The organism is Psychrobacter sp. TWP2-1-2 (assembly GCF_049896785.1).
In the GTDB taxonomy this organism is placed as follows: domain Bacteria; phylum Pseudomonadota; class Gammaproteobacteria; order Pseudomonadales; family Moraxellaceae; genus Psychrobacter.
Genome location: NZ_JAFCVA010000010.1, coordinates 1 through 57671 on the forward strand (window position 1 = coordinate 1; position 57671 = coordinate 57671).

Genomic DNA, 57671 nt, shown 5'->3' on the forward strand with positions numbered 1-57671 from the left:
GGCTAAAGCACTTCCGTAGTATTGCGACTAGATACGAGAAATTGGCTCGTAATTATAAGTCTATGCTGTATCTAGCTTGTACTATGATTCATTGCAAACTGAATTAGGGACACGCCCTAATCAGGTATTTATTACATTTGCCAATCAAATGGCATTTGATGATGACCACGTAGCGCCATCATTAACGTTTGCTGCATCTGCGCCAACACCTCTTTAGTATAAGGAATAGCAGGGACGCCCCATACTGGATTTGGCCATTGCATGTCATTTTGATAGCGAACGATGTGATGAAAATGAAGTTGGGGCACTTGATTACCGAGTGCAGCTACATTCATTTTATCAGCTTGAAAGGTCTTGGCTAGCTGACTCGACAACCAGCTTGACTCACGTAAAAACTGTGTTTGATCGGCTTCAGATAACTCATACAACTCTTTGATACCTGATACGCGCGGCACTAATATTAACCAAGGAAACTGGCAATCATTGATTAAACGACAAGTCGATAATGGGAAATCACCCACTAAAAAGCTATCGGCAGCAAGTTTATGATGAAGTTGGAACATAATGACGGTTCTCTTGTTAGGATACTCAGATAAAAGGAATATGAATCTAGAAAAGCAGAATTTAATTTACTAAAAAACAATAGGCTAAATATAGGATGTTGCTATTTTATCAGTTATCCGACCGATAAAATAGCGCTATGACTCATTGTCTTGACGTCCTACTTGGGCACTGGCTAGCTGACTTATTGAGCTGATTGAATCTACCGAAAATCATTGCTAAGCTCTCAAAATGCCGAAATGCCAAAACAACTACGCTGACTCTGCCACCATATGCTCGCTAAAATAGCGTAATAATTCTTGAATCGCGGTGACGCGCTGTTGCGGCGTTGCCAGTTTATCAGCATCTTGATAACGAATACCAGAGGCACCATTCATACGATAGCGTTGCCCATTTGATTGAATCAACTTAATAATTGCTAATGCATCAACTGGAGTATCAGGTGCAAACTCTAATGTCATGCTATTACTATTAGCATCAATCTTATTAATCTTTAGCGGTTCAGCTTGTATGCGCAGTCCGTGGATGGCGAATAACTGCTTAGTTTGCTCTGGTAATGTACCAAAACGGTCAATCATTTCGGTACGAATATCAATCAATGCCTCTTTATCATCGGCATTACTGATGCGCTTATAAAATAACAAACGCTGATGGACATCATGTAGATATTCTTCTGGTATCAATGCTGAGCTATGCAGATTAATCTCACTAGTCAGCGACAATGGTGTGCTTAAATCAGGCTCTTTACCCGCTTTAATCGCCTTAGTTGCTCGCTCTAGCATGTCCATATATAAACTAAAACCAATCGCCTGCATGTTACCACTTTGCTGCTTACCAAGTATTTCGCCAGCACCGCGAATTTCTAAGTCTTCGCTAGCCAGCATAAAACCTGCACCCAGCGTATTGGCGCGTTCAATCGCATGCAATCGGCGTTTAGCATCGCCTTTTAGACCTTTGATAGAAGGCACAAGTAGATAACAATACGCTTGATGATGACTACGACCGACACGACCACGCAGCTGATGTAATTGCGCCAAGCCAAACTTATCGGCGCGCTCAATGATAATAGTATTAGCATTCGGTACATCAATACCAGTCTCGATAATGGTGGAGCATATCAGGACGTTGAATTTTTTATGATAAAACTGCTGCATCACTTGCTCAAGCTGGCGCTCTTGCATTTGCCCGTGAGCGACCCCTACTCGCGCCTCAGGCACCAATTCACGTATGGTTTCTGCCATACGCTCGATACTAGCCACATCATTATGTAATAGATAAACTTGCCCACCACGCAGTAACTCACGCAAGATAGCCTCTTTCATTAAAGCATCAGTTTTTTGCATAACAAAGGTTTTAATCGCCAAACGTCGTGCTGGAGGTGTCGCGATAATTGACATGTCACGCATACCTGAGAGCGCCATATTGAGCGTTCTAGGGATGGGGGTTGCTGTCATCGACATACTATCCACATCCGTCTGAATCGCCTTGATACGCTCTTTATGGCGCACACCAAAGCGATGTTCTTCATCGACAATCATCAAACCTAGATTAGAAAACTTCACATCAGGTTGTAACAGTTTATGGGTGCCGATGACAATATCGACTTTACCTGCTGCTAAATCTGTCAACACCGTTTCTTGATGCTTTTTGCCGCCAAAGCGTGAGAGCGTCTCGATACGCACTGGCCAATCAGCAAAACGGTCGCGGAAATTGTCTTCATGCTGACCGGCCAGCAAGGTCGTCGGCACTAGCACCGCTACCTGATAACCGGCGCTGACAGCAATGAATGCTGCCCGCATAGCCACTTCTGTTTTACCAAAACCCACATCACCGCAGATGAGCCGATCCATTGGTTGGTTTTGTCGCATGTCTTCCATCACCGCATGAATGGCATTGGCTTGATCCGGCGTTTCTTCAAAGGCAAATTGACTGGCAAAGAGCTCATACTGTGACGCATCTATTTTAAAATGAATACCGACTTTAGCTTCACGACGCGCTTGCATATTAAGCAGCTCGGCCGCTACGTCATGGATTTGCTCAAGCGCTTTTTGCTTGGCTTTATCCCATTTTCCACTACCGATTTTGTGCAATGGCGCAAGCGCTGGATCACCGCCACTATAACGGTTAATCATTTGCAAATTAGCAACGGGCACATAAATACTGGCATCATCGGCATATTTTAAGTGAATAAACTCTTGCTCGCCATCACCCACATCTAACGTAATCAGCCCATTGTAACGCCCAATACCATGCTCGATATGCACCACTGGGCTGCCTTCGGTTATTTCAGTAACACTTTTAACCAAAAACTCTTCTGACACCCCGCTTTGACGACGACGGCGCGTCTGCAGCACTTGCCGACCAAATAATTGTGTCTCACTAATCAGTACCAAACGTTCAGGGACATAAACACCGCGCTCAATAGGCGCAACGGTCAAACCGACCTGCGGCAACTTATTGGCATTACTATTCGATTTGTCCGCTGCTAAAAACGCTGCAAAGCTATCGTAAGCCTTGATATCAATCTTGCCTTTAAACAGCTCAATAAGAATCTCTCGGCGACCCGCTGTTTCTGCTACCACCAATACTGGTGTCGCTGTTTGCGCTTGTAATTCTAAAAACTCTAGCAGCGCAGTGAGAGGCTCAGCCTTTTGGTGATTAACGGTCAATTGTGGCGGCTCTTGCGCACTGAGAGTCACCAAGCCTTGCGGCTTATTTTCCGTCAGTGACAATTGAGGCTGTAAATCTGATTGGTGTTCAACTTGTAGCAATGAACTATCTGCTAACAACGAATCATCGCTGTCAATCGCAGCGACATCCGTCATGCTAGCCAGCTCATTGCGCGCACTGAGAATCACGCGTGGATAGTGGTTAAGGTGTTCATTTAGGGTATTCGATAGCAAATATAACCATTCAGGCGCGACAATAGGTTTATCGATATCATGACGGCGCTCTTCATAACGGCGCTGAATTTGTGACCAGTAATCTACCTGTTTTTCATTAATCAATTCATCAGTGATAAACAGCGCATCGCTTGGTAAGTAAGCAAACAAGCTACTCTCTGCTGTCCACGCTTTTAAATCAAAAAATAGCGGCTGATAATATTCAAGTCCGCTACTAGCGATACCTGCCATTACGTCTTTATGTAGCTCAAACTTGCGGCTGCTCGCATTAGGGAACATCGTGGCGAAGTTGGTACGAAACGTCTCACGCCCTTCATCAAGCGGGAACTCTTTTGCTGGTAGTATTTGAAATTGTTGAATGGGCTTTGAGATATCTGGCAGCTTGTGTAGCAGCGATAGTGACTCTTTGCCCATGCTACTATCGTTGCCGCTCATCATTGTTTTGAGGTCATCAACGGTCAATGTCCGCTGGGTTTGCGGATTAAAAAAACGAATGGTCTCAATCTCATCATCAAACAAATCTAAACGTAGTGGAAACGGCTGACCCATGGCAAAGATATCAATGATGCTGCCACGTACCGCGAACTCGCCCGGTTCAAAGACGTTTTCAACCGCGCGGTAACCTGCCTTTGCCAGCAATCCGCGCTGGGTATTGATATCAAATCGATCACCAACGCTCAAATCAAAATGCTGCCCAATCAGCCAGCTTGGCGGTGCGACACGATGCATTAATGCTTGTACAGATATCAATAGTACGCCTGTCGTTGGCATATCGGTTAATAGATTGATACGTTCACTAACAATATCTTGATGCGGTGACAGCTCATCATAGGTCAACGTCTCCCAATCGGGGAACACATAAGCATCGACGCCGCAAAATGCCAATTCCGTCTCTATCTGATTGAGCTGGTTTTGGTCACGCGTCACCACAACTTTTAATCGGTCGGCAACATTCCATAGCGGTGTTTGCACCAGACTTGCTAGCCACAAACTGCTGACTGCGCCATGCACAGGTGCCAGCCAACGCCGCTCGGCATTCTGGATAGGAAACAACTGCTGGTTAATTGGTTCAAACGCGTCAGTCAGAGCAGTGATAGGCATAAAGAGTAGGATCAATGTTAAGAGTCAGAGAGCTATTATACGAATATTTCAGCAATTACCAAAATTTATGCCGTAACGGTTTGTCACTTAGTATTTTTATTAAAAAACCAATAGACAAATAGCTGATAAAGATTATATTCGTATATAAAGACAGGATGATTAAATGTAAAAACCTCAACGGCTAAGCTGAAGTTTTTGAGTGCTATTTATTAAGCTGGTGTTAAATGACAAGCCACTTTTAAATTAATGGCTTGTCGCTAGCGATAATGCCATTGTTATCGGCATAGACAAACATACCAGAATTTAGTGTTAAATCACCAAAGCTAATTTCAATATCGGTTTGACCTTCATCGCGGCGATTCGATTTACGCGGAATGCAACCAAGCGCCATAACACCGATGTCCATTGCTGCCATATCATCAACGTCACGGACGCAGCCGTACACGATAACCCCCGCCCAGCCATTATCAATCGCTGACTGCGCAATCATGTCGCCTAGCAGCGCACAACGCATTGAACCACCACCGTCAACCACCAACACCTTACCGTTACCATCCTTGTCTTTACCATCGCTATTTAGTAATGATTTGACGCGACTATTGTCTTCGAAGCATTTCACCGTCACAATTTCACCGCAGAATTTCTTTTTGCCGCCAAAGCTATGAAAAGACTTACCTTCGATATTAGGCAAACACACCTGCGACTCAGGATTGGCATCCAATAAATCACAGGTCACAAAGTTCTCTTTATCCATCGTTATTGATTCTGGCATGTCTGACATAGTGACGCTCCTTGTTATATATGATTGGTTATTCATGACTGATTATTTATGACTAGGGCTTAATTTCAATTATTCCTTCAACTTAACACTTAGGCTATTTTTTAACTTTAGTCATCGCTAGCATTTGCTTATTTTCGATGATATCAGTGGTTTGGATAGCAGGTTCAGTACGGTATTTATTACGCTGATAAACATCATGCGCACTCATCGCCATGGCAATGGCAACGCGTTTGGCGGAAATGGGATGCAGTGACAATGATTCTGAAACTAAGGGCGATATCAGCTGAAAGGCTTTTTGACCAATACTTTCAAGCGGACGACCTTTATGCTTGCCAAGTAACAAGGACGGACGGAAAATAACTAGCTGCGTAAAACCTAGCGCCATAATAGACTGCTCAGTTTCAGCTTTTACGCGATTGTATAAAAACCGACTATAAATATCAGCATTCATGGATGATAACAAAAAGAAATTTTCAACACCTTTTTCTTGGCACAGTTTGGCAAAATTGACATTATAATCATGATCAACCTTTCGAAAGGCCTCATCGCTACCAGCCTGCTTCTTAGTCGTACCAAGACAGCTAAAAGCGTCCGTCTTTCGATCAACACCAACGCTGGCAAATATTTCAGCCAAATTATCAAAATCATTAACCTGATAAAAACGCATGCTGGTATTGATATAGCGTGGCGGACGCCTTGCAATCACAATTAACGTGTCATAAAGCTCACTAAGCTGTTTGACAAGATGCTGTCCGACCAATCCTGTCGCGCCAATTACAATTGCTTTTCGCTGCATAGCCTATCCATTTATAGTGTGTTGGAAAATAGATGATAATGAAAAATCTGATTTTAAAGCCTATCACCAAAGCTTTTCATCTTAGAGCGTATCATCATTTTTAAAATGGTGATAACAATGAGATAAATCATAGTCAAATGAGGAAAATAGCGCAGATACTATCGAAATAGTAAACAGTATCGGGATATTAACCAGCTATTTGACATTTTTTTTAACATTGTTTGGCAAGATTTAGCCCATTTAGATGTCCATCGATTGAATTGAGGACATGCCCTAGTATCATACCTAAATTAACGCATAGCTGAGGGTATTCTATAGAATTTATTGTAAGAGATTTTATCGGCTAAGCGATTTATTCACTCATAAGCGGTTTTTAGTGCAACAATATTGATAAGTATTTCAAGAAATAGTTGAGCAGAGACACAAAAAACTGTCGTATATATGATCACACAACTTCTTTAAGCATTAATCATCAAATATATTGTTCTAAGGGCGATAATTTGCTAAGATAACCGGCTTTACACGTTAACGCTGTTTAATTATTCCAAACAGTTTTGGCGCTTGCGATGCTCTATTGCTAATTTAGGTGCCTTTAATAACAGATAGGTACTTTAATATTAGACATCGACATCATGTTTGGCGAGACGGCTGCTCGTTACCGATGATGGTTAAACCCTTTTTTATTGTAATCCACATTCATATTTTTATCTGTCTTTATCAAGGAGATTCGCGTGGCTAATACTGCACAAGCTCGTAAACGCGCCCGTCAAAACACCAAACGTCGTCAGAACTCTGCGTCACAACGCTCTATGGTTCGTACTTACTTAAAACGTGTTGATGCGGCTATCGCAGCTAAAGATTATGACGCGGCTACCGAAGCTTACAAAAAAGCGGTACCAGTTCTTGATCGTATGGCTGACAAAGGTATTATTCATAAGAATAAAGCTGCTCGTCGTAAGAGCCGCCTGAACAAAACCATTAAAGGCCTACAAGCTTAAGATTGTTAACGTTTAGACCACATCTCGCCTTTATAGCGTTATGACTAAAACCTTGTCTCTGGTTCTAATACTGGGGCAAGGTTTTTTTATGTCTGATTGAAAAATGAGTAGTAATCTTTTCAATAGTATTTAGATTAAATAGTATTTAGATCCATTTCACTTCTGGTGGTAAGAGCAATGTATTAGGATGAAAGCCGGCAGCACGGTAATCTTCTAATAAAGTATGAATCGGGCGCACATACACTTCACCGCGCCAAATGAAGTGTGCACTTGCTTGTTCAAACGGCTTATCATCAAACCACAAAAATACGCCTTCCATCATCTTTGGCCAATCATTCCAATCAATCTCGACTACATCAAACATCACTGCTAAAAAAGCAGACAACAAAGTATCATGACTAACAGCAAGCATGAGATGCCCTTGCTGCGGCTGATGTTGATAAAACAGTGATAAAATATCGAGACCACCTTGGTAAGCGTTTTTGGTACCTTCAAGATTGCCTTGCAAAAATCGATTGATAAAGTTGAGCACGCCAATTTCTTTAAATACTGGATTTGCTATTTCAGGCTCAGTCACTAGGCTACCAGGCTCGACCAACAATGACTGATGCGTAATATCACGTTGTAGTCCCGCACCTGCTTGCATCAGCTGCGCCGTGTCAATACAGCGTCCAATCGGACTTGAGATACTGTCTACATCAAGCGAGTACGGTAAATGCCCTGCCAACCAACGCCCCCACGACTTCGCTAGTACTCGACCTTTAGGTGTTAGTGGTAATTGATAACTGGCAAAACCATTGCCATCAGAGCGTTCACGTAAGGAATGTCTGGTAAATAAAATAAGCCGTTTATCTTCAGGCAATAAGCTGACTGAGGAAATCATACTATCAGGCAAGTGCGAAGGCGCCGGAGCACTTGGAGTATGACTCGCAAGCTTTTCAGCCGACAATTTTGAGGGAGTGTTATTGAGATATTTGCTCATGGTAGCAAGCGTAGCAGATTTTTTGATATGAATGAACAAAATATCAGTTCAATTGTAATATTGCTTACGAGTCTAGGCGGTTAGACTTTAAAATAAGCGTTATTTTATATTCGCTATTTTAAAAAGACAGATCAAGGTGACAAATAACTAAAAAGATATTTACTTTTGAATGATTAAAATTACTTAGCCGATATCAATGACTTTGTCCCACGCAAATGCTAATGCAGTGCTGCTCACCTCATTTGGATACGCACGTGGATTGACAATGATTCGTGTATTACCAATACGGTAATCAAATGCTTCGTGTGTATGTCCATGTACCCATAGTATTGGCGCCCAATCTTCATGCATCCAGCCAGATAAATCACTGATAAAAGCTGCGTTACTTGGTAGATTCGCATACTTCTCAGACACCGATAATGGACTGATACTATGATGGCTCATCACAACAGTTTTTTTGCCAAGTGTTTTGGCGGTGATCAATGCTTGCTTTAACCATTGACGCTGCTTAGCATGGATTTGCATCGATACTTCAGGTGAAAAAAGCTCTCCTCCAGCATAGATTTGTTTATAGTCACGCATAAAGCGCATAGCAGCAGCTATAGTATCTTCATTGGCCTGATATTGGTAATCTGTCCATAAAGTACAACCTAGGATACGTATGTCACCAATATCAATATGTTGACACTGTAGAAAACGGACGCCTTGCTGCGACTGGGCATTATAATTATCCCAAGTCGCCAGCTTTTTATCAAAATGTAGCACATCTTCATTAAAGTATTCATGATTACCAGCTATCGTAATCACAGGCACTTGCAAACGTGCTGCCTGCTCTTGTAGCCATGGCATACCACTATCGCTGTTAGCAGTATCGCCCGCAACTAATACCACGTCTGCATCAGTTTTGGGAATATGCCCTAGCGGATGTGACTGACGCGCATAACTGTCAATATGTAAGTCACTTAAAATCTGTAATTTCATAAGTTCTAATATCATTAAATAAACGTAAATAGTTTAGCACTTTTTGATATACCCGCAAAAATTAAAAAAAGACAGCGGATTAGGCTGTCTTTTTTATCATGCTGACACTATAAAATGCTAAACGCTTTGTAAATATCCAAATATTTTATAAGTATCTAAATACCTCGGAGTATCTTTTGTAATTTAGCCGCAGGATCTGCTGCCTGAGTAATTGAACGACCAATCACCAAATAATCAGAACCATCATCTAACGCCTGTTTCGGCGTACAAATACGTTTTTGATCATCTGCATTGTCGTCTAGCAAGCGAATACCAGGGGTAATCAATTTAAAATCTTGACCACATAGTGTCTTGAGCGTTTTAGCTTCTTGCGCTGAACAGACCACACCATCCAGACCCGCTTGCTTGGTTAATTGTGCCAATCGACTCACTTGCGCATCTAGACCATCGGTAATACCTGTTTGCATCAATGCTTGATTATCCATAGAGGTCAGCACGGTGACGGCTATCAGCAAGGTATCAAAGTTACCGTCTAACAAGCGCTGTTTAGCCAATGACATCGCCTCTAAGCCCGCGCTGGCATGCACATTCACCATCCATACGCCAAGCTCAGCTGCCGCTAGTACCGCTTGAGCGGTAGTATTAGGAATATCATGGAATTTCAAGTCTAGAAATACGTCAAAATTACGCTGATGTAGCGCCTTAACTATCTCAGGACCACAGCGAGTAAATAGCTCTTTACCCACTTTTAAGCGGCATGATGTTGGATCTAACTGATCAGCTAATGCTACCGATGCCTCCATCGTCATATTATCTAAGGCAACGATGACTGGGGAATTCATTGTATTATTCATGGTTTTACCATATCTATATCAGAATTATCAAAACACTATATATGGACTGCTCATAGATCAGTACAAAATATAATTTATTCTCGCTTTTGTTTGGTAAGTGTCGCGCCTTCATCTACAGTAAGTACTTCTGCGTCTTGCAGTTGCACATTGGTCGCTGTCGAACCATAAACAGCTTCTTCCACCGTTGGCGCACTTGCTTGGCGATCAATGACAGCATTGGCTTGTGTCAGTTGCGCTTGCAAGTTCACATTCGCTTTTTGCAAACGCGAGATTTCCCACTTATTCTGTAAGACACGGAAGATAAGCAGTGCCAACAAGATGCCAATAACAATACCAAGCATAAGGCATAAAATCAGCAGCAATCCTAGATTCATCGTCGGTGCTTGAGAGAATAATAAATTTACGCCAACTTCGGTATTGTTTGCCAACACCAAACCAAGTGCATAAGCAAAGCTCAAAAACAGCAATACAAATAGTAAAAAGCGCATGAGACGTCTACCCTCGATTTGGAATGTCGTTAGTGTTTTAAAAATAGCACTTTAAAACCTTCATCAACCCACACATTTATATGCTTATAAACTCACTAGTGATAAATTCTAGAAAAGGTGGCTGGCAAGCACTCTTGTTAGCAATTTTACCCAATACATACTTTATAACACACTTAGCTATTTGCTACTGTATCATTGACTGCTTCACGTAATGCTTTACCTGGTTTAAAGTGCGGTATCGCTTTGGCAGGTACAGGTACGCTTTCTCCTGTCTTAGGATTTCGACCCATACGGGCACGACGATGGTGCAGACAAAAACTGCCAAAACCACGAACTTCTACGCGTCCATCATTGGCTAACGTATCGGTCATCAAGTTTAATATTTCACGTACTGCATCATCGACTACAGTATCAGTCATATTGTCACAGTTCGCACTTAAATTACTAATAAATTCGGACTTGTTAATCGCTTGCTGCATTATTACGCTTGCCTTGTTGATTAATGGATAAGATGACTGTGAATTGAACCATCATTTTCGATAGTTGGTTACTTTTAAAACAAGCTATACATCAAGATCATAAGGATAAATAGCCATTCACTAAAATAATCTCAGTGTCTTAAATAAGTAATAATTCACATCTCGTTACTCAATGTTGCAAATGATAGCGGATATTACGGTAAATGGAAATAAGAGTTTGCTTGTTTGAGCAAAAACCTCATTGATTAATAGGACACTTAAAATTTAAGCAAAAAAAGAAGCGACCATAGTCGCTTCTTTTATAATCTTATATCAATAACGTGCAGCTTACTGCATTTGCTCTTTGATCAAGTCGCCAATTGTTTTTGGCTGTGCATCAGAACTGGCAGTAGTACTAGTCGTGCTAGTGCTGCTTAGCTCTTTAATCGCTTGACGCTCTTCAGCTTCGTCTTTCGCTTTGATAGACAAGTTGATGTTGCGAGTTTTACGATCAACACTGATGATTTTCGCTTCAACGTCATCACCAACGCTCAAATGCTTAGTCGCATCTTCAACGCGATCACGTTGAATTTCAGAGGCACGTAGATACGCTTCAACTTCGTCAGCAAGCTCGATAGTAGCGCCTTTAGCATCTACTTCTTTTACTTTACCATTAACGATAGCACCGCGGTCATTGTTGACTAGGTATTCGTTAAATGGATCAGAGCTTAACTGCTTCACGCCTAGGCTGATACGGTTTGCTTCTGCATCTACTGACAATACCATTGCTTCAACGGTGTCGCCTTTATTGTAGTTACGGATAGCGTCTTCGCCAGTTTCGTTCCAAGAGATATCAGATAGATGAACAAGACCATCAATACCACCGTCTAGACCGATAAAGATACCGAAGTCAGTGATTGATTTGATAGTACCAGTGATTTTATCACCGCGCTCATGTTTCTTATCAAACTCATCCCATGGGTTAGCTAGAGTTTGTTTGATACCTAGGCTGATACGACGACGTTCTTCATCGATATCAAGAATCATTACTTCAACTTCATCGCCCACTTGAACAACTTTTGATGGGTGGATGTTTTTGTTGGTATGATCCATTTCTGACACGTGTACTAGACCTTCAATACCTTCAGAAATTTCAGCGAAACAACCATAATCAGTTAAGTTGGTTACGCGTGCTTTAACCACACTACCCACTGGGTATGTGCCGCCAACGTTATCCCAAGGATCAGTACCAAGTTGTTTTAGACCTAGGCTAACGCGATTGCGCTCACGGTCAAACTTCAATACTTTAACTTTTAGGTCTTGACCAACTTCAACAACTTCAGATGGATGCTTGATACGGCGCCATGCCATGTCAGTGATATGCAATAGACCATCGATACCACCTAGATCAACGAATGCGCCGTAATCAGTAAGGTTCTTAACGATACCTTCGATCTCGATGCCTTCTTCAAGCTTGTTCAATAGCTCTTCGCGCTCAGCTGAATTTTCAGCTTCCATAACTGCACGACGGCTAACAACAACGTTGTTGCGCTTTTGATCAAGTTTGATAACTTTGAATTCTAGCTCTTTGCCTTCAAGATGCGTGGTGTCACGGATAGGACGAACATCTACCAATGAACCTGGTAGGAACGCACGTACTGAACCGATATCTACAGTGAAACCGCCTTTAACTTTGCTTGAGATGATACCTTTTACGATTTCATCATTATCAGCGATTTTTTCAAGGAAGTTCCAAGTTTCAACACGTTTGGCTTTTTCACGTGAAAGCAAGGTTTGACCCATGCCGTTATCAACCGCTTCAACCACGACATCAACGCTATCGCCAACTTCAACTTCAAGTTCGCCTTCTTCGCTTAAAAACTCTTCACGAGCGACGATACCTTCAGATTTCAGACCAGTATCAACAGTGATCCAGTCGTTATCAATGGCCACAACAGTACCAGTGATAACCGAGCCACGCTCGATATCCAGACCTGTTTCTTCGATGCTCGCTTCAAATAGTTCAGCAAATGATTCCATTATGTCTACCTTTGTATAGCCGTATCCTGTCCAGCACAGTACGGATCAAATTTATGATTGCATAAAACGAGAATACTGGTTTTATATCCCATACAATCATATATAAAAACGTTTGTTGTTAGTAAGCACATAACTTATTAAACTCACTAGCAACAACTGTCTTGTGTTGCAATTTCTTATACTTTTACTTTTCTATCACTTAGAAAGAATATTTTTATCACTCTCTACATATTATTAGCGTCTACTACTGTGATTTTATACTAAAATCAAGCGTATAGGAAACTTTTTCATACTTACTAACTTGTTTTTATTAACTATTAAAGAAAATACCTTTATCCTGACAATGTTTTTTCACTTGTACATAAACTGCATCAGCATCTAAGTTAGAGCTATCTAGTAGTAGAGCATCTTCTGCAGGCTTTGATGGTGCAGTCGACCGATTCTCATCACGATCATCACGAGCTTTAATCGTCGCTAAAATCGCGTCAAAATCTGCCGTCTGACCAGCATTTATTAACTGTGTTACGCGGCGCTCGGCACGCGCTTCAGCACTGGCAGTCAAATACACTTTTACATCCGCATCTGGGAACACCACCGTTCCCATATCGCGACCATCAGCGACCAATCCAGAACGAGTTGCCATATCTTGTTGCAACTTTAGTAATGCTTGACGAACTTTTGGAAATACTGCTATTTGTGATGCATAGCCGCCCACGGTCTCATTACGAACTTGCTCACCAACCGCTTCATCATTCACTAAGATATCAACACGTCCTGACACATTGTTAGGTACAAAAGCAATCTCTAGGCGCTGCGTTAATACTAATACAGCCATCTCGTCAATGGCTTGGCTTCCGTCTGCCGCAACTAATCCCGCTTCAAATGCTTTGAGTCCAACGATACGATACAGAACACCTGAATCCAGCAGTTGATAATTCAATGCTTGGGCCAAACGCCACGTCACCGTACCTTTACCTGCCCCACTTGGTCCATCAATGCAGATAACTGGGTAGCGCAACACTGGCGCTTGCTTATCATTATTGCCAGCACCAAAGTTATCAAGTATAGCGTTATCAGCTGTAGAAACGGTCATAATACTCACTTAATAGTAGACGATACTGATACGGCTTAGTGCATGCTAGCTGCAGAACAATATTTACTTATTTATCAAACGCTTGACAATCAATTCATCATTTCGTCATCAAATAGGGCGATATTATAGCAAAGAAACCTACCCATCACTAGCAGCAAGACTGATATCTTGTTAATTGCTTATATTGTCTTTCTTTTTTGCCGCTTTTCGTCGTTCACGGAAAAAGGTCTTAAGCATCTGGCTACTATGCTCACGACATAAGCCATTATGTACTTCGATAGCATGATTATAAAAAGGTTGTATCGGCAAATTCATTTGACTGCCAACCATGCCTGCTCTTGGCTCGTTTGCTGCATAAACCAATCTATCTACCCGCGCATGAATGAGCGCTCCGATACACATCGTACAAGGCTCTAAGGTAACGTATAACGTTGTCTTTAATGGTAAACGATAGTTTTTTAAGCGCGCACACGCTTCTCTTAATGCGACAATTTCGGCATGAGCGGTCGCATCGTGACGCCCAATCGGTTCATTAAATCCTTGACCAATAATCTGCTGATCGTGTACCAGTATCGCCCCTACCGGCACTTCTCCACGCTCAGCACCTTGCCTAGCAAGTTTAAGAGCTATTTTCATCCAGCTCATATCTTGAAGTGACCAAAATGCGCTGGCTTGCATATCTTCAATAACTAACTGACTATTTGCAGTTGGATGTGGCTTCAAGCTTATATTCTGTATATGTTTCATTTATTTTGACAACTATTGCGGTAATTGCCAATCGATAGGCGTTTGCCCATACTGTACCAGATAATCATTGGTCTTAGAAAACGGCTTGGAACCAAAGAATCCACCACGATTGGCAGCAAGTGGTGATGGATGTACAGCGGTCAGAATAAGATGCTTATCAGTATTGATATATTTGCCTTTTTTCTGTGCTTTACTGCCCCACAATATAAATACGGTATGTTCTGTTTGTTCATTAACCACATCAATCACCGCATCGGTAAACTGCTCCCAGCCTTTATTTTGATGGCTATTTGGCTCACTTTCTCGCACGGTCAGAGAGCTATTTAATAGCAAAACTCCTTGCTGCGCCCAGTAAGTCAGGTCGCCATGTTTTGAGGGTGCGATACCAACGTCACTTGCCATCTCTTTTAACAAATTATTGAGTGAGGGTGGCTTTGGAATGGCTTTGGGCACTGAAAATGATAAGCCCATTGCCTGCCCTGGTCCATGATAAGGATCTTGACCTAGTATCACGACTTTAACTTGTGATAAAGGGGTCAGGTTTAACGCGTTAAATATTAAGGGTGCTGGCGGATAGATACTGTTTTCTGATTGATAGGCTTCTTTTAAAAACGCACGCAAGCCGTCCATATTGTTAGAAGTTAACTCGTCTTTTAACGCCGTTTTCCAATCTTCTGGCAAGCGCACATTGTCTAAAATTGCTTGTTTTTGCGCTGGCGTTTTTGGTGTTTGTTCATCGAATAATTCCATAGTATGTCCTTTTATATTTGTTATCGATTAGATAAATATTGAATGGGGGGCGTGAACCAATCTCGCACATGAGATCTAGTGATTTCATACGTTGGTTTTGTTATGAATTATAGCAATAAAAAAACGGCTACCACAGTAACATGGTAACCGTTGTTATTACATTAGTAGCAAAACTTAGCTGGCGAGTGACTCAGAGTCTGGATGTGGCTCATGAGTCTCAACGACCGTCAAGATAATACGACTATCTGCTGATCCTTTATCTGTAGATTTATAATCCGTCTTACCACTGTACTTATCAAGCTTAACAGAATCACCATCTTGCTCATCATTAGCTTCAGGCTCTAAGGTAAGATGTACTACCCCACCATTGACCAAATCACCAAACAAAATCATACTTGCCAATGACTTTTTGATCTCATCTTGAATCAGACGCTGCATTGGGCGTGCACCCATTAGGCGATCATAGCCTTTGTGAGCCAAGTAATCGCGTACTTCGTCATCAATCTCTAAGGTGACTTGTTTATCATCAAGCTGGACTTGTAGCTCAACCAAGAATTTGTCAACCACAGATACCACCACGGAGGTATCTAATGGGTTAAATTGGATGATGGCATCTAAACGGTTACGGAACTCTGGCGTAAAGACACGTTTGAGCGACTCCGTATTATCACGGCTATGGTCTTGCTGAGTAAAGCCCATTGAAGAGCGGCTAATACTATCAGCACCAACGTTGGTCGTCATAATCACAATGACTTGCTTAAAAATAGCCACACGACCATTGTTATCAGTCAACGTACCATGATCCATGACTTGCAATAACAAGTTGAAGACATCAGGGTGCGCTTTTTCAATCTCATCAAGCAATAACACACAATGTGGATGTTGATTGATTTTTTCAGTCAATAGACCACCTTGGTCATAACCGACATAGCCAGGAGGCGCACCAATCAAACGCGATGCGGTGTGGGCTTCCATATATTCTGACATATCAAAACGAACCAGTTCTACGCCTAACAAATTTGCCAATTGACGTGAAACTTCGGTTTTACCCACCCCAGTAGGACCGGCGAACATGAAGGAACCAATTGGTTTATCTGGTGCTTTGAGACCGGCACGCGATAGCTTAATGGCATCGGCTAAGGTTTCAATTGCCTCATCTTGACCAAACACTAAATGCTTAAGATCACGATCTAAGTGCTGAAGAATACTCTTATCATCACTCGATACTGACTTGGGGGGGATACGTGCAAGCTTGGCAACAATCGCCTCAATATCTGCCACATCGATTTTCATCGGTGGTTTTTTCTTAGCCTTGGCACTTTTTGACTCACTGAACGATTTGGCACGATCATTGGCTTTTGCAGTTTCTGCTTCATTCTGCATTTCACTATCACTATACGTGTCACCATCGAGACCCTCGGTATCAGCATCGATCTGTGCATCAAAATCTTGCTCTATATCCGCAATGAAGCTTTCTTCTGCATCAATATCATCAGCATCAGGAATCACGCCTAAACGCTTATAGGCGCCTGCTTCGTCAATCACATCAATCGCTTTATCTGGTAAAAAACGCTCGTGAATATGCTTAGCAGATAACTGAACGGCGGTGACCAACGCTTCATCGGTATATTCGACGTTATGAAATTCTTCATAACGAGGCTTCAGACCGCGTAAAATATCAATTGTATCGTCGACACTCGGCTCTTTGACATCAATCTTCTGAAAACGACGTGACAGTGCATGGTCTTTTTCAAACACTTGACGGTATTCGGTAAAGGTAGTTGAGCCGATACAGCGCAGCTCACCATTAGCAAGTGCTGGCTTAATCAAGTTTGATACGTCCATATTGCTACTCATTGACGACCCTGCGCCAATAATCATATGAATCTCATCAATAAACAAGATTGCATTGGGCTTTTTCTTTAGCGCATCAAGCAGTGACTTCATGCGTTTTTCGAAATCACCACGGTATTTAGTACCAGCGATTAATGAGCCAATATCAAGGCTATAAATCACACAGCCATTCAATGGTTTCGGTGCTTTATCATTAATAATCAACCACGCCAAACCTTCAGCGATAGAGGTCTTACCAACACCAGGCTCACCAACCAATAACGGGTTATTTTTACGGCGACGACATAATACTTGCGCGGCGCGCTCAATTTCAGGGCCACGTCCAATTAATGGATCCGTCTTACCTTCAGCCGCACGCTGGTTTAGGTTAGTCGCAAACTCAACCAAGGGATCTTTACTGGTTTTTTCTGAGGCACTACGGCGTTCACCCGTCATAGAAGCACGTGGCTCAGATGGCTCGTCTTTATCTTGACCATGCGATAAGTATTGGGTCAACTCAAGACGACTAATACCCTGCTTTTTGAGCAAATAAACGGCATAAGTATCGTGCTCTGAAAACATAGATACTAAAATATCTGAGCCTTCAACAAGGCGACCACCACCAATAGATTGCACATGGAAAATAGCACGCTGCAGAATACGATCAAAGCTTTGGGTTGGCTGCGGTGACTGCTCGGTGTCTGCGTCTACCGTTGGCGTATGCTTATTGATATAAGCTTCTAACTCGGTACGCAGCGTTGAAACATTGGCATTACAGGCAGTTAATGTATTGGCAGCGTGAGTATTCTCTAATAACGCCAATAATAGATGCTCAACAGTGAGGTACTCATGCGATTTTTGGCGCGCAAGTGTCATTGCTAAACGCAAAGAAACTTCAAGATGACGACTTAACATAACGACTTCCTACGGTTATACCTATCTTTATAATTGATAGCTTTATGAATGAGTTAGTAAGTAAATCAGGGCGACAGATGGATTGTTCAAGGGCTAAATCTGTATTATCAAAAGACAGCGCTAAATGATATTGACCATGTATTACTCAAATAGCAGTTCTATCTACTTGTCACCAATTAAGCGTTTTGATCACTCATACTTGCTTTTCTTTATCTCAACACGATACTTAAGAAGAGTCAATCTATTAACACAGACTAAAATGTATCAAGGCGTACTGCGCATCAATATTTATAGTAACGAAATAGCATGAAAGCTTCAAAAGCTGAGCAAATAAAGGAGAAATCGGTAATAGAATAATAAATGAGAGAATGAAAGATACAAATGACTTTTTTAAGCCATCAGCTGATTAAATTATAGAAAAATTCAAGTTAATAGGATGACTAGAAAATGATACGAGTGCAGCAATCATTTCTATAAAATTTAGACAGCTGTTTGATGTGATGACTTAATATAGATAAGGGTATATTAAAGAAAAATCAAGGTTAGGAAATTTTTATAATAAGGAATTTATGAGTGACTGCTTGGATACAGAGTACCTATCAAGCTCACAATGAGCGGTTTTTAGAGCTTTACAGGGTTTATAAACAATAAAACCATTGGAAATAATAAGATAAAAACACGAAAACAAGATAAAACTTTAAATTCATATTTACGCTATTTTCTTATTCGCCTTGATGTGGCTCAATCTGGGTCAATAATGGATAGCCTTCACGATGTGCCAGACTGTTTACTTTTTTGGCTTTGGTCTCAGCGATATCTTTCGGATAGATACCAGCAATGCCTTTGCTACTGTTATGAATCGTTAGCATAACTTCGACTGCCGAATCCATACTATGACGAAATTCAGACTGTAAAATATAAACGACGAACTCCATCGGCGTATAATTATCATTATACATAACGACGGCATACATAGGCGGCTTAGCCACTTCTGGCTCTGCAACCAGTACATCTGCTTGTGGCGAGGTTTCGCCGTCCGTATCACCATCTTGTGCACGATGAGCAGGTATAGTTGGAAAGTGCCAATCAGCAACAGTTGGCAACGCTTGCAATAGGGTTTGTTTTATCATAATTGGCATACAAATTAATGGTTATATTTATAACAGAATAAAGAGCGCTAACAGAGGTTGGCAAATGCAATGCTTATTATAGCGCTCTTAAATATGAATAGATTAAGGCTCAATCGGACTTTCGTCGACTTCAGGTAAATCTAAAAGTGATAGCGGCATATTATCAACTCGCTCGCCAAGCTTCCAATCATAGAGCTGCTCCACTTGTTGCCCGCCAGCTTGCAAGCTAAGCTTGACTTGTAACGGTTTAAAGCCTGATGGCATCATGAAACGACCACGAATACGAACGATACCGTCAATAGTATAAACTGGAGGATCTAGCGGCACCTCTACAAAATCATCGTCATTGAGCAACGTCAACGTTGGCTTTAGGCGTTTGGCTTTGCCATCGCTAGCAAGCATGCCTATATCGAAACCATATTCGAAGGCATTTTCAGGTAACGGCTCAATCTTTGCTGCTATTACTTGTAAAGGCATGCCGCCTTTGTCACGAAGGACATCAGCATATAATTCATTCAGTTGAGAGACTTGTCTATTCTCAACCGTTAGTTCTTGCTGGTTTTCACGCAACTCTTTGATGTTAGCCAAGCTAATCGCCAGCTCCTGCTTAGCAGTAGCCGCTTGATTGGCCGCTATTTTATGACTAAGACGTAAATCTTCAAGCGCTTCTGTTGCCTCAGTGCTATTGATCATCGCTTGCTTGGTTTCAGTTTGCATAGAATGAAAGCCACGCTGATATCCTAATTTATGACCGAATATCAATCCAACAATGGCAGTCACCAATATGACCACGACAAAGAGAGCCAACACCAATGTGGATGCCCCTTGTTGGGTACCACCTACCTTAGTTACTGAACTAGCATTGGTTTTAAGAGAATGCGGACTACGCTCTAAATGATACAAATCAGAGTCTTTGCACGATGAAGGTGCGGGCTGTGAGCAAAAGCGTCGTACAAGCTTGACACGCATTTAGACAATATCTCTTAACAGTAATGACAATATTATAGCGGAATTTATAATCAATACCTAGCACCATAAATGTGAATGATTTGACCACAGCTAAACATCTGCTACGGAACAATAGGTGCAAAGTTTAGACCCATTGTTTCATCGAATCCGAACATGACATTCATGTTTTGTACCGCTTGTCCTGCAGCGCCTTTTACCAAATTGTCTTGTACGACAATCACTGTCAATTCTGCACGTTCATTGTCTTGATGCACAGCAATGCGTAAACGGTTGCTGGCGCGGACACTACGGGTATCTGGATAAATACCTTTTGGCATGACATCAATAAACGCTTCTGATTCATAGCATGTTTCAAATATCTGCTGCCAATCAATAGCAGCACCCGCATCCGTCAGCTCAAGATGAATAGAGCTCAGCATGCCACGTATCATCGGCACAAGGTGCGGTAAAAAACGAATGCGATGGGTGAACTGGCTGTCTAATAACTGTGCCACGCCTTGCTCAATCTCGGGCAGGTGACGATGTCCTTCAACGCTATAAGCTTTAAAGTTATCAGTAGTTTCAGCATAATTAAGCGCAAGTGAAGCTTGGCGACCAGCGCCAGAAACACCAGACTTTGCATCGATAATGATGCGTGATTCCACCAATCTCTCTGCTTGCTTATTTTGCATATCGATTATTGGTTTCAAACCCAAAATAGCAGTGGTCGGATAACAACCAGGATTACCGACGACTAAAGCAGTGGCAAGTTTATCGCGATTCACTTCAGGTAAACCATAAACAGCTGTCTTTAGTAGCTCAGGACAAGCATGCGACTGCTGATACCAGTGTTCAAAATCGGACAGTGACTGCAAACGAAAATCAGCAGCCAAATCAATGACTTTCACACCGGCTTGCGTTAGCGCTTCTGCTTGCTTCATCGCTACGCCATGTGGGGTGGCAAAAAAGACCACATCACACTTTTGCAGCGTTGCAAGCGTCTCGTCGCCCAAGTCGCTAAAAACAATATCTGATATACCGCGTAAGCTTGGAAATATCTCATCAGCTCGTGTACCAGCTTCGCTACGCGAGGTTAGCAAATCAATAGATACTTCAGGATGCGCAGATAACAAGCGAATCAGCTCAATACCCGTATAACCTGTACCACCAACAATCGCTGCTGAAATCATAAGATATTCCTTTTTCTTTTACTTGGTAAATATCAGTATTTGTTAAACAAATCTTAGATAGAAAGATCGCTTATATACCTGAACTTTGTCATTTTTAGATTCTAGCGGCTTTAGATTTTATAATCGTGCACCGCATCGATAAATACTTTGGCATTGTCAGGATTGACCCACTGCGTAATACCATGACCTAAGTTTGCTATATAACCCGTCTTTTCGCCGCTTGCATAAGCACTATCAAGCATTGCATTTACTTCAGCACGAATCGTGGCAGGTGAACCATACAATGTTGCTGGATCCAAGTTACCTTGAATGGCTTTACTACTCTGTAGTTTTTTATGCTGTTTGGTCAATTGACGCTGACTTTCAGCCAATACTTGGCGTGCACGATCAATGGGCATCGTCCAATCTAACCCTAAAACATCGGCTTGACTATCTGCTTGCACATCCAACCATAACCCACCACCTTTGGTAAATAATACCACTGGTATCTGCGGATGGCGTACTTTTAATTCAGCGACGATACGCTTATTATAAGCATGAGAAAAATCAATAAACTGACGATGGCCAAGCGCCCCGCCCCAACTATCAAAAATCTGTAAAATTTGAGCACCAGCGACCACTTGTGCATCTAGATAATCAATGACCGAAGTGGCTAATTTATCTAATAATTGATGCAAGAAATCAGGGTTGCTATACAAAAATCCTTTAGTATAACGATAGTCTTTTGAGCTGCCGCCTTCAATCATGTAGGTGGCCAATGTCCATGGACTACCAGAGAAACCAAATAAAGGCACTTGACCATTTAGTGCTTTGCGGATGCTCGTCACCGCACGCATGACATAATCAAGAGAATCATTGGGTTCAAGTACTGGCAATCTATCTAAGTCTGCTTGCGTACGAATAGGATGTTTAAACTTAGGGCCTTCGCCCGCCTCAAAGTATAAGCCTAGACCCATAGCGTCAGGTATGGTCAAAATATCGCTAAATAAGATAGCAGCATCTAAATCATAACGGCGTAGTGGCTGTAAAGTGACTTCAGTAGCGCGGTCCGTATCTTTGCACAGACTCATAAAGTCGCCCGCTTCTGCACGAGTGGCCTTATATTCTGGTAAATAACGACCAGCTTGACGCATCATCCAGACTGGCGTGGTGTCTATTGATTCAAAGCGTAATGCCCGTAACAATCTGTCGTTCTTTAAAGGCGCAAATTCTTGCTGGATCGAGTTACTATTGTCTGAAGCACTCATGTACAAATCTCCAAAACAACACCGCATTCATGATTATCAATGAATACGGTGCTGGATAAAATAAGTTGAATAAAAGAATATTAAAACGTTTAGATAGCGACAACCTATGCTAAAAAAACCACAAATAATGAGGCATTAGTTAATAACAATTTATTGGTTAATATCCCTCGTGTTAAAAATCATAAGAATAATAATCATTAAAAGTATTTGTATTTTTTAGAGCGTCATTTGCCGTTAGTCTTTAATCAATAATATCGTGCTCATATTTGAAATCGGATGAATACCATCAATGGTCTACATGGTCAGCGCTAAATTATCACGGTGTACCATGACCACACGCTCTTCATTATTACCAAGAATTCTATCAAACTGCTCAGTACGCTCACGAGCCACTCGGCAAGCATCACGAGAGGAGAAGTTCACTTGTCCAACCGCTAAACGCTCGCCCGTATCTTGATGCACCACCTCAACCACGTCACCTTCATCGAAATCACCGCGTACTTCTACGACGCCGACCGGTAGCAAGCTCTTGTGATGCTCGACTACTGCTTTTGCTGCGCCTGCATCGACTATTAGAGTGCCTGACATACGTAAATGTGCGGCAAGCCATTGTTTACGTGCAATGATTTTGTCTTGATCATTGGTGGTCAACAAAGTACCGACCGCTTCGCCTGATACCACACGAGTGATAACATCATCGATAGCACCGCTCACGATAACGGTTGGACAGCCACCCATTGCAGCGAGACGACCAGCACGAATTTTGGTCAGCATACCGCCGCGACCAAGCTTGCCACCATCTCCTGCAATATCAAATAAGTAATCCGCCATCGCACGCTCTTGGCGAATCATTTTTGCATTAGGATTGTCACGTGGGTTGTCCGTAAACACCCCCTCTTGATCGGTTAAAATGATATATAAATCGGCATTGACCATCGCCGCTGCCATCGCGCCCAAAGTATCATTATCACCAAATTTAATTTCATCAATGGTAATAGTGTCGTTTTCATTAATCACTGGGAGCACGCGCCATTCTAATAATTGTGTCAACGCGCCCGTCGTATTGAGATAACGGCTACGATTAGACAAATCATCATGTGTTAGTAGCAGCTGCGAGCTTTGAATACCATGTTGGATTAATGCTGACCACCACGTTTCAATCAAACCCATTTGACCAATAGAAGCACAGGCCTGTAGTGCTGCTAATTTCTTCGGGCGCTCCTCAAGGTTCATTCGTACCACACCTTCAGCAACGGCACCTGACGATACTAGCAGTACTTCGACGCCTTGCTTGTGCAATTTAGCGATCTGCTTTGCCCACTCGTATATGGCAGTTCGATCCAGCCCTCGACCGTTATTGGTTAACAACGATGAGCCAATCTTGACAATAACGCGCTGAATATCAAAGTTGCGAGTTTGTTTAATAAACCTTGCTTCTTCGGTCGTGTTTTCTATGTCACCTGCCATATAAACTCCTGTCTCTCATGTGAATTGATTACGGGGATTGATCTAAAAAATTCAAGTATATCAGCTCAAGCGTGTTAGCTTAAGGAACATAAATGACCTCGACACCATCTTCGTCGTCATCGTCAAAATCAGCATCGTCGTCGCTTAAATCTACACCTTCACGAGCCGCTTTGCGGGCCGCACGATAGGCTTCACGCTGCGCCTCAGTGTTTAGACGTACTTCTACTTCTAAGCGCTCAAAACGGGTTCTTTGTGCTTCAGCGAAGATAGGATCTTCTAGTTCACGCTCACGCTCTAGTTCAATCTCATTCATTAAATGATATTTAACTGCATCAGTCCCTTCACCCATTAAGGTTGACGTGCGAAATACATCGCCTGTCCAATCAAGCTCGGCGACAATATGAGTACAAAGCTCATCTAACTCTTCATCAGGCACCTGATCAATTTTGTTTAATATCAAAATCTGGGGCAAGTTGGATAACTCAGGCGAAAAACGCTCAAGTTCATTCAAGATAACACGAGCGTTGGCTACCGGATCGCTGCCATCAATTGGCTTTACATCAACCACATGTAACAGACGACGAGTACGAGCCACATGTTTTAAGAAACGAATGCCAAGTCCAGCACCTTCTGAAGCACCTTCGATCAAACCTGGAATATCTGCCATCACAAATGAGCGATGACGACCGATATCAACCACACCTAGATTCGGAACGAGGGTGGTAAACGGATAGTCAGCAACTTTTGGTCTAGCAGCAGAGACTTGACGAATAAAGGTAGATTTACCAGCATTAGGCAAACCAATCAAGCCAACATCAGCCACAACTTTTAGCTCAAATTTAAGAACTTTTAACTCACCTTCAAAACCAGACGTCGACTTACGCGGTGCTTGGTTGGTAGAGCTCTTAAAATGGGTATTGCCCAAACCACCATCACCACCTTTGGCAATCAGTAACGTCTGACCAAGTTCAATCAAGTCACCCAACACTTCGTCAGTTTCAGTATCAACTACCGTGGTACCGATAGGTACTGGTAAAAACAAATCATCAGAGCCCTTGCCTGAACAGTTTCTACTGTGGCCATTCTCTGCTCGCATAGCATCGTGACGACGGGTATAACGATAGTCCACTAGGGTGTTGGTGTTATCCTCTGCAATGACGTAAATATCTCCGCCCTTGCCACCATCTCCACCATCAGGTCCACCACGTGGGACATACTTTTCTCGGCGAAAACTGGCGATTCCGTTACCACCGTCACCTGCTTTTACCGTTACGACGGCTTCATCAATAAATCGCATCTTACGTTCCTTTATTTACACTCTAGTTTATAGACTCAATAGCAGTCATATACTGCTTCTTTTGCCTATAGGTATCTTTTAAAAAATAGGAGACTTACGTCTATGTTGCTATATATCATTGCTTTATTTATGACAATAACACCCGATAACCAATTGGACTATCGGGTGCGGTATATATTAACTTAAAAAATCACATCTATTTGTCCATGCTAAAAGTGACTATTAAAGTACTTTCTTATAAAGAGTACCTCAATATTAAAAACTCACTACTGCTGTACAAATGTATTAAGCTGGAATCTGTGTATAACTGATGCCTGCCATTTGTGTGGCTAAACGTAATACTTGCGTACTATAGCCAACTTCATTGTCATACCAGATATAAACAATGGCATGATTGTCGGTCAAAATAGTCGCTTGGGCATCAACGATACCTACATGGGTATCACCAACAAAATCCGTCGATACCGCTTCGGTAGAATCTGTATAAGCAATTTGTGTTTGCCACTGACTGCTATTAGATACTTTACGCATAAACTCGTTTAATGCATCAGCATTTTCTGGTGCTGTTTTAAGATTCAAGTTTAAAATCGCTAAGCTGACGTTTGGCGTTGGTACACGGATGGCATTACCCGTTAGTTTACCACTAAGCTCTGGCAATGCTTTACCAACCGCTTTAGCAGCACCCGTACTGGTAATAACCATATTCAATACAGCACTACGACCACGGCGATCCGCTTTATGATAATTATCAATCAAGTTTTGATCGTTAGTGAATGAGTGAATCGTTTCAACGTGACCGTTTTCGATACCGTATTCATCGTTCAATACTTTTAACGTTGGGGTGATTGCGTTGGTGGTACAGCTCGCCGCACTGACGATGGTATCTTCACCGACTGTTTCGTTATTCACACCATAAACAACGTTTTTAATCTCACCGCCAGCTGGGGCTGTTAATAGGACTTTTTTCACACCAGTCGATTGCAAGTGCTTACCAAGACCCGCTTCATCTTTCCAGATACCCGTGTTGTCAATCACTAACGCATCATTGATACCGTAAGCCGTATAATCAATCTCGCTTGGATCTTTAGCGTAGATGACCTGAACAAAGCGACCATTGATAATCAAGCCGTTGTTTTCATCATCAACCACCACGCCACCAGCAAAGCTACCATGGATCGAATCACGCTCTAGCAATGAGGCGCGCTTGGCCAAATCGCCAGATGCCGCAGGACGTACGACGATGGCTTTTAACTGCATACCTTTAGCACTTGACGCTTGTGATAATAGCAGGCGAGTTAAAATACGACCAATACGACCAAAACCGTATAGCACGACATCAGTCGCCGGATTAACCGTAGTGTCATCAACATTAACTGCTTGAAGTGCTGCTTGTAAATCACTGTCATTAGCGATTAATTGACCAACATCAACCTGTGCAGACTGAAGCTTATCATTAGCCGCTAGCGCTTTAACCATGGCTAAAGTGTCAGCGATATCAATAGATTTAGCGTCTTGGTTACGCAAGGCTACTTTTTGATGCAATGCCAATATTTGACCAACTGACGTCGTATTTAACGTGTCACCGAACAAGGTCACTTGTACGTCTTGCTCATTATAGAGCTTATTCAATAGCCCCATCAGCTCAATCGCTTGTTGCTCTTGATTGTTGTAGTTGCTTAAGTGGTCTTGATGTAATTGGCGTAAGGTATCAGCGTTGCTCACGAGAAACATCCTTATGGTCAGTAATGTGTGATCAGTAAATGATAGAGAATACAGATTAGATAGATTATGTGTGGTCTACGCAATCACTCTAGTATGGCAACCGCACGATATCGGTGTCAGTTATTGATGTAGAGTATTGAGATCGCCTAGATTTTAGCCTAAAACGGCCTATTTTGCCAGTGATAACCGATCTGCTAGCGCTTATAAAGCATTTTATTGAGTTGTGCAGGTTATTATGAAAATAAAGGCAGCCAATTATGCTGCCTTTTTGTTTATTATTGCCAGTATCAAATAGTGGATGATAAAGTACCACTACTATTTAACCCAGTATCTAGTAAGTGATACTAATTATGGAATGAGGCTAACCGTTTGATTGGTCTGCGGGGTTAACTTAAATTCTTTTAAGTCATAGCCTTGCTGTTGAGCGATTTGACGATATTTGGCATAGGTTTCTTGAGTGACGTTTGGCGAACGCGCCAATAACCATAAATATTTTTTATCAGGTGTTCCTACTAAAGCGGTCTTGTAATCAGCATCACGTGCTAGTACCCAATAGTCGGCACGACCAACTGGCAACCAACGAATCCACGAGGGTAAAAAGGTGACCTTTAACTTACTGCCTGACTCATCAATAGGCTTAGCGATACCCTCAGAAGTAATACCAGAACCGTCTTTCTGTACGCATTTATTAGTGACTATGATACCTGAACCGTCGGTTTTTTCCGTATAATTAGCAGTGACATCACTGGCACAATTGCGCTGAAAATACATGGGCAAACGACCTATCTCATACCATGTTCCTGCATACTTTTTTAAATCAACGCTATCCACTGTGGTCGGTGTACTTGCAGACTTATGAATGATGGCATTTGGCTTAATTGACAACGTCTCTGTGGTGGTTCTATCCGTAGTGGCGTTAGCAGTTATATCAGCTGTAGCATTGACCGGTGGCGTCGCCGCATACGCTGAAAATGCGGCTAATGGTATGATAATAGCTAGGGCTATGCCCGTATGCTTGATAAGTCCATTCATAAATATACGCTCCGGTATTTCTTTGTATGATGAGTAAGTAGAGGTTGATGATGAATCAGTATTTTGCTTTGAATGGCGGTTCTGTCCAGATTCTTTTTGCACAGGAGAATTTATTGAACCATTTATCTTATCCCCTAAAAAATCTGATATTAACGGTTCTTTTTCGCTCAACTCTTGTGACCATTTATAATCGTTAGTGCAGTGACCACTATCCTTGGTACAGTAATCACTAACGAAATCACTGCTTTCGCTATGTTTTGAATCGCCGTCTTTATTATTGTTGCTGTTGATCATAGCAGACTCTTTTGCCCGTAGTGGGCTCTTATCGGCGCTTTTATATCCAAAATAGTGATCTTGCGAAGACGTTTTTTTTGCCAAATGGGTAGAATATTGGTCATTTAGATTATCATGGTTGTAGCTAGCATCGTTGCTGGCGTTACCTGTCTGCCGTGTACTATCCTCATTCAGATGATAGTGGCGCGACTGGGTAGTCTGCTTAGATTGAGAACCAGCTTCCTTTGTATCAGACCATGCTGATTGAGGTAACTTATTGGTTTTCATAGAGGTACCATTATTGATAGTGACTGTTAACTATTCTTCTTATATGCCCCATATGTACTCTCATCTTCTGTGCGTCTTCAACTTTTGAAAATATATTGAATGTAAAAGCTGGCGCTGCAAAAACCAAATATTATGAGAGGGCTTAAGAGGTATATTGATAAGCAATTCGCTTATAAGAATATAGAGTAAGTACTCTTTGTTTAGGTGATATATATTAATGGCAGCTCGACTATTAAAACAGTGTCGCAATGTAGGAAAAAGCAACGGTTTGTAAGTAACTATGCGTTTATGCAGTAGAATAAATACCGAATAAACACATAGTTACTGATTGGATAAATATATTAAAAATCAATTATTTGCCCTGATAGATGCCAATTAATGGCAATTCTGGTTCAGAACTGGTCAGCATTGGTGCCAACACTCCCTCTATTAGTTTTTTACTATTCAAAGAACTGTCGAATACCAGCAACACTGATACCACCATGCTCTAATACTTGATGAATCATCACAGGTGATAAACCACCCAAACCGATAATCGGCATGTCAGCCAATTGTGCCAATGCTGACCATGATTCCCAACCAAGTGGCACAGTATCAGGATGTGTATGGGTGACTAGTACAGGAGACAAAAAGGCGCCAATGACGGGCGGTAATTGCTGTTGTAACCGAGCATGAGCCAGTTTATTGGCAGCATCAATACTGGCGGCATCATGACAACTGACTATTAACGGATAATTTTTAGACAGCACTCTATCTTGTGTATCCTTCGACCATTGTAACAATGCGGTATGAGACAGCTGATTGGCAACGATTGAATTGGCAATGGTTGTATCTTTCATTGCTAGCGGCGCTTCAGTGGTTAGGGTCTGTCCATTGACATCACAAGGGACAATCGCCTTAATATCTGGACGCATATGCATCAACTGCGCTGCTATAGTTTCTGAGCCAGCTGCCTTTATTCGAATATATACCCAAGCATTGGCTGTTAGCTTGTTTTGATGAAAAGTCAGCCATGCGGCCATTGGATCAGGTGAGGCATCAAAATGCGTCAATGGATAGGTAATTGCTATCGTTGTTGGCACACTCAACCATTCGAGAATCGTCTGGTTAGCAGCGGGTAAATGATACTTTCCTGCTAATAAATCTGCCTTATTTACCCACGTTAGCGCCTGACCTTCTAGCCCATATTGGCGATGCTTATGCTCCTCATACTGCTGCGCGGTCAGCTCAACCTTATAAATCTGTAAACTGACCTGCTTATCACCATAATCATGATGCAGACGTCCAAGCTTGACCATCGTATTGTCACAAATCTCAATGCCTGTCTCTTCAGCGACTTCCCGAATTAACGCCTGCTCGGCGTTTTCATTAATTTCTATTTTGCCACCTACAAATTCATAGCGATTGCCTTGATGCTGGGCGGCGTTTCTAAATCCAAGTAAATATTGGGCTTTATGATGAATGACCGCAACTGCCACGTTTACGATACGTACTTTTTCGCTGTTATATGAGCCACCAACGTGGTTGTCTGCTTCATTTGGCATCGGCGTCTCCTTTATTACTGTTTTTTTAAAGTGCGATTTGATTGGTTTATACCTTCAAAAAACCAAGTCGATCTAAAACCAAACTATTGATTTATAATAACAATCAGCTAATTTTTATTTATTTAAATTTCATTTACAACAATTACTGTAGATAAGTTTACACAATGACTGCATTTTATTTTATCAATTACCTTGCAAAATTCTTCAATGTAAATGATAATTATTATCGTTAAAGATAGTTACTGTATCGCCATTACTATTCAGCCATTTTTTATCAAAAGGAATTTACTATGAGCATGGTTATCTCTCGTTACTTGAATTGCCGTGAAAACCGTTTACCAACTTTGCAATCACAACACTTATTTGCACTCACTAAAGAAGTGCGTATCGAGCATGAGGGTGAAGAGTATCGACTACGTTTGACACGTAATAATCGCTTAATCCTGACTAAATAGATTAATATCATTGATCATCAATATTAGGGCGTGTCCTCATTTTAAAAATGGTGATAAAAATGAGATAAATTGCCGTCAAACAAGGAAAATAGCGCCGATAATATCGAGATATTAGTCAGCTATTTGACGCAGTTTAGCAAGATTTAGCCATTTTAAACCCATTTAGATGACTATCGATTGAATTGAGGACATGCTCTAGCCTACCTATAAAAAAACGCCTTCATTCGAAGGCGTTTTTTATTGGATAAAACGATGCGATTTAGAACTGCCAACTGTAAACCACATCCACCGCGTTTTCTGCTGCTGAGGTTGCCTCTACATAAATACGTCGAGTTAACTGATAACGAATAGATAAGCTATTTTGAGCATTAAACACCCCTACTCCGTAGCGTATATACAAGTCAGGCGTCACGTAACCAGTGACATTAACGTTGGTATCTTCACTACTGCCTGAGGCATCAACGGTCAAGCTCTGAAAACCAAAAATCTGACCGATTTGATTGGTTAGATTACGCGTGCCACTCAGTCCAAAGCTTAAGCCCGCGGCGGCTAGGTTATTCGTCACTTGCGATTTAAAGCCTTGCTCACTGATTTGGGTGGCGCCCTTGTTATTAATTCGACCTGTCACCAAAGCATTCATCGCCTGCTGTTGGGTCAAACCTGCATTATTAAAGACAATAATATTGGGGCTTTCTGTATTGCCTTTGACACGGACACCTACGGTTTTGCCACTGATCGTTTTAACCGCCTCAATACTGAGGTTAGGTTTCATCACATCACTGTTAAAGCGCACTTGTCCGTAGTTAAGCTCTAGGTTCTGACCAAAAGCGTTGATATTGGTACGACGTGATACTTGCACCACCCCTTTTGCACGCATGACACCCGTGCCATTTTGAGTGATATTAATCGCACCAGCTAAAGGAATAACGGCACCAAAACCACGGAAGTTGATATCATCACCCAAGTCGACACCGATATCCGCATTGATTGACCAAGGTTTCGATATTGCCAATACCTCGTCTATATTGCCAATGAGACGACGATCAAGAACTACTGCATCCTCGGTTTGAGTAATGATATCTTCGCTGGCTTCTGGCGGACGAATGGTCGCTGACGGTACGCTGACCGCCCCTTTAATATCAACATAGCGATCGCCTGGACGCACGATGATATCAATATCAGGATTGATTTCTGCCACTAACAATGGTGGCTGGGTAATCACCAAACGCTCGCCGCTGACGCTAAGCTTGGCTTGGAGTTTTTGTTGCCAATTAACTGTCCCAGTCAAAACCCCTTTACCCGTACCACTGCTAAAGGTTCCATCAATAGTCGCTTGCGTGCCACGAATTTTGGCGTCAGTATTTACATTGGTTAAATTAATGGGCAAATCAAGCATCGCAATACGGCCATTAGCAAGTTTCACATCGCCATAGAATTGCGGCTTATCTAATGTACCGCCCAATCCTCCTGCCATCGTGACATTGCCCTCTAGCACTCGCATACCTGGGAAGAAAGGCTTGAATATCGCAAGGTTAAGCTCATTCAATACCAAAGCGCCCGAAATTGGCTTAGGCGTCTTATAAGGATCAACGACCACTTCCGCATAGCCACGCGCACCGCCACCAGTGTTGATGTCGGTACGTAGTTTGATGCCCTCAGGGACGGACAATGCAATTAGTGAGACCCGCTTATAAGGCAGAGTGACGGGTAAACTATCACCATCTTGAATCAAGCCGATTTTGCCGTTGTCTGAATACAGTGTGGTATTAATCGTCGGTGGACGACCACGTTGCCAGCCAACAATCGCCTTACCATTAATTTTGCCATGCCAGTCGATATCTTTGGGTAAAAAGACCGATAGTAATGACGTATCTAGATTTTGTAAGGCAATATTCACCTCACCTTTATCAGGTGACGCGATTAAGTTTTCACGTAAGCATACCTTGCCCGTTTGATCGGTGGCTTGCCAGCAATGCGCTGCCAACTGTACTTTTAAATCGTTATTATTGCCATTTTGATTGTTGGGTAAATTAACAATTAACTGCGCTGGCTGTAACTGATTTAAGGTCGCATATTTAGATTGAACACGGCCCTTACCGATGACGCCAGACCAGCTCAGTTTATCCCGATTGAAGCCGCCTTTAAGCCTTGCGCCAATCGTGAGCTGCTCATTGGCAACGTCAAGATTGACTACATGCGCTTGCTCAGTACCATTAAAAGTCGCTTTAACGCTTTTAAAACTCTGTCCAGCTGCATCTAAACCTTCAGCGGTGATAATAAGCTGACTTGGGCTGTTTGCTAAATTGACCAGCTTACCGCGCACGCGACCTTGGCGCAAAATAAAGCCAGGCAGCGCAATCCGCTCACCAACCAAATCGATATAAATGGTTGGCAGCGCTTGTCCTACTGGCTGTGATAAGGTCGCACCGCCAGTGACTTTGCCAGCCAATTTATCTGACAACTGATCCAGACTGGTGATATTAATTTTGGTTTGTAATTGCTTAGCATTGCCATTAGCAGTGACATAATTATCACCCCACCGTAGCACTAAATTATCTGCGTTTAGGCTGTCTATCAAGGCATTTACTTGCTTATATTGCGCCTGTGCATCTTGCGTTTGTAGACGCTTGAAATAGCTTGCCAAATCTTTTGGCAGACGCATCTTAGCGGCTAAGCTACCTTTGGCACTAAGCGGTTGACCCTTTAGCATACCTCTTAAATCAATTTTTTTGATATTAATGATTTGCTGCGAGTCACTCCAGCGCCCATCCGTATCGATAGTGCCGGTGATAAGGCTTGGAGTATCTTTGAGGAAATAACCAATATTAAAACGATCCATCACTGCGTCAATATCCCACGCAATGCCTTGACGTACATCAACCGTCCCTTTGGCATCAATACTGCCTGCCGCGCCCACATGACGGAAACGCTTGATACGAATCAGCTGGTCATCGCCACTGGCATCGATGGTCAGCTTGCCCGCTGGCAATTGTTCAGCATCTAGCACTCCATCGAAATTCACCGCAAAACGTTGCAGTTTGCCTGCGGTATTTTTACTATTCTTAGGCGCAGTTTGCCACTCGCCACTGGTTTTTAGATCACCTGTGATAATCGCTGGATTATTGGGCAAGAAATAACCCAAATTAAATTTATCAAAGCGACCATCTATCGTCCAGCCGATATTTTTACGCAAATCGATGACGCCCTTGGCATTCACTGCGCCCGCTTCACCATTGTAATTGAGCTTACGAATACTGATAAAATTTGGCGTGCCAGCCGCATCAATAGATAGGCGTCCTTTTGGTACATCTGCAGTATCGACTTGACCATTGAAGCGCGCATCGAACATAGAAAGCTCGCCACCAACGATATCGATTTTGGCATCACCCGCACCCGTTATGCCAATAGCACGGCCATCTTGAGTCGCATCAAGTTGCGCCTGCAAGTCGGTATTGCTTAAGGTAATAATATGACGCTGACCACTAACGCCACCTTTAGTAATAGTCAATAAACGACCACGCGCGCTGACACTACCTGTTAGGCGCTCAATCGGCAAATCACTGCGATACTGTTTGGGTAATAATCCATTGGTACGCGCATCTATCTGCCATGTGAGCGGACGCTTTTTATTTGCCAATTGAATCTGCCCAGTACCTGATAAGTCGCCCACAACCCCTTTATAATTCAGGCGATTGATGTCGATGACATCCCCAGCTTTGCGCACGCGCACATCATAGTTGCCTTTAGGAGCGGCATTCAATTCATTAATGACCGCATTGGCATCTACTGATAACCGTGAGCCACGAATGATGACATCTGCCTGTCCACGCGGACTATCAATATTACCGATATTAGGCACATCGCGGCGGATTAGGTTTTGCCATTTGGCATCGATATACCAAGGCGCTACCTGTGTCGACTTCGCTGACGTTTTGCCTTGGACGATATTAGCATTCACATGCTCGCCATCACGTTGACGCAAATCTGCATCAAGCTCTATGTTACCAGTACTGTTTTTCTGCTGATAATGTAATGACAGTCGACCATTCAGCTTTTGCGGTGCATATGCTTTGAAATCAGCATAGTCATCAGGAATAACGCGGCGAATATCAAAATTGCTACCTGTCGCTCGTACTTTTGCATCAAAGCTGTCTTGCCAATCTAAAATACCTTGCAGAATTAAATTTCCAGCTGGCACCTGAGCATCTAAGCGATCAATACGTAACTGACTGTTTGCAATAACGGCGCGACCTTGATAGTGACCGGACGGAATGTCTTTAGCCGTCAGCTCAGTATTGATACGCAGACGTATTTCAGAGATCACCCCTGTCGCGGTAGCAGTACCACTTTTTAAACGAATTTTTTGGCTTTCCGCATAAGGGATCAAAATATCATCCCATTGCAATTTTGCCTGGAACGGCGAATCCTGATCCAATCCTTGGACAACAAAATCACCGCTCACATCGCTGTCATTGTAGCGACTACGAACTTTACCGACCGTACGTTTTAGCGTCCCTGTTGCTGTGATATTCAATGGATCAACGTAGGCTTTTTCTAGCGCACTGACTTCTGCAATCGCGCTTAAATCTAGCGGATAGTCACCTTGTAAATCAATTTCACCTTGTAAGGCACTGATTTTGACGATATCAGCATATTGTAAATCGCCGCGACCAACCGTTACCATGCTACCGACCCATGTCAAATCACGGGCAACAATATCATGCACAACAATGGGTTCTTTGGTCACTTGTTTATAAGTAATATTTTTTATTTTAGCGTGATCAAAGCGTAAGTTCACTGGTAGCTGTAACGTTTTATAATCGAACGGCTCACCCGTTGGTGGCTTGTTATTGATAATCTCAATGGTTTGTATGTCTGCATCACGCAGATGCACTTCTTTGGCAAATATGGCACGCCAGCCTATCTTGACGTAAGCTTTATCAACCAATACTTCAAGGTCTTCAGTCGCCTTGATATCGATATCAGTGACCCAAATACCATCACGTAAATTACCGCGACCATATTTAAAATCAATGCCCGTCTCAGCACTGACTTTCTCTAATATAAACTTCGTACCCGACTCTGTGCCCATTGCGTAAAAAAACACAGCAAACATGATGGCCAGCACAATTAAAATAAGCACGAGTAATTTGAGCAAAAATGACAGCGGATACCAACGTCTGACGGCACGAGCGTCACGCTGTGCTGGATCTTCATCTGGTGCGTTATTAGGCGGGGTATTTTTTGTCAGCATGACACTCAACTACGTTAAAGAATGGTCACCGGCAATCGGCACGATAAATAAGAAATACAACGGATATTGCTAATAGCGCGTATTGAACCTGTCTCTATGTCACTAACGGAGACGACTTAATAATGTTCAATACGCGCTAAATGATGTCACTACTGGATTACATGGCTATAAAGGCGAGCCAATAAAGAAATGCAGTCTAACTGGTATGCTTTCTTCTGTCACGCCAGCAGCCACATCAACTCGTACCACACCGACTGGCGATGCCCAGCGGATACCAACACCGACGCCGACCTTTGTCTCAGTCTCGAAGTTTTTGTCGTAAGCATTACCCACATCAGTGAAGAATGCCCCACGGAATCCTGGTTTAAATTCATAGTTATACTCTGCACTACCAACCGCAAGCACTTGCCCACCAGTCAAATAGCCCTTGTCGAGCGGTGACAAGCTCTCATAGTCATAACCACGAATACTTTGATCGCCACCCGCAAAGAAGCGTAATTTATAAGGCACATCATAAAAATCATCTGCCCAGATGTAGCCTGTATTCAGACTGCCCAGTACTTGATGCTTTTGCTCATCGCCAAAACTATAAATGCCGCTGACACCTGCGCGAATGATTGCCATATTAGTGTCGCTAAGGGCTTTATCAGCCCCTGCTTCAAGCGAGTAATACTGACGCATACCGCGAGTCGGATTGGTCACGCTGTCTACGTCGGTTTTGTTCATACCATAACCAAATAGCAGCGCTTGCTGCTTAGGCTTAGAAGAAGTAAAGCGAATAGGTAGATCGTCCAACTCTGTTTCATCGACCCCAGTCTCTAGCTCATCTAAACGGTAATTCACAGAGTAGCTGCGATTCCAGCCACTGTCACGGCGAATATTACGCGCCAATGCTGCTTTTAGCGTCGTAGTAGATAAGTCAAAGTTGCCTTCACCTTGGTCGATGACCTCTTCTTCATAGGTAAGACGCGCATCTAATTTATCGTTAAGTGGATGTTTCCAAGGTCGACTGGCATAAACAGCGACGTTTTTAGTAATTCTGGAAACTTCGGTCTCTGCACCAGCTTGATAGCCTTTACGATTGAGCAAATTATAGTCTATTTTTGCCGTCGCTCGCACGCCCGTATCTGTGCCGTAACCAAGACCTACTTGGGCATCGCGCGGCTTACTTGAAGAGACAAAAACATACAACGGTACTTTTTTACTTTCTGCCACTTGTCGCGGTGTTTTTCGACCAGCCAGCGTTGGTGGTACAAAGTTTTCATCAGTGATTAAGCTTTCTTCATCAGGGAATATTTTTTGCGCAATATTACTGATGCCGTCGCTTATTTTACCCAAAAGATTGTCCGCTTCTTGGTCTTTTTCATCCAATACACGGTCATTTGGTAAGCGGCTCAAACGCTCTGCTTTTTGTTTGATAGCTTGTAGTTTATCAAGTGTAGCTGCATCAGCTTCAAAATCGATCGCCGCGATGTCGGCGGGATTGACTGTTTCACCGCTATTGGCAGTCGTATTACCCTCACTCTCTGCGTTATTTTCATCACCATCATCAGCGTTATTGTCTTGATTAACACGGCTACTATTAGAAGCAGCTGAGCTTTCAGCACCATTATTACCCGCAATGTCTGAGGCGCCATCACTATTAATATCGTCGTCGAGTGTGCCGCTATTATTGGTAGGCGTGTTATCAAAAGCCAAAGTACTGGCTTCACTGCGTTCATCTGGAGGCAATATCGACTCAACGTTGACCGTATTAAAATAACGAGTCGCTGATAAGTCATTACTAAACTCGGTCACCGCTGGACGATAAAAAGGATCACCGGGCTTAAAGTCAAACAACTGTTGTAATAGTGGCAACTCAACAGGTAGCTTGTCAGGATCTTGGGTTAAGGTGTTGGTTTCTTCATCGTATGTAAAAAACACAACGTCATCAAACTCATAACGATCACCAGTGTTGTAGACCAGCGACACATCTGCTGTATTATCTGGCAAGATAATATCAACGGATTTGTTGAGCCAATATTGATCAAAATAGCCATAAGTATTACTCAGCGACTCAAGGGCCGCCTTGCTATCTTTATAAACACGGTGATTGAAGATATCGCCTACTTGTGGCGGCAAGTCTTTTTCAAGTGCTGTATATTCTGGTTGTTCACTGCCTTCACCGCGAATCTCAACAATACGGCTGTCCACACGTACCGGCTCGCCCAGCTCTTCGATAATGACATCGATCGTGTCAGCATTGCGCTGACGTAGGCGTAACGTAATATCATAGTAACCCACTGCTTGGGCTGCCTCTAATGCTGTTTGGCGAAGGCGTGGCAAGGCGGCCGTAAAGTCGGTAACTGACTGAACCGTCGTATCATCAAGGGCAGCCTTGATGTTTTTCATGGGCTGAACGTCATTATCCGCTTTGGTGAGCTTTGGCTTACCATTGACAGTACCTTCAGCGGTCGCTTGCCGTAGATAAATTGTAGTATCTACATGTGGTAATGCCATCACACCTGCATTGAATAAACGGTTATAAAGGCGTTTCACGATATTGCCTTTATTACGCGCCATTGGCTTGGGCTTACTGGCTTGTTCGATACTCTGGTTTATTCCCTGAGAGTCCGCTTGATAATCTGGCAAGTAGTCATCAGGATTGATGATATCTGACGTTGTACCATCTTCATTGGTCTGATCACTGGCATTGGCAACAATCTCATTATCGAAAGTACCGTTTCCATCCACGCGCCCACTACTGACAGAGTCGCTAACATCGATCGGACGCGACATAACTTCAGCCGTCTGTGCGCTTTCAGCGGCGCTCTCATTCCTACCTAATGTCTCAAGATTGTTAGGAGTTGGCAGATTGGTTGCATCCAAATCCACATCTAAACCAATAGGCGGGGTTGTATCATCTAATGTAGCAATTGGCGTGTCAAAATCGCGATCGTTATTGCTGATATCACTATTGTTATTAATAACGTTGGTACTATTAACGTTACTGCTATTAACGTCCGTACTATTATTGATGTCATCAATATCTTGGGCATTCTGCATGTCCATCGCAGCCAGCTCGCGATCAATCTCCTCGGGCGTCATCATCTGATAACCCTGCTGCTGTATGGCTGCAGCTTGTTGCAACAAGTCATCATTGGCGCTATTGGAAAGATCGAGCTGAGCATCATTTGCGCCAGCCATATTATCCATGGCATTTGCCTGAGAATTGGCCATGTCCTGAGGCTGAGCAGCTGGTTTTTTAGCGCTTTTATCGTGAGCATCAGACTTCTTAATGCCTAGGCTTTGTTCGCTGTACTCATCCAATACTGACTGATCGATAATGCCCTGCTCTACTGCCTTTTTTAGGCGCAATGCATCCAAAGCGATATCGAGCTGAGTATCATCATCTGACAGTGTGGTCGATTGATTGCTGGTTGATTGATTGCTGGTTGATTGATTGCTGGTTGATTGATTGCTGGTTGGTTGAATATTTGATTGATCGACAGCTATTTGATTGCTCGTAGGTGGTTTAGGAGAACTGACATTATTTGTGGTATCAGCCAATGCAGCAGGTGCCATACCGAAACCCACTAGGCTGGTCGCTAGCGCAGTGAAAAGTGCTGAACGCGTAAAATGAATGCGCGGCGCATTGCCATGAGTTGTCATAGCTGCTGTACGACGTGTTTTTTGAAAACGGTCACTCTGAAAATCTTGAATTTTAATATCCTCTCGAACATTATCCGTATCACACTGCATCATCGATACATTGCGCGCGAGCGTTGAAGGCTGGTGTTTCATGTGTATTTCCTATCACCTCACGCGGCACAATATTATGAACGATAACAATCGCCTAGTCTTACCGGTGAATAAACTTATAGCCGTTGGCTGAATTATGGTTTACTGTCTTGCTTTGGATAATGACCGTTTATAACGCAAACCTTGGTGTCAGATTAGCACCATGTTTTTATCAAGATATGGACATGCGTGAGTGGTAGCAAGCCTTTGCCATTACTCACACCTCGCGACGTAACCATGCAAAATTTACAAATCATAACTTAGATAATTATGAAATCATAGCGTCGAGCGCATGTATTTTTACCAAAGCCTTGCTATTATACGGCTTAATATTGATAAAACCTATGCTATATTTCGATAAGTTTTTGATACTGTTAATAATTATATCGATAATTACTTTCACTTTAAAAGCGGTATTCAGCGCTTTTCTTTGATCTAGCAACCGCGACCCGTCTGTAGGAATTTTCATGGCCAATCAGTTTCAATTATTTAAGCACCGCCGTTTTAGCGCCATGTTTTTTACCCAGTTTTTGGGCGCGTTTAATGACAATATTTTTAAGCAAGCGCTCATACTGGTTTTGACTTACACCGCTGCGAGTCAGTTGGGCATGGAAGTCAGTATTTTGAATAACTTGGCCGCGATGTTGTTTATTTTGCCCTACTTTTTGTTTTCTGCACTGGCAGGACAAATCGCGGATAAATTCGAAAAATCAAAACTCACACGATTGATTAAATTGCTTGAATTCGTGATTATGGTGATTGCGGCAGTAGGGTTCGTGTTTGAGTGGTACGCATTGTTATTTGTTGCGTTGTTTCTCATGGGCACTCAATCTACGTTTTTCGGGCCTATTAAATACGCCTACTTACCACAAGCGATGAAAGAAGATGAATTGGTTGGTGCTAATGGTTTGTTTCAAATGGGGACATCGTTAGCGATCTTGCTCGGTATGATTATCGCGGGTGTTTTAACTCAGATAGCGCAGCCGCTCTATTGGATAAGTGTGACCGTATTGGTCATCGCCGTATTGGGTTATTTTGTCGCACGATTGATACCCCACATGCCAGCGATGCAGCCAAACCTAAAAATCAACTGGAACATTGTGACCACTAGTGTGGCGACGGTGCGCTACTTATATTCATTGCCTTTTTTGTTCTTTGTCATCCTTGGTAATAGCTGGTTTTGGTTTTATGGCGCGACGTTTTTGACCCAAACGCCAGAATTCAGCAAGGTCATCTTACATGGTGATGAATCAGTGGTTATTTTCCTATTAACCTTGTTTTCTGTTGGTGTGTCGATTGGCTCATTATTATGCAAATCACTAACCAAAAACCAAGTCAGCTTACGTCTTTTGCCCTTTGGTATCGCGGGCTTAAGTATTTTTGCGATTGACTTATACTTTTCGCTGTCAGGACTGAATATTAACGTTACTAGTGAGGCGTTACTTGGTATTAGCGATTTATTTTGGATGAGTGGCAGCTGGCGCGTGTTTGCTGATTTATTTTTTTTGGGCTTTAGCGGCGGTTTATACATCGTACCGTTATATGCCTCTATGCAGGCCTATGCACCCAAGAGCCACCGCGCGCGCGTCGTTGGTGCCAACAATATCTTTAACGCGATATTTATGGTCACCTCAGCGATTTTCTCTATCGTGATCTTGAACGCTTTGGGATTCAATTTACCTCAGCTATTTTTAGTGACAGGATTCATAAACATTGCCTTCGGTGCCTTTCTATACAGTAAACTCAATAAGCATATTAAAAATGCAGTCATCCAAACGCACGATGAAGTGGCTCCATAAGTAAGATTGACATGCTGCTATAGCAATCGGTGTGTTATCAAACGAATAATATTGATGCTGATAATTTGGATTGTTTGCTATAGTAATGTCTATGCGTTAATCACTATCATTATTTTAGAAAAACGGATAATGTTTTTAGCAGAACAGATAAGTTTAATTTTTTGATCGTATTTAAGCCATCAGGAGTGAATCATGGCCCTGCGTCCCTTATCCAAAGTCGACCAATTATTACTTGGGGTCGATAAGGCATTACGAGCTGTCGTACCACATTCAAACCCTAGCACTCGTCCACTACCAGTCAGCAGTGACGAGATTCCTGAGCTCACTATCACCGAGGCGCGACATGTTGCCGGATTGATGCGTATCAATCATACTGGTGAAGTATGCGCGCAAGGTCTGTATCATGGTCAAGCATTTGCCGCCAAAGACAATGGCGTCAAGCAAGCCATGCAACAATCAGCCGAAGAAGAGGTCGATCATCTGGTCTGGTGCGAGACGCGATTAGACGAGCTTGGCAGTCATGCCAGTGTCTTTACGCCATTATGGTATGGCATGTCTTTCGGTCTTGGCGCAGTCGCGGGTGCCATCTCTAATGAATTTAGCTTGGGATTCGTCGCAGAGACAGAAGCTCAAGTCAGCGAACATTTACAAGACCATATCACCCAATTACCAGAGCACGATAAACGCTCGAAAGAGATACTGGCGCAAATGGATATTGAAGAGTTGCATCATCGTGAGCTGGCATTAGCAAGTGGCGGCGCAGCGTTATCACCGCCTGTACGTCATACTATGCGCTGGATGGCCAATCGCATGAAAGCCACGGCATATCACTTGTAATTGCCATCTGTGATAGCAGATTTTGAGCGATAGGTTGTGATGATAAGTGTGTTGTGATGGTAAGTGCAGTGCGCTTTATTATTGATATTGCTCTCATTTACCCTGCTGTCGCTGGCATGACGTACACGCTATCGCGTTACTATTAACAATCCTACTACTGATAGCGCTCAGCTGAATTTGTTAGGGTATTAAAAATTTGTATGATTTTGCCGCAAAGACATGAGCTAATAACCATTCAATTGCTAAATAACAACTAAATAACAACTAAATAAACTAAGGTAACGATTTTTATGAAAGCCATCAACCAATCGACTCTCTCTGCCCGTTCGTCTAGCAAGTCGCCTAAACTGGCAACTCTGACAGCACTGGCAACAGCTTGTGCCATGCTATTATCAGCGCCTGTCAATGCGGCAGAAACCAATGCAGCAACAGATGCTGCAAAGACCGATACTGCTGCCACATCGGTGCCTAGCGCTATGGATTCTAGCAAACGTGTGATTCGCCTTGCTCGACCGACTGCGGCTAGTACAGCACAAGAGGGTACTCCATCAACTTCACCGACTGCGGCAGTGACAGCCAATACTCAACCAACTGACCTTCAAAGCAGTAGCGTTCCACAAAGCGCTCCTTTGCCAAATAATGCTCAGCCGTATCGTGCACCAATGAGTACATTGCAACCACAAGATGTTGTACCAGCACCAAAAATACCTGAGTTCACTGGCACCACTCGAGTTTATGAGCCTGGTCCATTGACCGCTACTGGTGTCGACCTGCGTAGTGGTCAGCTTGCCAATATACCAACGCCGCAAGTGCAATTGTCAGACGTAAGCTTTGTACCGACTGTGTTGATTCCTCAGCAAAACGGTAATAACAACGATCAGCTAGACGTGAGCTTGCTTGATGATTTCATCGAAGACGTCTCACCTAATGCCCGTCATTACCCACCAAACTTCCCTAACCGCTCACAGCGCCATTATACGCGTGAAAAAATCAAAGTATTGGCTGAATGGATACAGCCTTATGCTGAATCACCAAATGCCTCTTATGATGTATTGATTCGTGCCGCTAAACTCAATGGCATGGGACGTAACTTAGATTTGGGATCAGACTATACGATACGTGGTGGAAAATATGTTGACCGTGCCATTAAACTGCAGCCTGATAGCGGCGAAGCCAACTTCTTATATGGCATGATGTTGTCAGAAGGCGGCGGCTTCAAAGAAGGTCAAAAATACCTAGACCGCGCAGTGTCTCTTGGCTATACCGAAGCAGAGCAAAGCTTGGCGCAGTCAGACTTGTTAAGTGATCGCCGCGATAACGCACTAGAGCGCTTACGTCGTCTTGAACAGAAAAACCCTAACAATGACATCATTCGTCAGCAAATCAAACTTATTGAAGAGGGTAAATTTTACATTTGGGATATACCTGCGCCTGACATCAATGTTAAGCCTAGTGCTTAACATTGATTGGGTGTTTAAATGTCATTAAGTAAGTTCACCAAATTCCATGATTGCTCCATAAGCTAGATTGACTCGACTAAGCCCCTGACTTTATATAGAAATTACTTCAATATAGAGTCAGGGGCTTTTTTATGTCTAGCAAAACTCCATTGAATCCAACTTGCTGTCTACCTTATTTAAATGCGTGTTCGATTCAATTATCGAAGTTTAAACCGTATTTTTGAAATTTAAATAAAATAGTTTAATGCGAAAAGTTACGCTACACTTCTTCTTATAAATTACTGACTCAATCATGCTTTTACGACTAACTGGACTCACCTATGACTTTCGCTAGCCCTATCAAAAATATGGTGACGCATGCTAAGAAAACCCCATTTTCGATCACATCAGTCGCCTTGATAGCCGCGGTAGCATTACTACCTGCGTGCAGTACGGTATCAGTGAATAAGCAAGCGTCAGCGAAGACGATTACTGCGCAGCGCGGTAACATCGTCACCACCAAGAAACTAAGCAGTGATACGGCATCAGCGCTCTTATCGGCAGGGCTCAATGAGCAAGCCTGTATGCAGCAGTTTGATTTATGCCTCACTCAGCTTACTGACAGTATTTTGAATGAACACTACCGTCCTGCTTTGGCAGTTTTTGCAGAGTTACACTACGCAAAAGCGCGACAGCTTTCTGCCTCTCAAGACTGCCGCAATGCGCTGGCTCGCCCGCCACTTGATCCTTATTATGCCAACACACCTTTAGAGGATACAGAAGCTAAAGTCCAGCAAGAAAACACCAATCGCTCTCTAACAGGTTATCAAGAGCGATTATTCGATGCTATCAAATCCAGTTATACCTATTTATTTTATGACAGTTTGACGCATGATTTTGAGGGCGCAGATCAAGATAAAAGTCCCTCTCAGGCACAGAACCGTATTCCAAATGACACCGATATTCAAACCCAAGACATCTATAATGCCGCCAGTAATGATGTGATAACCCAGCTTTATAGATCAACCAACGGCTCAAATAAATTGATGGGCGGTACCAAAGTAGATTATTTGCCCACATCTGCTAGCCATCTTAATGACAGTAACCAAGCCGCGATTGCCAATTATTCACCGCTCAAAGGCAAACCTACTGACCAAGTCAATGTCATGAAAATACAAATTGATGATTATGATCTTGGTGTTTATTTGCCTAATGAAAATAACTATTTGCAAAATGCACATAAGCAGACCTCTGCACTAGCAGACTTGGTTTCTACTTACGAATTACGCCTCTCTGGGCTTAACTCAATCAGCAAACGTCCAGGCTTAGGTATCAGCTTGGTGGCCTCACTAGATGACCGTTATACCACCACGATTCGCCAATTATTAGTATCATCATTGTCAGGTCGATTGGCCAATGAAAAAGATGGAGACACAGATGAGAGCAAGCCAAGTTCGCGTATCTACCCTACTGGACATTTGCTGCTAACAGGATTGATTGAACCAAGCGGCGATAGCGTATTGGATGTACTAAGCAGTCGCCAGCTCGATATTCATTTATACAACCCATACCAAAGCGAAAGCGTTAACATCCTTAATAGTGACTATCCACTGGCGGCTAACTTTTCTGCAGGTTATGGGTTATGGCTGTCAGAGAACCAGCTAGATGGCGTCGGTTATCTCAATTTAATCACTCGCCAGCCAGAGGCCAGACTGCCCAAATTATTCATGCTTGAGCCTTATGATCCCAATAAGCGCGTCCTGATTATGCTGCATGGTTTGGCTTCTAGCCCTGCCACTTGGGTCAATTTAACCAACGATATTCTCAACGACGATAAGTTGCGTGATAACTATCAAGTGTGGCAGATATTCTATCCAACCAATTTGCCCATTTTAGAAAACCGTTATCAAATACAACAGTTAATCAACAGCACCTACAAGCAGACTGATCCTAAAGGACAAAATCGTGCCAGCAAAAACAGCGTGATTATCAGTCATAGTATGGGTGCCATTATCGCCCGTATGATGCTATCTGATGAGAACTTAGTCGATGACCTAGATCGACTAGACGATCAAAATGTGCTGTCTGATAGTGAAAAACGTAAGATTCGTGACGCACTTAAAGCATCATTTGGCGAAGATCAGCTAAAAGAACGCTTTGAGCTAAAAGCCTTACCACAAGTAGATACGGCTGTCTTTTTATCAGCGCCTTTTCGTGGAACTGACTATGCAGATCGCTGGTTCACTCGGGCACTGCGCCGTATTGTCTATTTGCCAGTTGGTTTGGTAAAAACTGTCACGGACAACTTAGCCACCATTGCCACGCAAGGTGATTTGGCACAAAATCCTTTGGGTGCGTTATATTTACAAAATGGCGCAAGTCAACTGAGCGACAAATCCTCTTTTATACAGCTGACGAAAGACATCACCATCAATGATCGTGTGACCTATCATTCTATCATTGCCAATAATGATGCCGATATTACCAAAGGACTGGCGCAAATGCAGCCAGCTGGTGCAAAGGTTGATTTATCGCAAGCAGTAGAAGAAGACATTGAAAATGAAACAGTCGGTACCAGTAGCCCTTCTGATAACTCAAAGCTCTCTGCCCAACCACTGTTTGCAGCCGTCACTGTCAATGAAGATATCAGCCAGGCACTAACTGAACGTCTCTCAGATGGTATTGTTCCTTATACCAGCGCTCATCTTGATGGCGCGGCCTCTGAGACGATTATCAGCGGTGGTCATAGCATTCAAACTAACCCGCAAACTATTTTGACATTGCGCCAGATTTTACACAAACAATTACAGGAATGATGATTGCTTGTGTCATATAGCACTGCACTGGTCTTTGCACTTTAAAATTAAGAGTAAAGCAGATGGCTTTGCAACTTTGTACTCTGTTGGATATTTGTGCCTATAATAGTACACAAATAAAACATTACTGTTATTAAGGTGAACTTGATAACACCTTGTTTTCCCAAGCGATTAGTCTGATATATCTGGGTTTATCTCAGCAGTTTTTAATGACTATCAGGTATGCGACCAATCTGTTGCGCAGCTTGCGTGTGTATCGAGGGAAGCGCATAATATATTGACAGCACCTGACAGTAATGTATTAATTTATAGGGATATAAATTACTTAATTCAGCTAAACAGTCGTTAGCTTAGCCGCACTCTATCCCTAAGATTGCTCGCTAATCAACACTGAGCCATTGCCCGTACTATTTTTTACCTTAATCTATAGACGATTGCGGGCAGTTACTTGAGCGTTTTATGGAAGCCAGCGCTATTCAGCTAACAGATAAGGGTAACCGTTTATGTTCGCTACGTTTATGATTGACCAGCTCGATGCGCTGATGCTCGCGCGTATCCAATTCGCTTTTGTTATCTCGTTTCATATTGTTTTTCCCGCGTTTTCTATCGGACTTGCCAGCTGGTTAACGGTACTTGAATTCCGTTGGCTCAAAACAGGCGAGCCAATTTATGCTGAAGTTTATAAACACTGGGTCAAGATATTCGCCGTTGTTTTCGGCTTAGGCGTGGTATCTGGTGTAGTAATGTCCTACCAGTTCGGTACTAACTGGGCGGTATTTTCTGACAAAGCCGGTAACGTCTTGGGGCCACTACTCGCCTACGAAGTATTGACCGCGTTTTTCTTAGAAGCATCCTTTTTAGGTATTATGCTATTTGGTTGGGGGCGCGTGAGCAAACGTATGCACTTTGCTTCCACTGCCATTGTCGCCATTGGTACACTGATTTCAGGCTTTTGGATTTTAGCCGCCAACAGCTTTATGCAGACGCCGCAAGGCTTTATGATGGGCGCAGATGGTCTTTTATATCCTACCAACTGGATTGAGATCATTTTTAGCCCTTCATTCCCTTACCGCTATGCTCATATGATGACAGCGGCATTCTTGACGACTGCCTTTGTCATTGGCGGGGTTGGTGCTTATTATATTCAGTCCAAAAAACACACCGAACACCGTCAACATGGTCGTGTCATGCTAGGTATGGCCATGATTATGGCCATATTTGTCGCACCCGCTCAAGTATTGATTGGCGATGAGCATGGTCTAAATACTTTAGAGCATCAGCCAGCCAAAGTCGCAGCGATGGAAGGTATTTGGGAGGATGAGCGCGGCGCAGCGTTACGCCTATTTGCTATTCCTGACCAAGAAAACCAAACCAATAAATATGAAATAAGCATCCCCTATGTTTCAGGCTTGATTCTTACCCATTCGTTAGATGGCGAAGTAAAAGGCCTAAAAAACTGGGCACCTGAAGACCAACCACCGGTGATGATTGTATTCTGGGCATTTCGCATCATGGTTGGTATTGGCATGTTAATGGTGCTGGTCGGCTTATTTAGTCTCTATAAATACTTTAAAAAACAACAATATAGCCCCGAAAGTGTCTGGTTCCACCGTGCTTGGATGATGATGACGCCACTTGGCTTTATCGCATTACTGGCTGGCTGGTTTGTGACCGAGACAGGTCGTCAACCATGGACTGTATATGGTGTGATACGCACCGCAGAAAGCATGTCACCGCTCGCAGCACAGCAAGTGGCAACCACGTTGATTGGTTTTATTGTCCTCTATATATTTGTCTTCGGTGCAGGCAGTTTTTATATTCTACGCTTGATCGCTCAAGGGCCAAAACCGTACGAAGATCCTGCCGATGATAACTTCTATGAGCACTCAGTGACCGAAAGCCAAGGTCGTGCGCTCAGTGGCGATAGCAATCCTGCTAAGAGCACTGAAGAAGATATAGATACTCCTGCAAACGACGTCGATGATGGAGGGTTACGCTAATGTTTAACTACGGTGATGTATTAGACTTACCTTTAATTTGGGGCGGACTGATCGCTCTATCCGTCTTTATCTATGTATTGCTTGATGGCTTTGATTTGGGCTGCGGCATCTTGTTTCCCTTTGCTGGCTCAGACAAAAACCGTAGCCGCATCATGAACTCTATTGCCCCGTTTTGGGATGGTAACGAGACTTGGCTAGTATTGGGCGGTGGCGGCTTGTTCGCTGCTTTCCCAGTGGCTTATGGCATCATTATGACGGGGCTTTATCTGCCTGTTACTTTCATGCTATTCGGTCTAATAATGCGCGGTGTAGCATTTGAATTTCGCTTCAAAGCATCGTCACGTCGTCACGTATGGGACACTTTCTTTTTTGTTGGTTCAGTCGTTGCTACATTCTCTCAAGGTATGATGCTTGGGGCGCTTGTACAAGGTCTTGAGGCAAGCAACCGCCTATATACTGGTGGGCCGTTTGACTGGCTCACACCTTTCTCGATTGTCTGCGGCTTTGCCATGATTATTGGTTATGCCTTACTTGGCTCTACATGGCTTATTATCAAAACTGAGCATACCCTACAAGTCTGGGCACGCAAAGTGTCTGGCTGGATGCTGTCTGCTTTGGTAGTGGCAATGATCGTCGTCACAGCGTTTATGTATTTTTCAGACATTAATGCCCTCGAAGGCTGGTTTGGTTTCCCAGGTCTATTATATCTAGCGCCAATGCCAATTATAGTTTTACTATTATTTTTCTTGATGCGTAAAGACTTAAGTGGCGAGCGCGAATATCGTCCTTTCTTGTTGACTGTGGCACTGTTTTTGATGGGCTATATCGGGGTTTGTTTCGCCATGTTCCCATACATCGTACCGTATCAGATGACAATTTATGAGGCAGCCGCAGCTGACACCTCACTATCCTTTATGTTAGTTGGTGCCGTCATAATGCTACCGATTATCCTGAGTTATACCGCTTTTGCCTACTACACCTTTAAGGGTAAAACCGGACATGAGCATATGTACTAAGGGTAAATAGAGGATATAAAAATGTGGCTACTGCAAATATGAGCAGTGACTATACTTTTTAAAGCGCATTAACACGTAGTAGGAGGCGAGCATGAAGAAGCTCAGTAAGAAACAGTCACAATGGGCATGGTTCATTGGGCTATATATAGCAGGGTTTGCAGTTATTTTTACGATTGCTCAATTGATCAAGTTGGCTATGGGCATCTAGCAATCATTTGCAGCCCACTTAGCCATGGCTATATCACATAAAAAAGCAGCGTCGATGAATCGGCGCTGCTTTTTTATGTGATTACTTATATAAGATTAATAAGAATTAGGCATCTTAATCTAAGCGCCTTGATGGTGATCAACGCCGTTACTTTTGATAAATTCATTTACCTGAGCTAAGCGTTCAGGCGTGCCCACATCGATCCAATTATCAGAAATGATTTCAGCCGTGACTTGGAACTTTATCATCGCTTGCTTGAGCAATGGTGCCAACGCCGCTGACTGACCTGATACCAACCCATCGACCAATCGTGGTGACATCACACTAATGCCAGCAAAGGTGTATTTGTCTGCATCACCAATCGGCTGCTCGCTGGCTAAACCATTATTGATCGCAAAATCACCGCCGTTATTATGCTCTGGATTGTCAATCAATAACAGATGTGCGCGCTGATCTGCGCCAAGCTTATAATCTCGCAACTGCGCAAAATCATAGGTCGTCCATACATCTGAGTTCACTAAGATAAATGGCTCATCGCGCAGCTTGCCAGTTTGCAACGCTTGAAAAATACCACCTGCGGTCTCTAGAGGCTCATCATTCTCTACTGACCAATGCAATTTGACACCGTATTGACTGCCATCACCCAGTGTATCCATCAGCTTATCAGCCAGCCATGACGCATTAATGGTGATATCAGTGATACCAGCTGCTTGTAGCGCTTTAATGTGCCAGACGATAAGCGGCTGTCCACCCACCTCTACCAGAGGTTTGGGCGTATCAAGTGTTAACGGACGCAGACGCGTGCCCTTACCAGCAGCCAAAATCATTGCTTGGGTAATCATTGCTCGGTCAATTTCAGACATGTGCGCTCCTTTTTTTATTTTATTGGATTATACATTCAGATTAAAACTTGCTAATGTTTTAACGTAACTTATCAAATGAGCATTACTTATCAGATGAGCATTCGCGTCAAATAAAGCTCGCAAGTGATTTGCAAGTGATTTACCCTAAATATACTGCTGTACGAACTTATTTTGATAAGCTGGCAGTATATTATCCCTGAGACTCTCATTAAACGGCGCTACTGCTTGTTGCATATGCGGTCTACCGTGCGCCTCTAACCATTCTAATTCAAACATTAAATCACGCATCACCTTAGGAATATCCGCCAAATAGCGATCTTTGCCATCTCGCTCAGACAAGCGAATAAAAATTCCCAACACTTTTAAATGTCGCTGCACGCCAATGACATTCATATCGTTTCCGAGCTGCTCTATGCTATCTGCTGTGGTCAAGCCTGCTTGCTTTTGCAACTGCCAAAAATCATTAATCCATGCAGAGACTTGGCTCTCTGGCCATTCTACATAAGCATCTCGCAGCAATGACACCAAATCATAGGTATAAGAGCCGATGACGGCGTCTTGAAAGTCAATCACGCCTAAACGCGAGCGATCCGCTTGGTCTTGCATCAAATTACGACTGTGATAATCACGATGGACGATGACTTGTGGTTGCTGCAAAATCTCTTTTATTAAGGCTTCTTTTAAAGTATTCCATAATGCTTTATCAAACTCGACACCGATATAAGGTATAAACCAATCGCTGAATAAATCCATCTCACGATCTAATAACTCGGTATCATAATCTGGCAATTGATGTTGCGACTTGGCTGTTTCAACTGGCACGGTCTGTAGCGCGACCAACGTCTGCATTGCCAACTGATAATGCTCATCTATCTGCGCAGGCGTCGCATCAACGAGCAGATGAGCGAACTCTATCGCACCAAAATCCTGTAACACCAAAAAGCCTTTCGTCACGTCTTGCGCAATGAGCGTCGGCACATTGATCGCCGGTGCCATCAGCTTAGTCACATTGATAAACTGGCGCATGGCGTCTTGTTCGTCCGCTGAATCCATAACAATATAATGTGCGACTGTCGTGTCATTACTGTCTGACAGCTGGATTCTATGGTATTGGCGAGCACTTGCGTCACCGGGTAGACTATCGAGTTGGAACGCTTGACCAGCAAATACTTGCTGCAACCAGCTCTCTAATTGTTGTAGACGGCTATTGAGTTTGGTATCGATCATATTAGGCTCTAAGAGTGTTTTATCAGTCATAATGGGCATCGCAGGTTAAATATAAGTCATAAACAATTAAAGTAGTGATAAGTCAGGCAAAACCTTGTTAAAATAGCAACGTCTTGAGCCAAAAAAACTGCGATAGCAGGCGTATTGGGATATCATTCGACATCTAGCGCTGAGCATAACCTCAGCAACCATTCAAAAAACAGCTCGGCTATATTATAAATTTTGGTAAATAGTGTAGCTGATTTGGTTTTTTTTGACTATGATTAGTCGTCATTATATGTAAAACAGCCAAATTCTTAAGATAGCATTATCAATCAGTGATTTTTTAGTCGTTTATTAACCGCCATACATGATTAATAATATGGTTACTAAATTCAGTATCGCAATCCAATAGGCTCTGCAATCATAGGTGTGCCCTTGTTATATTCTCCGCTTTACCAAAGCATCCGTTTGATCTTATTTGGTGCCTTAGGCTTGTCCAGCCTAACCGTTAGTGCTGCGCCCAGCAATGCTGACACACAGCAAACTGAGTCGCTAATCACTGACAGTAGCACCCGTTATGTCTCTGATGTTACACCTGATGCCAATCGCAGTAGTGTCCAAAAAGACAGCGACTATAACGATATCCGCTATCAAAATAGCAATAATCAAAAAACTGACTTTCAGCGTAATACGTCTCAAAAGGCTGCTACTGATAACAATGCGTCAGATAGTAGTTTTGACAATACTTTTAATGAAAGCACCTTTAGTGAAAGCACCTTTAACGACAGGATCTCTAATGAGAATACTATTAATGAAAGCGCCTTAAACAACCGCCCTCTAGAAATTACCGCCATCAACGAGAGTGATGATCAAGGTTTTTTACCAGCAGCAGATACGATTGCGACCACTCAAAACAATAGCACTGCTCAGCTTACTGAAACCACTGCACCTAAAGCCGCACAGAAGACTGGTAAAGTTGATGTGAGTGATGAAAGTATTCAAGATAGTCTGCTGCGTTTAGCAGAGTTTTATGAGCTGACACCTGATACAGATGCCTCAACGTTAAACAATAGAGATAATGCTAACCAAGATGTCATTCAAAACGAGCTAACACCTACCCCGCAAACCATTCCAAAAGTGGGTAAAAACTTACAGTTATTACCGAATGCCGTAGATAGCGCCCAACGCTGCGAAGGCCAATGGGTTTATCCAAAGAGCAACCCTAACTATCAACGCGCGGTCAATGAGGCGGGAGCAACCAATGGACAGCCAGCGCCAAACTTAAATGGTCTTCCGAATAATCAAGCGCCGCTGTTTTCAGAATCAGATTATGGTTATTACGACAATGTCGACTATGCAGAGCTGTCGGGCAATGTCATTATCAATCAGGGTACCCAGCAGATAGAAGCAGAAAAAGTCTTGTTAGATTTGAGCAATGGCATTGCCGCAGCTCAAGGTAAAGTCATGTTTACTGACCAAGCGACAGGTCAGCAAGTATCACCTAGCAACGCACTAGATAGCAATGCGCCAAACCGCTCATCGAATAACCCCCAAGCCAATTTCACTGAAAAAGCATCAAAAGGTGGTCTTATCGGGGTCGCCGATAGTTTGAACTATAATACTGAAACTGGGCAGTCGACAGCTAATGATGTGGCTTTTGCTAGTGTAGAACTGCAAGCTCATGGTTATGCCAAGCGCTTGAACAGACCGAATGACAGTCAATATGAACTAGATGATGTCATGTTTAGTACCTGTCCACCAACCAATCGTAAATGGCAGTTTGATGCCAAAAGCATTGATTTAGATACTGATACAGGTCGCGGCGAAGCCTATAACACTACTTTCCGTATCGCTGACGTGCCTGTGTTTTATTTGCCTTACTTCAACTTTCCGATTGATAATCGTCGCACCAGTGGTTTTTTATTGCCGAATGCCAGTATCAGTAGTGAAAGCGGTCTTGAGGTTGATATACCCTACTATTTCAATTTGGCACCCAATTATGATGCCACGCTCAATACCCATATTTATACCGATCGCAATCCTATGGTGTCAGGCGAGTTTCGCTATCTGACCGAAAGTTATGGCGAAGGTATTTTTAATGGTTCATATTTGCCTAATGACAAAGAGTACAATGACGAAGACCGCTCTAGCTTTTTTTATGATCATTATTGGTCATCTAAGAGCATTCCACGCTTAAGCGGTGATGCAAAATACAGCTATGTGTCAGATTCCGACTACCTCAATGATTTTGACACGCTGGGTCTATCAGACAGCACCATAAACTTACCACGCCGTGCGCGTGTCAATTATTATAATGACTATGTTGATGGTGAATTGAAGGTAGAAACCTTTCAAACTCTAGACGCTTTTACTAGTAATGGTAAACCTTTAGAAGACAAAGATAAGCCTTACTCAAGATTGCCGCAGCTCAAACTCGATTATCGACTGCCTTGGGCGAAGAGCTTCGATATCACTGGTGTACACGATTCTGCTTATTTCAAAAAATCCATCGACGATGGCTCTGAGAATGAAAAAAGTGGCGGGCGAATTTATAATAAACTCAGCGCCGTTTATCCAATGGAAAAATCTTGGGGTTATATCAAGCCCAAACTGAGCTTACAACATCTCTATACCTCTTATGATGAGGATAGCTTAGCCGACAACCAGTTGAGTGATAAAGACGGTAGCCAGTCGGTATTTGTACCGCAAGCCAGTATTGATGCAGGTCTAAATTTCTATCAAGCAGGCTCACCTTTTGGCGCATTCGACGATACCATGGGTGGCTATCGCTTGCTAAGCCCGCGATTGAAATACACCTACTCGCCATATGAAGACCAAAACGATATTCCGAACTTTAATACGCGTATTGCCTCTATTAACTATGAACAGCTGTTCTCTGACAGTTGGTTCTTAGGGCATGATCGCTTGCAAGATTTGCATTCGCTTACTCCTGGTATCAATTATCGTTACATCGACGCAACGGGTGTGACACGTTTTGATGGTAGCATTGCAGAGCAGTTTTATATCGATAATGGACGTGTTACGCTTGATGATCAGCAACCGGTATTTACTTCATCATCATCAGGCATGGTATGGGATACCAGCACTCAACCTTATAACAATTTTTGGGTTGATGTCAGCGGAGCACTGACCAACGACTACGATTTAAATTATATTACGACTGAATTACGTTATCAGCCGTCTGACAACAGCTTGTTCAATGTGGGCTATGTCAAACGCCAACGTGATGAAAACACCGATCAGCTGCCGCTCTCTGCTTTTACCGCATCGGCTGTCTTTCCAATCAATAACAGCTGGCGAATCTTGGCTCAAGGTCAATACGATTACAATCGTGATAAAGTTCTTGATTCGTTGGTCGGCGTTGATTACGAAGATTGCTGCTTTGGTTTTGCAGTTTATGGTCGTCGTTACTATAATGACTTAAATGTCAAAGACAAACCAACGCAAGCCATTATGGCAGAGATTAGATTGAATGGTTTGGGTAGTGGTAGCAGCCGCCTGACTCGCTTACTCTCTGATAAAATCTTGGGCTTTGAACCTGTCCAGACTGCTTGGAAAGATTAAGACCGTGCTTGTATAAATATTTTTACTATATATTTCATAACCCAGTTTGTAACCCTATTATGGTCAACCCTGTCTAATATCTGACTGTTAAAAGTATTAAATAGCGTTGACCAACTACCATCCGATGCGATGACATTGATGAGGAGCATCATGAGATTTTTTTCTTTACGTCAAACCAGCCGTGCTGTATTGCTATCTATGAGTGCTAGCCTTGCGCTTACATTGAGCGCCCAAGCTGCCACCGTTAAACCTGCAAAAGCACAAGCACCTCAAGCAAATGCTGTGACCGCGCAGAATAACGTCAATCGTTTGACGCCAGCCAATAGCACCGACGGTATTATTGCGTTAGTCAATGAAAATGCTATCTTAAAGAGCGATTTGATCGATGCTATCACCCAAGCACAAGCACGTGCACAAGCGGCTGGTGAACCAATAGCAAACTCAGCACAGCTACAGTCTGAGGTGTTAAATGCGCTCATATTGCGTGAGTTACAACTGTCTATGGTCAAGCGCGTCGGTTTAAACCCTGATGAAGCGGCTATCAATCAACGCCTCGGTCAAATTGCTCAAGCAGAAGGGCTGACGAGCATCTCAGCTTTGCAACAGCGTTTGGACGCAGCAAAACCTGGTAGCTATGCGGCGCTACGTGCGCAATTAATCGAAGATGCAGCCATTCAAGCCTTGCAACAGCGCCAAATCGGTAACCGCGTGCGCATCAGCGAACAGGATATTGATGCATTTTTGGCCTCGCCTGAAGCCAAGCGCTTAAACCAGAGTGAGTATCAAACGATTCATGTACGAGTACCTTACATGGATGACTACAGCCGACTATCAGAAGCCCAACGCAATGAGGCGCTAAAGGTAGCAGAAGCTCTGCGTACTCGCCTGCTTGCACCAAACGTTGATGTCGCTGAAGCGGTCGCTGCTAGCCAAGGCAACTATCCTATTCCGCTACAAGGTGGCGATATGGGCTTTCATAAAGCCGCGTCTCTACCTACAGAGCTATCAAGTGAGATTACCAAACTTGAGGTTGGCGCGGTCAGCGCACCATTAATAACGCCTGAAGGTATCGATATAATCAAACTTGCTGACAAAAAAGCCAGCGATACCATGCTGATACCGCAGTGGCGTACTCGCCATATATTGGTGAAAGTTGATGAGCTACAGACAGACGCGCTTGCTGAGCAAAAGATTAATGATTTGTATGAACAGCTACGCAGCGGCGCTGATTTTGCTGGTTTAGCATCGACCTATTCAGATGATCCCGGTTCCGCTGGCCGCGGTGGCGATCTTGATTGGGTGAGCGAAGAAGACATGATTGGTCCATTCGAAGCCATGATGAAAAACACGGCGGTTGGTGACTACTCTGCTCCTTTCAAAACCCAGTTTGGCTGGCATATATTGAAAATAGAAGGCAAACGCCAACAAGATGTTAGCGATCAATATCGTCGCAATATGGCACGTCAAGCGCTTTATCAGCGCTTAGCACCGCAAGCCAAAGAAGACTGGCTACAAGAGCTACGCGCAGGTGCTTACATCCAAGTACTTGGCTAACTGATATAGGCATCGATAAGTCAAATCTAATAATACTTTGTCAAAAAGGGTATATGCTAATGCATGTACCCTTTTTTTATTAACGTTTATTTATGCGCTAAAAATAATCAGAAGGTAATCTCAAATATATTACAGCATGTCCAAACACAAGAATATCGAATAAAATTATTATAAGCATTACACACACAAAGAAAAGCCCCGAACCTAGGGCGATTGGTTCGGGGCTATGGCGCTTCATATTGTTGTTATTATTTCTTCCATGCTGACTCATCCTAAGTCATAAACAGTATCCTATAAGACAGCGGGCTGACCTGTGCTTTTATTGATACTGTCTCAACACTGCATCCATGCGTATCCTTGTGTTGATGCAGGTATTGTAGGGTAATCAGTTTAATGCGACTAGAGGCTAAAGACCTTATTTAACGTAAGCATATGCT

The 57671-nt window shown here is 42.9% G+C and carries 38 protein-coding genes and 1 pseudogene; 12 read left to right on the plus strand and 27 right to left on the minus strand.

Annotation, left to right across the window (positions count from 1 at the left end):
* Positions 1-107, plus strand: a pseudogene (locus tag ACP7AE_RS10355) (IS5/IS1182 family transposase); the annotation flags it as partial.
* Between the two features lie 24 nt (positions 108-131).
* Here the strand turns inward: ACP7AE_RS10355 and ACP7AE_RS10360 are convergent.
* The 4 genes from ACP7AE_RS10360 to ACP7AE_RS10375 form a co-directional block, all read right to left on the minus strand.
* Complete coding sequence (locus tag ACP7AE_RS10360; RefSeq protein WP_045445060.1) at positions 132-563, minus strand: HIT domain-containing protein; 432 nt, start codon at positions 561-563, stop codon at positions 132-134.
* A 249-nt stretch (positions 564-812) separates the two neighbouring features.
* Complete coding sequence (gene mfd, locus ACP7AE_RS10365) at positions 813-4565, minus strand: transcription-repair coupling factor (protein ID WP_426242939.1); 3753 nt, start codon at positions 4563-4565, stop codon at positions 813-815.
* Positions 4566-4803: 238 nt separating this feature from the next.
* Complete coding sequence (rraA, locus tag ACP7AE_RS10370) at positions 4804-5337, minus strand: ribonuclease E activity regulator RraA (protein ID WP_045445213.1); 534 nt, start codon at positions 5335-5337, stop codon at positions 4804-4806.
* Between the two features lie 103 nt (positions 5338-5440).
* On the minus strand, positions 5441-6142 hold the full coding sequence (locus ACP7AE_RS10375) for an NAD-dependent epimerase/dehydratase family protein (protein ID WP_426242941.1): 702 nt from the start codon (positions 6140-6142) through the stop codon (positions 5441-5443).
* 731 nt (positions 6143-6873) lie between these two features.
* Here ACP7AE_RS10375 and rpsT point away from each other — a divergent pair.
* On the plus strand, positions 6874-7140 hold the full coding sequence (gene rpsT, locus ACP7AE_RS10380; protein WP_010200097.1) for a 30S ribosomal protein S20: 267 nt from the start codon (positions 6874-6876) through the stop codon (positions 7138-7140).
* Positions 7141-7285: 145 nt separating this feature from the next.
* On the opposite strand, the gene ACP7AE_RS10385 is transcribed toward rpsT, so the two are convergent.
* The 19 genes from ACP7AE_RS10385 to ACP7AE_RS10475 all read right to left on the minus strand — a co-directional run bounded on the left by ACP7AE_RS10385 (position 7286) and on the right by ACP7AE_RS10475 (position 30419).
* Positions 7286-8122: a histidine phosphatase family protein gene (locus ACP7AE_RS10385; protein ID WP_201538862.1), complete on the minus strand. Its 837-nt coding sequence runs from the start codon at positions 8120-8122 to the stop codon at positions 7286-7288.
* 183 nt (positions 8123-8305) lie between these two features.
* Positions 8306-9103, minus strand: a complete 798-nt coding sequence (locus ACP7AE_RS10390) for a metallophosphoesterase (protein WP_372815952.1) — start codon at positions 9101-9103, stop codon at positions 8306-8308.
* A 155-nt stretch (positions 9104-9258) separates the two neighbouring features.
* On the minus strand, positions 9259-9957 hold the full coding sequence (gene pyrF, locus ACP7AE_RS10395) for an orotidine-5'-phosphate decarboxylase (protein ID WP_201501588.1): 699 nt from the start codon (positions 9955-9957) through the stop codon (positions 9259-9261).
* A 74-nt stretch (positions 9958-10031) separates the two neighbouring features.
* Positions 10032-10445 carry a lipopolysaccharide assembly protein LapA domain-containing protein gene (locus tag ACP7AE_RS10400; protein WP_426242943.1) on the minus strand — a complete coding sequence of 138 codons (414 nt, stop codon included), beginning with the start codon at positions 10443-10445 and terminating at the stop codon, positions 10032-10034.
* A gap of 173 nt (positions 10446-10618) precedes the next feature.
* Positions 10619-10924 carry an integration host factor subunit beta gene (locus ACP7AE_RS10405; RefSeq protein ID WP_045445047.1) on the minus strand — a complete coding sequence of 102 codons (306 nt, stop codon included), beginning with the start codon at positions 10922-10924 and terminating at the stop codon, positions 10619-10621.
* 327 nt (positions 10925-11251) lie between these two features.
* A complete protein-coding gene (rpsA, locus tag ACP7AE_RS10410; RefSeq protein WP_055124414.1) occupies positions 11252-12943 on the minus strand; it encodes a 30S ribosomal protein S1 in 1692 nt (563 codons plus the stop codon).
* Between the two features lie 310 nt (positions 12944-13253).
* Entirely contained in the window at positions 13254-14036 is a 783-nt protein-coding gene (gene cmk, locus ACP7AE_RS10415) for a (d)CMP kinase (protein ID WP_426242945.1), read from the minus strand.
* Positions 14037-14207: 171 nt separating this feature from the next.
* Positions 14208-14783 carry a tRNA adenosine(34) deaminase TadA gene (gene tadA / locus ACP7AE_RS10420; RefSeq protein ID WP_201538857.1) on the minus strand — a complete coding sequence of 192 codons (576 nt, stop codon included), beginning with the start codon at positions 14781-14783 and terminating at the stop codon, positions 14208-14210.
* 12 nt (positions 14784-14795) lie between these two features.
* Positions 14796-15533 carry a uracil-DNA glycosylase gene (locus ACP7AE_RS10425; RefSeq protein ID WP_201538856.1) on the minus strand — a complete coding sequence of 246 codons (738 nt, stop codon included), beginning with the start codon at positions 15531-15533 and terminating at the stop codon, positions 14796-14798.
* 174 nt (positions 15534-15707) lie between these two features.
* Positions 15708-18281, minus strand: coding sequence for an AAA family ATPase (locus ACP7AE_RS10430; RefSeq protein WP_426242948.1), 2574 nt, complete (start codon positions 18279-18281; stop codon positions 15708-15710).
* Between the two features lie 722 nt (positions 18282-19003).
* Complete coding sequence (locus tag ACP7AE_RS10435; RefSeq protein ID WP_087814601.1) at positions 19004-19411, minus strand: ATP-dependent Clp protease adaptor ClpS; 408 nt, start codon at positions 19409-19411, stop codon at positions 19004-19006.
* 102 nt (positions 19412-19513) lie between these two features.
* Positions 19514-20380, minus strand: a complete 867-nt coding sequence (locus ACP7AE_RS10440; protein WP_426242950.1) for a hypothetical protein — start codon at positions 20378-20380, stop codon at positions 19514-19516.
* 101 nt (positions 20381-20481) lie between these two features.
* Complete coding sequence (gene argC / locus ACP7AE_RS10445; protein ID WP_426242952.1) at positions 20482-21549, minus strand: N-acetyl-gamma-glutamyl-phosphate reductase; 1068 nt, start codon at positions 21547-21549, stop codon at positions 20482-20484.
* Between the two features lie 110 nt (positions 21550-21659).
* The gene (hemE, locus tag ACP7AE_RS10450) at positions 21660-22796 is read right to left on the minus strand and encodes a uroporphyrinogen decarboxylase (protein WP_045445031.1); all 1137 of its coding nucleotides are present in this window, start codon (positions 22794-22796) and stop codon (positions 21660-21662) included.
* 294 nt (positions 22797-23090) lie between these two features.
* Complete coding sequence (proB, locus tag ACP7AE_RS10455) at positions 23091-24263, minus strand: glutamate 5-kinase (protein WP_201501596.1); 1173 nt, start codon at positions 24261-24263, stop codon at positions 23091-23093.
* Between the two features lie 79 nt (positions 24264-24342).
* Positions 24343-25560 (minus strand): Obg family GTPase CgtA, encoded by a 1218-nt coding sequence (gene cgtA / locus ACP7AE_RS10460; protein ID WP_055124422.1) that lies wholly within the window; start codon positions 25558-25560, stop codon positions 24343-24345.
* 285 nt (positions 25561-25845) lie between these two features.
* Positions 25846-27291, minus strand: a complete 1446-nt coding sequence (locus ACP7AE_RS10465; protein ID WP_201539613.1) for a glyceraldehyde-3-phosphate dehydrogenase — start codon at positions 27289-27291, stop codon at positions 25846-25848.
* Positions 27292-27630: 339 nt separating this feature from the next.
* On the minus strand, positions 27631-28875 hold the full coding sequence (locus tag ACP7AE_RS10470) for a lipocalin family protein (RefSeq protein WP_426242955.1): 1245 nt from the start codon (positions 28873-28875) through the stop codon (positions 27631-27633).
* A gap of 440 nt (positions 28876-29315) precedes the next feature.
* Positions 29316-30419, minus strand: a complete 1104-nt coding sequence (locus ACP7AE_RS10475; RefSeq protein ID WP_426242957.1) for an NUDIX domain-containing protein — start codon at positions 30417-30419, stop codon at positions 29316-29318.
* Between the two features lie 296 nt (positions 30420-30715).
* Here ACP7AE_RS10475 and hemP point away from each other — a divergent pair, with 296 nt between their 5' ends.
* Positions 30716-30874, plus strand: a complete 159-nt coding sequence (gene hemP, locus ACP7AE_RS10480) for a hemin uptake protein HemP (RefSeq protein WP_227672156.1) — start codon at positions 30716-30718, stop codon at positions 30872-30874.
* A 259-nt stretch (positions 30875-31133) separates the two neighbouring features.
* On the opposite strand, the gene ACP7AE_RS10485 is transcribed toward hemP, so the two are convergent.
* Together ACP7AE_RS10485 and ACP7AE_RS10490 are read right to left on the minus strand one after the other, a co-directional pair.
* A complete protein-coding gene (locus tag ACP7AE_RS10485; RefSeq protein WP_426242959.1) occupies positions 31134-36128 on the minus strand; it encodes a translocation/assembly module TamB domain-containing protein in 4995 nt (1664 codons plus the stop codon).
* Positions 36129-36293: 165 nt separating this feature from the next.
* Positions 36294-39779: a BamA/TamA family outer membrane protein gene (locus tag ACP7AE_RS10490; RefSeq protein WP_426243008.1), complete on the minus strand. Its 3486-nt coding sequence runs from the start codon at positions 39777-39779 to the stop codon at positions 36294-36296.
* Positions 39780-40375: 596 nt separating this feature from the next.
* Here ACP7AE_RS10490 and ACP7AE_RS10495 point away from each other — a divergent pair.
* From ACP7AE_RS10495 to ACP7AE_RS10525, 7 genes are all read left to right on the plus strand, one after another.
* Positions 40376-41707 (plus strand): MFS transporter, encoded by a 1332-nt coding sequence (locus ACP7AE_RS10495; protein WP_426242961.1) that lies wholly within the window; start codon positions 40376-40378, stop codon positions 41705-41707.
* Between the two features lie 198 nt (positions 41708-41905).
* Positions 41906-42544: a 2-polyprenyl-3-methyl-6-methoxy-1,4-benzoquinone monooxygenase gene (coq7, locus tag ACP7AE_RS10500; RefSeq protein WP_201539625.1), complete on the plus strand. Its 639-nt coding sequence runs from the start codon at positions 41906-41908 to the stop codon at positions 42542-42544.
* Positions 42545-42834: 290 nt separating this feature from the next.
* A complete protein-coding gene (locus ACP7AE_RS10505) occupies positions 42835-44004 on the plus strand; it encodes a hypothetical protein (RefSeq protein ID WP_201539608.1) in 1170 nt (389 codons plus the stop codon).
* A gap of 320 nt (positions 44005-44324) precedes the next feature.
* Positions 44325-46799 carry an esterase/lipase family protein gene (locus ACP7AE_RS10510; protein WP_426242963.1) on the plus strand — a complete coding sequence of 825 codons (2475 nt, stop codon included), beginning with the start codon at positions 44325-44327 and terminating at the stop codon, positions 46797-46799.
* A gap of 503 nt (positions 46800-47302) precedes the next feature.
* The gene (locus ACP7AE_RS10515) at positions 47303-48799 is read left to right on the plus strand and encodes a cytochrome ubiquinol oxidase subunit I (RefSeq protein ID WP_426242965.1); all 1497 of its coding nucleotides are present in this window, start codon (positions 47303-47305) and stop codon (positions 48797-48799) included.
* Positions 48799-49815 (plus strand): cytochrome d ubiquinol oxidase subunit II, encoded by a 1017-nt coding sequence (gene cydB, locus ACP7AE_RS10520; protein ID WP_426242967.1) that lies wholly within the window; start codon positions 48799-48801, stop codon positions 49813-49815. The genes ACP7AE_RS10515 and cydB overlap by 1 nt, the downstream gene beginning before the upstream one ends.
* A 91-nt stretch (positions 49816-49906) precedes the next feature.
* Entirely contained in the window at positions 49907-50023 is a 117-nt protein-coding gene (locus ACP7AE_RS10525; RefSeq protein ID WP_372815413.1) for a DUF2474 domain-containing protein, read from the plus strand.
* Positions 50024-50142: 119 nt separating this feature from the next.
* Here ACP7AE_RS10525 and murU read toward each other — a convergent pair whose 3' ends face one another.
* Both murU and ACP7AE_RS10535 read right to left on the minus strand, forming a co-directional pair.
* On the minus strand, positions 50143-50886 hold the full coding sequence (gene murU / locus ACP7AE_RS10530) for an N-acetylmuramate alpha-1-phosphate uridylyltransferase MurU (protein WP_426242969.1): 744 nt from the start codon (positions 50884-50886) through the stop codon (positions 50143-50145).
* A 144-nt stretch (positions 50887-51030) separates the two neighbouring features.
* Complete coding sequence (locus ACP7AE_RS10535; protein ID WP_426242971.1) at positions 51031-52143, minus strand: aminoglycoside phosphotransferase family protein; 1113 nt, start codon at positions 52141-52143, stop codon at positions 51031-51033.
* A gap of 387 nt (positions 52144-52530) precedes the next feature.
* Here ACP7AE_RS10535 and ACP7AE_RS10540 point away from each other — a divergent pair, with 387 nt between their 5' ends.
* Together ACP7AE_RS10540 and ACP7AE_RS10545 are read left to right on the plus strand one after the other, a co-directional pair.
* A complete protein-coding gene (locus tag ACP7AE_RS10540; RefSeq protein WP_426242973.1) occupies positions 52531-55680 on the plus strand; it encodes an LPS-assembly protein LptD in 3150 nt (1049 codons plus the stop codon).
* Between the two features lie 150 nt (positions 55681-55830).
* Complete coding sequence (locus ACP7AE_RS10545) at positions 55831-57234, plus strand: peptidylprolyl isomerase (protein ID WP_201539603.1); 1404 nt, start codon at positions 55831-55833, stop codon at positions 57232-57234.
* The last annotated feature ends 437 nt before the right edge of the window (positions 57235-57671 follow it).

Coding starts and splice junctions, on each gene's coding strand:
- ACP7AE_RS10360 (WP_045445060.1), bottom strand. CDS start 563: ATGTTCCAACTTCATCATAAACTTGCTGCCGATAGCTTTTTAGTGGGT.
- tadA (WP_201538857.1), bottom strand. CDS start 14,783: ATGAAACATATACAGAATATAAGCTTGAAGCCACATCCAACTGCAAAT.
- rraA (WP_045445213.1), bottom strand. CDS start 5,337: ATGCCAGAATCAATAACGATGGATAAAGAGAACTTTGTGACCTGTGAT.
- ACP7AE_RS10430 (WP_426242948.1), bottom strand. CDS start 18,281: ATGTTAAGTCGTCATCTTGAAGTTTCTTTGCGTTTAGCAATGACACTT.
- ACP7AE_RS10465 (WP_201539613.1), bottom strand. CDS start 27,291: ATGTTTCTCGTGAGCAACGCTGATACCTTACGCCAATTACATCAAGAC.
- rpsA (WP_055124414.1), bottom strand. CDS start 12,943: ATGGAATCATTTGCTGAACTATTTGAAGCGAGCATCGAAGAAACAGGT.
- ACP7AE_RS10375 (WP_426242941.1), bottom strand. CDS start 6,142: ATGCAGCGAAAAGCAATTGTAATTGGCGCGACAGGATTGGTCGGACAG.
- ACP7AE_RS10535 (WP_426242971.1), bottom strand. CDS start 52,143: ATGACTGATAAAACACTCTTAGAGCCTAATATGATCGATACCAAACTC.
- ACP7AE_RS10390 (WP_372815952.1), bottom strand. CDS start 9,103: ATGAAATTACAGATTTTAAGTGACTTACATATTGACAGTTATGCGCGT.
- ACP7AE_RS10525 (WP_372815413.1), top strand. CDS start 49,907: ATGAAGAAGCTCAGTAAGAAACAGTCACAATGGGCATGGTTCATTGGG.
- ACP7AE_RS10490 (WP_426243008.1), bottom strand. CDS start 39,779: ATGACAACTCATGGCAATGCGCCGCGCATTCATTTTACGCGTTCAGCA.
- mfd (WP_426242939.1), bottom strand. CDS start 4,565: ATGCCTATCACTGCTCTGACTGACGCGTTTGAACCAATTAACCAGCAG.
- ACP7AE_RS10505 (WP_201539608.1), top strand. CDS start 42,835: ATGAAAGCCATCAACCAATCGACTCTCTCTGCCCGTTCGTCTAGCAAG.
- ACP7AE_RS10440 (WP_426242950.1), bottom strand. CDS start 20,380: ATGCGTGTCAAGCTTGTACGACGCTTTTGCTCACAGCCCGCACCTTCA.
- ACP7AE_RS10485 (WP_426242959.1), bottom strand. CDS start 36,128: ATGCTGACAAAAAATACCCCGCCTAATAACGCACCAGATGAAGATCCA.
- ACP7AE_RS10470 (WP_426242955.1), bottom strand. CDS start 28,875: ATGAAAACCAATAAGTTACCTCAATCAGCATGGTCTGATACAAAGGAA.
- cgtA (WP_055124422.1), bottom strand. CDS start 25,560: ATGCGATTTATTGATGAAGCCGTCGTAACGGTAAAAGCAGGTGACGGT.
- ACP7AE_RS10545 (WP_201539603.1), top strand. CDS start 55,831: ATGAGATTTTTTTCTTTACGTCAAACCAGCCGTGCTGTATTGCTATCT.
- cmk (WP_426242945.1), bottom strand. CDS start 14,036: ATGACCGTTTCTACAGCTGATAACGCTATACTTGATAACTTTGGTGCT.
- ACP7AE_RS10510 (WP_426242963.1), top strand. CDS start 44,325: ATGACTTTCGCTAGCCCTATCAAAAATATGGTGACGCATGCTAAGAAA.
- ACP7AE_RS10435 (WP_087814601.1), bottom strand. CDS start 19,411: ATGATAAAACAAACCCTATTGCAAGCGTTGCCAACTGTTGCTGATTGG.
- pyrF (WP_201501588.1), bottom strand. CDS start 9,957: ATGAATAATACAATGAATTCCCCAGTCATCGTTGCCTTAGATAATATG.
- hemP (WP_227672156.1), top strand. CDS start 30,716: ATGGTTATCTCTCGTTACTTGAATTGCCGTGAAAACCGTTTACCAACT.
- ACP7AE_RS10475 (WP_426242957.1), bottom strand. CDS start 30,419: ATGCCAAATGAAGCAGACAACCACGTTGGTGGCTCATATAACAGCGAA.
- ACP7AE_RS10495 (WP_426242961.1), top strand. CDS start 40,376: ATGGCCAATCAGTTTCAATTATTTAAGCACCGCCGTTTTAGCGCCATG.
- ACP7AE_RS10515 (WP_426242965.1), top strand. CDS start 47,303: ATGTTCGCTACGTTTATGATTGACCAGCTCGATGCGCTGATGCTCGCG.
- proB (WP_201501596.1), bottom strand. CDS start 24,263: ATGGCAGGTGACATAGAAAACACGACCGAAGAAGCAAGGTTTATTAAA.
- murU (WP_426242969.1), bottom strand. CDS start 50,886: ATGTCTGAAATTGACCGAGCAATGATTACCCAAGCAATGATTTTGGCT.
- ACP7AE_RS10385 (WP_201538862.1), bottom strand. CDS start 8,122: ATGAGCAAATATCTCAATAACACTCCCTCAAAATTGTCGGCTGAAAAG.
- argC (WP_426242952.1), bottom strand. CDS start 21,549: ATGATTTCAGCAGCGATTGTTGGTGGTACAGGTTATACGGGTATTGAG.
- cydB (WP_426242967.1), top strand. CDS start 48,799: ATGTTTAACTACGGTGATGTATTAGACTTACCTTTAATTTGGGGCGGA.
- ACP7AE_RS10405 (WP_045445047.1), bottom strand. CDS start 10,924: ATGCAGCAAGCGATTAACAAGTCCGAATTTATTAGTAATTTAAGTGCG.
- hemE (WP_045445031.1), bottom strand. CDS start 22,796: ATGAGTGCTTCAGACAATAGTAACTCGATCCAGCAAGAATTTGCGCCT.
- ACP7AE_RS10425 (WP_201538856.1), bottom strand. CDS start 15,533: ATGGAATTATTCGATGAACAAACACCAAAAACGCCAGCGCAAAAACAA.
- ACP7AE_RS10400 (WP_426242943.1), bottom strand. CDS start 10,445: ATGCGCTTTTTACTATTTGTATTGCTGTTTTTGAGCTTTGCTTATGCA.